General features: G+C 68.8%; 64 protein-coding genes (1 of these 64 cut by a window edge). 37 read left to right on the top strand and 27 right to left on the bottom strand.

Annotated elements, in window-relative coordinates:
• The 5 genes from BM314_RS26785 to BM314_RS26765 form a co-directional block, all read right to left on the bottom strand.
• Window positions 1-454, bottom strand: partial view of an HAD-IIIA family hydrolase gene (locus BM314_RS26785; RefSeq protein WP_244540047.1) — the start only. The gene continues 785 nt to the left of window position 1, outside the view; only the first 454 of its 1,239 coding nucleotides appear in the window; it begins with the start codon at window positions 452-454; its stop codon lies off the left edge, out of view.
• A gap of 10 nt (window positions 455-464) precedes the next feature.
• The gene (locus BM314_RS26780; protein ID WP_091981451.1) at window positions 465-1,052 is read right to left on the bottom strand and encodes a D-sedoheptulose 7-phosphate isomerase; all 588 of its coding nucleotides are present in this window, start codon (window positions 1,050-1,052) and stop codon (window positions 465-467) included.
• 79 nt (window positions 1,053-1,131) lie between these two features.
• Window positions 1,132-2,064, bottom strand: a complete 933-nt coding sequence (locus BM314_RS26775; protein WP_091981426.1) for an NAD-dependent epimerase/dehydratase family protein — start codon at window positions 2,062-2,064, stop codon at window positions 1,132-1,134.
• A 67-nt stretch (window positions 2,065-2,131) separates the two neighbouring features.
• Window positions 2,132-3,133: a GHMP family kinase ATP-binding protein gene (locus BM314_RS26770; RefSeq protein ID WP_091981425.1), complete on the bottom strand. Its 1,002-nt coding sequence runs from the start codon at window positions 3,131-3,133 to the stop codon at window positions 2,132-2,134.
• A 233-nt stretch (window positions 3,134-3,366) separates the two neighbouring features.
• Window positions 3,367-3,819, bottom strand: a complete 453-nt coding sequence (locus BM314_RS26765; protein WP_041372277.1) for a DUF4214 domain-containing protein — start codon at window positions 3,817-3,819, stop codon at window positions 3,367-3,369.
• Between the two features lie 211 nt (window positions 3,820-4,030).
• On the opposite strand from BM314_RS26765, the gene BM314_RS26760 reads away from it, so the two are divergent.
• The 4 genes from BM314_RS26760 to BM314_RS26745 all read left to right on the top strand — a co-directional run bounded on the left by BM314_RS26760 (window position 4,031) and on the right by BM314_RS26745 (window position 7,059).
• A complete protein-coding gene (locus tag BM314_RS26760; RefSeq protein ID WP_091981422.1) occupies window positions 4,031-5,446 on the top strand; it encodes a phosphomannomutase in 1,416 nt (471 codons plus the stop codon).
• A gap of 138 nt (window positions 5,447-5,584) precedes the next feature.
• Complete coding sequence (locus BM314_RS26755) at window positions 5,585-5,956, top strand: hypothetical protein (RefSeq protein ID WP_091981420.1); 372 nt, start codon at window positions 5,585-5,587, stop codon at window positions 5,954-5,956.
• A gap of 10 nt (window positions 5,957-5,966) precedes the next feature.
• Entirely contained in the window at window positions 5,967-6,719 is a 753-nt protein-coding gene (locus tag BM314_RS26750; protein ID WP_091981418.1) for an FkbM family methyltransferase, read from the top strand.
• 10 nt (window positions 6,720-6,729) lie between these two features.
• Window positions 6,730-7,059: a hypothetical protein gene (locus BM314_RS26745; protein ID WP_091981415.1), complete on the top strand. Its 330-nt coding sequence runs from the start codon at window positions 6,730-6,732 to the stop codon at window positions 7,057-7,059.
• Between the two features lie 749 nt (window positions 7,060-7,808).
• Here BM314_RS26745 and BM314_RS30290 read toward each other — a convergent pair.
• The 5 genes from BM314_RS30290 to BM314_RS26725 form a co-directional block, all read right to left on the bottom strand.
• Window positions 7,809-8,933 (bottom strand): plasmid recombination protein, encoded by a 1,125-nt coding sequence (locus tag BM314_RS30290; RefSeq protein WP_139237886.1) that lies wholly within the window; start codon window positions 8,931-8,933, stop codon window positions 7,809-7,811.
• Window positions 8,934-9,225: 292 nt separating this feature from the next.
• Window positions 9,226-9,765: a hypothetical protein gene (locus BM314_RS30285; RefSeq protein WP_139237885.1), complete on the bottom strand. Its 540-nt coding sequence runs from the start codon at window positions 9,763-9,765 to the stop codon at window positions 9,226-9,228.
• Window positions 9,766-10,014: 249 nt separating this feature from the next.
• Window positions 10,015-11,739 (bottom strand): AAA family ATPase, encoded by a 1,725-nt coding sequence (locus BM314_RS31105; RefSeq protein WP_244540046.1) that lies wholly within the window; start codon window positions 11,737-11,739, stop codon window positions 10,015-10,017.
• A gap of 14 nt (window positions 11,740-11,753) precedes the next feature.
• Window positions 11,754-12,236 (bottom strand): hypothetical protein, encoded by a 483-nt coding sequence (locus BM314_RS26730; protein WP_091981411.1) that lies wholly within the window; start codon window positions 12,234-12,236, stop codon window positions 11,754-11,756.
• Between the two features lie 71 nt (window positions 12,237-12,307).
• Window positions 12,308-13,198, bottom strand: coding sequence for a hypothetical protein (locus tag BM314_RS26725; protein ID WP_091981410.1), 891 nt, complete (start codon window positions 13,196-13,198; stop codon window positions 12,308-12,310).
• A gap of 691 nt (window positions 13,199-13,889) precedes the next feature.
• On the opposite strand from BM314_RS26725, the gene BM314_RS26720 reads away from it, so the two are divergent.
• Window positions 13,890-15,140 carry a type II toxin-antitoxin system HipA family toxin gene (locus BM314_RS26720; RefSeq protein ID WP_091981407.1) on the top strand — a complete coding sequence of 417 codons (1,251 nt, stop codon included), beginning with the start codon at window positions 13,890-13,892 and terminating at the stop codon, window positions 15,138-15,140.
• A gap of 453 nt (window positions 15,141-15,593) precedes the next feature.
• On the opposite strand, the gene BM314_RS26715 is transcribed toward BM314_RS26720, so the two are convergent.
• The gene (locus BM314_RS26715) at window positions 15,594-15,884 is read right to left on the bottom strand and encodes a hypothetical protein (protein WP_020094692.1); all 291 of its coding nucleotides are present in this window, start codon (window positions 15,882-15,884) and stop codon (window positions 15,594-15,596) included.
• A 206-nt stretch (window positions 15,885-16,090) separates the two neighbouring features.
• On the opposite strand from BM314_RS26715, the gene BM314_RS26710 reads away from it, so the two are divergent.
• Entirely contained in the window at window positions 16,091-16,363 is a 273-nt protein-coding gene (locus tag BM314_RS26710; protein ID WP_091981406.1) for a hypothetical protein, read from the top strand.
• 19 nt (window positions 16,364-16,382) lie between these two features.
• Here BM314_RS26710 and BM314_RS26705 read toward each other — a convergent pair whose 3' ends face one another.
• Together BM314_RS26705 and BM314_RS31100 are read right to left on the bottom strand one after the other, a co-directional pair.
• Complete coding sequence (locus tag BM314_RS26705; RefSeq protein WP_020094694.1) at window positions 16,383-16,610, bottom strand: hypothetical protein; 228 nt, start codon at window positions 16,608-16,610, stop codon at window positions 16,383-16,385.
• 256 nt (window positions 16,611-16,866) lie between these two features.
• Window positions 16,867-17,235, bottom strand: a complete 369-nt coding sequence (locus BM314_RS31100) for an efflux RND transporter permease subunit (RefSeq protein WP_244540045.1) — start codon at window positions 17,233-17,235, stop codon at window positions 16,867-16,869.
• Window positions 17,236-17,448: 213 nt separating this feature from the next.
• Between BM314_RS31100 and BM314_RS26695 the strand changes: the two genes are divergently transcribed.
• Both BM314_RS26695 and BM314_RS26690 read left to right on the top strand, forming a co-directional pair.
• A complete protein-coding gene (locus tag BM314_RS26695; protein ID WP_091981401.1) occupies window positions 17,449-18,981 on the top strand; it encodes a GGDEF domain-containing protein in 1,533 nt (510 codons plus the stop codon).
• Between the two features lie 209 nt (window positions 18,982-19,190).
• Entirely contained in the window at window positions 19,191-19,439 is a 249-nt protein-coding gene (locus BM314_RS26690; RefSeq protein ID WP_091981398.1) for a PilZ domain-containing protein, read from the top strand.
• Window positions 19,440-19,553: 114 nt separating this feature from the next.
• Here the strand turns inward: BM314_RS26690 and BM314_RS26685 are convergent, their stop codons facing one another.
• A complete protein-coding gene (locus BM314_RS26685) occupies window positions 19,554-20,282 on the bottom strand; it encodes a GntR family transcriptional regulator (protein ID WP_091981396.1) in 729 nt (242 codons plus the stop codon).
• Window positions 20,283-20,449: 167 nt separating this feature from the next.
• Here BM314_RS26685 and BM314_RS26680 point away from each other — a divergent pair, with 167 nt between their 5' ends.
• The 9 genes from BM314_RS26680 to BM314_RS26640 all read left to right on the top strand — a co-directional run bounded on the left by BM314_RS26680 (window position 20,450) and on the right by BM314_RS26640 (window position 28,228).
• The gene (locus BM314_RS26680; protein ID WP_091981394.1) at window positions 20,450-21,208 is read left to right on the top strand and encodes a maleate cis-trans isomerase family protein; all 759 of its coding nucleotides are present in this window, start codon (window positions 20,450-20,452) and stop codon (window positions 21,206-21,208) included.
• Complete coding sequence (locus BM314_RS26675) at window positions 21,205-22,305, top strand: ABC transporter ATP-binding protein (protein ID WP_091981392.1); 1,101 nt, start codon at window positions 21,205-21,207, stop codon at window positions 22,303-22,305. Before BM314_RS26680 ends, BM314_RS26675 begins: the two co-directional genes overlap by 4 nt.
• A gap of 37 nt (window positions 22,306-22,342) precedes the next feature.
• Window positions 22,343-23,386: an ABC transporter substrate-binding protein gene (locus BM314_RS26670; RefSeq protein ID WP_091981389.1), complete on the top strand. Its 1,044-nt coding sequence runs from the start codon at window positions 22,343-22,345 to the stop codon at window positions 23,384-23,386.
• Between the two features lie 41 nt (window positions 23,387-23,427).
• On the top strand, window positions 23,428-24,288 hold the full coding sequence (locus BM314_RS26665) for an ABC transporter permease (protein WP_170868191.1): 861 nt from the start codon (window positions 23,428-23,430) through the stop codon (window positions 24,286-24,288).
• An 18-nt stretch (window positions 24,289-24,306) separates the two neighbouring features.
• Entirely contained in the window at window positions 24,307-25,125 is an 819-nt protein-coding gene (locus tag BM314_RS26660; protein WP_091981385.1) for an ABC transporter permease, read from the top strand.
• Window positions 25,126-25,143: 18 nt separating this feature from the next.
• Window positions 25,144-25,896 (top strand): aspartate/glutamate racemase family protein, encoded by a 753-nt coding sequence (locus tag BM314_RS26655; protein WP_091981384.1) that lies wholly within the window; start codon window positions 25,144-25,146, stop codon window positions 25,894-25,896.
• Window positions 25,893-27,326 (top strand): amidase, encoded by a 1,434-nt coding sequence (locus BM314_RS26650; RefSeq protein ID WP_091981381.1) that lies wholly within the window; start codon window positions 25,893-25,895, stop codon window positions 27,324-27,326. The genes BM314_RS26655 and BM314_RS26650 overlap by 4 nt, the downstream gene beginning before the upstream one ends.
• Window positions 27,323-27,655: a hydroxyisourate hydrolase gene (locus tag BM314_RS26645; protein ID WP_091928398.1), complete on the top strand. Its 333-nt coding sequence runs from the start codon at window positions 27,323-27,325 to the stop codon at window positions 27,653-27,655. The genes BM314_RS26650 and BM314_RS26645 overlap by 4 nt, the downstream gene beginning before the upstream one ends.
• Window positions 27,656-27,781: 126 nt before the next feature.
• A complete protein-coding gene (locus tag BM314_RS26640; RefSeq protein ID WP_091981379.1) occupies window positions 27,782-28,228 on the top strand; it encodes a hypothetical protein in 447 nt (148 codons plus the stop codon).
• Here the strand turns inward: BM314_RS26640 and BM314_RS26635 are convergent.
• On the bottom strand, window positions 28,213-28,545 hold the full coding sequence (locus tag BM314_RS26635) for a hypothetical protein (RefSeq protein ID WP_056526737.1): 333 nt from the start codon (window positions 28,543-28,545) through the stop codon (window positions 28,213-28,215). The two genes, BM314_RS26640 and BM314_RS26635, sit on opposite strands and share 16 nt — an antisense overlap.
• A gap of 64 nt (window positions 28,546-28,609) precedes the next feature.
• Here BM314_RS26635 and BM314_RS26630 point away from each other — a divergent pair, with 64 nt between their 5' ends.
• From BM314_RS26630 to BM314_RS26620, 3 genes are all read left to right on the top strand, one after another.
• Window positions 28,610-28,951 carry a hypothetical protein gene (locus BM314_RS26630; RefSeq protein ID WP_091981376.1) on the top strand — a complete coding sequence of 114 codons (342 nt, stop codon included), beginning with the start codon at window positions 28,610-28,612 and terminating at the stop codon, window positions 28,949-28,951.
• A gap of 185 nt (window positions 28,952-29,136) precedes the next feature.
• A complete protein-coding gene (locus BM314_RS26625) occupies window positions 29,137-29,985 on the top strand; it encodes a methyltransferase domain-containing protein (RefSeq protein WP_091981375.1) in 849 nt (282 codons plus the stop codon).
• Between the two features lie 65 nt (window positions 29,986-30,050).
• Window positions 30,051-30,263 (top strand): hypothetical protein, encoded by a 213-nt coding sequence (locus BM314_RS26620; protein ID WP_091981372.1) that lies wholly within the window; start codon window positions 30,051-30,053, stop codon window positions 30,261-30,263.
• 24 nt (window positions 30,264-30,287) lie between these two features.
• Here BM314_RS26620 and BM314_RS26615 read toward each other — a convergent pair whose 3' ends face one another.
• The 5 genes from BM314_RS26615 to BM314_RS26595 form a co-directional block, all read right to left on the bottom strand.
• Window positions 30,288-30,563 carry a hypothetical protein gene (locus tag BM314_RS26615; protein ID WP_091928394.1) on the bottom strand — a complete coding sequence of 92 codons (276 nt, stop codon included), beginning with the start codon at window positions 30,561-30,563 and terminating at the stop codon, window positions 30,288-30,290.
• A gap of 71 nt (window positions 30,564-30,634) precedes the next feature.
• Entirely contained in the window at window positions 30,635-30,928 is a 294-nt protein-coding gene (locus tag BM314_RS26610) for a hypothetical protein (RefSeq protein WP_091981369.1), read from the bottom strand.
• 246 nt (window positions 30,929-31,174) lie between these two features.
• On the bottom strand, window positions 31,175-31,912 hold the full coding sequence (locus tag BM314_RS26605) for a sensor histidine kinase (RefSeq protein ID WP_020094714.1): 738 nt from the start codon (window positions 31,910-31,912) through the stop codon (window positions 31,175-31,177).
• Between the two features lie 224 nt (window positions 31,913-32,136).
• The gene (locus BM314_RS26600) at window positions 32,137-32,508 is read right to left on the bottom strand and encodes a response regulator transcription factor (protein WP_056526640.1); all 372 of its coding nucleotides are present in this window, start codon (window positions 32,506-32,508) and stop codon (window positions 32,137-32,139) included.
• 331 nt (window positions 32,509-32,839) lie between these two features.
• The gene (locus BM314_RS26595) at window positions 32,840-33,502 is read right to left on the bottom strand and encodes a response regulator transcription factor (protein WP_091981367.1); all 663 of its coding nucleotides are present in this window, start codon (window positions 33,500-33,502) and stop codon (window positions 32,840-32,842) included.
• Window positions 33,503-33,832: 330 nt separating this feature from the next.
• On the opposite strand from BM314_RS26595, the gene BM314_RS26590 reads away from it, so the two are divergent.
• A complete protein-coding gene (locus BM314_RS26590; RefSeq protein ID WP_091981365.1) occupies window positions 33,833-36,355 on the top strand; it encodes an MFS transporter in 2,523 nt (840 codons plus the stop codon).
• 3 nt (window positions 36,356-36,358) lie between these two features.
• On the opposite strand, the gene BM314_RS26585 is transcribed toward BM314_RS26590, so the two are convergent.
• Window positions 36,359-37,741 (bottom strand): mercuric reductase, encoded by a 1,383-nt coding sequence (locus tag BM314_RS26585; RefSeq protein WP_091981361.1) that lies wholly within the window; start codon window positions 37,739-37,741, stop codon window positions 36,359-36,361.
• 600 nt (window positions 37,742-38,341) lie between these two features.
• Here BM314_RS26585 and BM314_RS26580 point away from each other — a divergent pair.
• From BM314_RS26580 to BM314_RS26570, 3 genes are all read left to right on the top strand, one after another.
• Window positions 38,342-38,788 (top strand): (2Fe-2S)-binding protein, encoded by a 447-nt coding sequence (locus BM314_RS26580; RefSeq protein WP_091981360.1) that lies wholly within the window; start codon window positions 38,342-38,344, stop codon window positions 38,786-38,788.
• Between the two features lie 11 nt (window positions 38,789-38,799).
• A complete protein-coding gene (locus tag BM314_RS26575; protein ID WP_091981357.1) occupies window positions 38,800-41,046 on the top strand; it encodes a xanthine dehydrogenase family protein molybdopterin-binding subunit in 2,247 nt (748 codons plus the stop codon).
• 139 nt (window positions 41,047-41,185) lie between these two features.
• The gene (locus tag BM314_RS26570) at window positions 41,186-42,436 is read left to right on the top strand and encodes a sensor histidine kinase (RefSeq protein WP_091981355.1); all 1,251 of its coding nucleotides are present in this window, start codon (window positions 41,186-41,188) and stop codon (window positions 42,434-42,436) included.
• Window positions 42,437-42,503: 67 nt separating this feature from the next.
• On the opposite strand, the gene BM314_RS26565 is transcribed toward BM314_RS26570, so the two are convergent.
• Window positions 42,504-43,319 (bottom strand): SDR family NAD(P)-dependent oxidoreductase, encoded by an 816-nt coding sequence (locus tag BM314_RS26565; protein WP_091981353.1) that lies wholly within the window; start codon window positions 43,317-43,319, stop codon window positions 42,504-42,506.
• A 421-nt stretch (window positions 43,320-43,740) separates the two neighbouring features.
• Between BM314_RS26565 and BM314_RS26560 the strand changes: the two genes are divergently transcribed.
• Together BM314_RS26560 and BM314_RS26555 are read left to right on the top strand one after the other, a co-directional pair.
• Window positions 43,741-43,995, top strand: a complete 255-nt coding sequence (locus BM314_RS26560) for a hypothetical protein (RefSeq protein ID WP_020094723.1) — start codon at window positions 43,741-43,743, stop codon at window positions 43,993-43,995.
• A 32-nt stretch (window positions 43,996-44,027) separates the two neighbouring features.
• On the top strand, window positions 44,028-44,270 hold the full coding sequence (locus BM314_RS26555) for a hypothetical protein (protein WP_091981351.1): 243 nt from the start codon (window positions 44,028-44,030) through the stop codon (window positions 44,268-44,270).
• On the opposite strand, the gene BM314_RS26550 is transcribed toward BM314_RS26555, so the two are convergent.
• Together BM314_RS26550 and BM314_RS26545 are read right to left on the bottom strand one after the other, a co-directional pair.
• The gene (locus tag BM314_RS26550) at window positions 44,267-44,497 is read right to left on the bottom strand and encodes a hypothetical protein (RefSeq protein WP_091981349.1); all 231 of its coding nucleotides are present in this window, start codon (window positions 44,495-44,497) and stop codon (window positions 44,267-44,269) included. The two genes, BM314_RS26555 and BM314_RS26550, sit on opposite strands and share 4 nt — an antisense overlap.
• Before the next feature lie 401 nt (window positions 44,498-44,898).
• A complete protein-coding gene (locus BM314_RS26545; protein WP_091928387.1) occupies window positions 44,899-45,216 on the bottom strand; it encodes a hypothetical protein in 318 nt (105 codons plus the stop codon).
• A gap of 517 nt (window positions 45,217-45,733) precedes the next feature.
• On the opposite strand from BM314_RS26545, the gene BM314_RS26540 reads away from it, so the two are divergent.
• From BM314_RS26540 to BM314_RS26515, 6 genes are all read left to right on the top strand, one after another.
• The gene (locus BM314_RS26540) at window positions 45,734-45,964 is read left to right on the top strand and encodes a hypothetical protein (RefSeq protein WP_020094727.1); all 231 of its coding nucleotides are present in this window, start codon (window positions 45,734-45,736) and stop codon (window positions 45,962-45,964) included.
• 85 nt (window positions 45,965-46,049) lie between these two features.
• The gene (locus BM314_RS26535) at window positions 46,050-46,361 is read left to right on the top strand and encodes a hypothetical protein (protein ID WP_091981347.1); all 312 of its coding nucleotides are present in this window, start codon (window positions 46,050-46,052) and stop codon (window positions 46,359-46,361) included.
• A 99-nt stretch (window positions 46,362-46,460) separates the two neighbouring features.
• Window positions 46,461-46,781 (top strand): polyhydroxyalkanoic acid system family protein, encoded by a 321-nt coding sequence (locus BM314_RS26530; RefSeq protein ID WP_056526667.1) that lies wholly within the window; start codon window positions 46,461-46,463, stop codon window positions 46,779-46,781.
• Between the two features lie 106 nt (window positions 46,782-46,887).
• Entirely contained in the window at window positions 46,888-47,097 is a 210-nt protein-coding gene (locus BM314_RS26525; protein WP_091981345.1) for a hypothetical protein, read from the top strand.
• A 414-nt stretch (window positions 47,098-47,511) separates the two neighbouring features.
• The gene (locus BM314_RS26520; protein ID WP_020094731.1) at window positions 47,512-47,706 is read left to right on the top strand and encodes a hypothetical protein; all 195 of its coding nucleotides are present in this window, start codon (window positions 47,512-47,514) and stop codon (window positions 47,704-47,706) included.
• A gap of 447 nt (window positions 47,707-48,153) precedes the next feature.
• A complete protein-coding gene (locus tag BM314_RS26515; protein WP_091981343.1) occupies window positions 48,154-49,020 on the top strand; it encodes an outer membrane protein in 867 nt (288 codons plus the stop codon).
• Window positions 49,021-49,264: 244 nt separating this feature from the next.
• On the opposite strand, the gene BM314_RS26510 is transcribed toward BM314_RS26515, so the two are convergent.
• Complete coding sequence (locus BM314_RS26510) at window positions 49,265-49,534, bottom strand: GCG_CRPN prefix-to-repeats domain-containing protein (RefSeq protein ID WP_020094732.1); 270 nt, start codon at window positions 49,532-49,534, stop codon at window positions 49,265-49,267.
• 855 nt (window positions 49,535-50,389) lie between these two features.
• Between BM314_RS26510 and BM314_RS30765 the strand changes: the two genes are divergently transcribed.
• On the top strand, window positions 50,390-50,527 hold the full coding sequence (locus tag BM314_RS30765; protein ID WP_020094733.1) for a hypothetical protein: 138 nt from the start codon (window positions 50,390-50,392) through the stop codon (window positions 50,525-50,527).
• Window positions 50,528-50,924: 397 nt separating this feature from the next.
• On the opposite strand, the gene BM314_RS26505 is transcribed toward BM314_RS30765, so the two are convergent.
• On the bottom strand, window positions 50,925-51,437 hold the full coding sequence (locus BM314_RS26505; protein ID WP_056526673.1) for a hypothetical protein: 513 nt from the start codon (window positions 51,435-51,437) through the stop codon (window positions 50,925-50,927).
• A gap of 146 nt (window positions 51,438-51,583) precedes the next feature.
• Here BM314_RS26505 and BM314_RS26500 point away from each other — a divergent pair, with 146 nt between their 5' ends.
• The 4 genes from BM314_RS26500 to BM314_RS30280 all read left to right on the top strand — a co-directional run bounded on the left by BM314_RS26500 (window position 51,584) and on the right by BM314_RS30280 (window position 53,377).
• Entirely contained in the window at window positions 51,584-52,096 is a 513-nt protein-coding gene (locus BM314_RS26500) for a hypothetical protein (RefSeq protein ID WP_244540044.1), read from the top strand.
• Between the two features lie 414 nt (window positions 52,097-52,510).
• Window positions 52,511-52,723 (top strand): hypothetical protein, encoded by a 213-nt coding sequence (locus BM314_RS26490; RefSeq protein ID WP_091981336.1) that lies wholly within the window; start codon window positions 52,511-52,513, stop codon window positions 52,721-52,723.
• Window positions 52,724-52,801: 78 nt separating this feature from the next.
• A complete protein-coding gene (locus BM314_RS26485) occupies window positions 52,802-53,050 on the top strand; it encodes a hypothetical protein (RefSeq protein ID WP_091981334.1) in 249 nt (82 codons plus the stop codon).
• Between the two features lie 3 nt (window positions 53,051-53,053).
• Complete coding sequence (locus BM314_RS30280) at window positions 53,054-53,377, top strand: hypothetical protein (protein ID WP_139237882.1); 324 nt, start codon at window positions 53,054-53,056, stop codon at window positions 53,375-53,377.
• On the opposite strand, the gene BM314_RS26480 is transcribed toward BM314_RS30280, so the two are convergent.
• Window positions 53,344-53,623, bottom strand: a 280-nt coding sequence (locus BM314_RS26480; RefSeq protein ID WP_139237881.1) for a transposase domain-containing protein, incomplete at its 5' end; no start/stop codon positions are given. The two genes, BM314_RS30280 and BM314_RS26480, sit on opposite strands and share 34 nt — an antisense overlap.

Below are 53,623 nucleotides of genomic sequence, written 5' to 3'. Positions count from 1 at the left end.
TCGGCACCCGGCGGAGCGACAGGACCATCGCCGCATCGGGGTGACGCGCCGCCATGGCGGCCAAGGACAGCAGGTTCACGTCGAACCACGAGTCTCCGTTCAGAAGGAGAAAGGTCTCGTCGGCCTCGGGAAGGGCGTGCACGACGGCGCCCCCGGTCCCGGCCTGCTCCGGCTCGACCGACACCCGCAGCGTCATGCCGAAGCGTCGCGCGACCGGGTTGTCGGCGGCGTAGGCGCGGATCTTCTCGCTGTGGAACGAGGCCAGCAGCACGATCTCGGTGAAGCCGTGGCGGCCGAGTTCGAACAGCAGCACGTCCAGGAACGGCTCACCCGATACCGGCAGCAGCGGCTTGGGCATCGCCGAGGTCAGCGCGCCGAGGCGCGTGCCGAAGCCGCCGCACAGGATCATGGCTTGCCGGACGGGGCCTCCACCCTTCCGCTCTGGCTCGGTCACAGGCCGTCCCTCACGCTGCCGTCCCGCGCGGGAACAGGCTTTCCTCGACGAGGCCGCAGACGATGTGCGCGGCGGTGATGTGGATCTGCTGGATCAGCGGCGTGGCGTCCGTCGGCGCGTGCAGGCAGACATCCGCCCGCTCGGGCATCGCCCCGCCCGTCGCGCCCGTGAAGGCGACGACCCGCAGACCCAGGCCGCGGGCCGCGTCCATCGCCTTCAGCACGCTCGGCGAACGCCCCGACGTGGAGAGCGCCAGCAGGACATCGCCCGGCCGCCCGAGGGCCAGAACCTGCCGCTCGAACACGTGCTCGTAGCCGTAATCGTTGCCGATCGCGGTGATCACCGAGGTGTCGGTGGTCAGCGCCACGGCCGCGGCCGGCGGCCGGTCGTAGTTGAGCCGCGAGACGAACTCGCCCGCGATGTGCTGCGCGTCGGCGGCGCTGCCGCCGTTGCCGATCGTCAGGAGCTTGCCGCCGCCGCGCAGGGACGCGGTCACGAGATCGGCGGTCTCGGTGAGGGTCGCGTGGAAGCGGGAATCGTCGAGGGCGGCCTGGAAGGTGTCACGGGTCCGCGTGAGAAAATCGACGATGGCGCTCATGATCACCTCGGTCCGTTCCCGCGCCGGCCGCCGTGTCGGGCCGACCGGCGGCGCGTTCGCTGCAGGCCGCCCATCCCGATCAGACGTTGGCGAACCGCGAGTTGCGGATCATCCGGAAGCCCTTGATCAGCTCCTTGATGCCCCGGTCGAGGTCGAAATCGGGGAACCAGCCGGTCGCCTCCAGCTTCGCGTTGGACACGATGTAGTCGCGCTTGTCCGGGTCCTCGCCGATCGGGGCCTCGACGTAGACGAAGTTCGGAACGTGCGCCTTGATGCGCGCGCAGAGCTCCAGCTTCGACAGGTTGGCGCTCGACAGGCCGAGATTGTACGCCTCGCCGCGCATCCGGTCGTAATTGTCCATCGCATGGATGAAGCCTTTGGCGACGTCGCGGATGTGGATGTAGTTGCGCTTGAAGTGGCCCTCGAAGACCAGGAGCGCCCGGTCGGTCACGGCCCGGTGGGTGAAGTCGTTGACGAGGAGGTCGAGCCGCATGCGCGGCGCCATGCCGAACACCGTCGCGAGCCGCAGGCTGACGCCGCGCCCGCTGTCGAGCACGGCCTTCTCGGCCTCCACCTTGGTGGTGCCGTAGAGCGAGATCGGCCGCAGGGGCGATTCCTCGGTGCAGAACTTGCCGGCCTCGCCGACGCCGTAGCCCGAGTTGGTCGTCGGGTAGACGATCCTCTGCTCGCCGCCCGCGCGCTGCGCCAGCGCCACCACGGCGTCGCGGTTGAGCGTCGTGGCGCCGATCGCGTCCTCCTTGCACAGGGGCGCGCCGACCAGGGCCGCGAGGGGGATGAGCACGTCGTGCTTCGGGATCAGCTCGTCCAGGATGCGCGTGTCGCGCGCGTCACCCTTGATCGGCTCGAACGTGTCGTACTGGCAGGCCGAGAACAGGTCCGGGGCGCCGGACTTGAACGTGTCGAGCACCGTCACGTGATGCCCGCGCTCCAGCAGCATCGGCACCAGGATCGTCCCGATGTAGCCCGCGCCGCCGGTGATCAGAATTCGCATCGTTGCCTCTCGTCGCGATGGGTCCGCGGCCCGGCTGCGGCCGGGCTGGGGCCTGTGAGGACGCCGCTCAGCGCGTCTGGCGATAGATCAGGGTGGACCCGTCGACGTCGATGCCGATCGGAACGACGGACAGCGGCGCGACCCGCTCGATCAGGGCCGGAAGCCGATCGGGATCGATCAGAGCGAGGAAGAAGCCGCCCCCGCCCGCGCCGCACAGCTTCGCCCCGTAAGCCCCCGACGCGATAATCGCTTCGAACAGATCGTCGAGCACCGCGTTCGAGACCTCACGCGACAGGGTCCGCTTGATGCGCCACGAGGCGGAGAGCATCTCGCCGAGCTGCGCGAGCCAGCCGCTCGTCCCCGCTTCGAGCAGAGAGACGCATTCCTCGACGAGGCGGTAGAGCTCGGACAATTCCTTGTCGATCGCACGCGCGCGCGTCACGGCGATCTGCGCGGCGACCGTCGTCGTCGCGCGCCGCGCGATGCCCGTATGGACCAGCACCATCGACGCGTTGAGTTGCTGAATGGCGGCAGAACTCATCTGAACGGGCGAGATCCGTATGGCGGATCCGCTAAAATCGAACCGGTTGATCCCGCCGAAGGCGGCGTGGAGCTGGTCCTGCACGCCGACGTTTTCGCGCAGGATCTCGCGCTCGACGTGTATCGCCTTCTTGGCGAGTTCGATCTTCGTAGGTTTCTGATTTTGAATCGCGTATATCGTTCTCAGAAATCCCACAGTGAACGCTGAGGACGAACCGAGACCGCTACCTGCCGCAGGCAAATCGGAGATGATGCTCATATCGAGCCGTCGATTGACGTCGAAATATTTGAGCACCGCCCGCACCACCGGATGCTCGATCTCGTCGATGTGCCCGCAGTGCTCGACGCGGGAATAGCTCAATCTATAATTATAATCCTGACACCCTATCAAATCCAGCGCGGCTATGATGATGTACTTATCAATAGCGGCGCCGACGACCGCTCCAGGCGCCCGCTCAAAATATTCCGGGTAATCTGTGCCGCCGCCGAACAAGCTTATTCGAAGCGGCGTCCGAGTCACGGTCAGCATGAAGGTATTCCGCCGCTCCTATCCGCCCAGGCAGATCTCAGACGCACAGCCCCCATGCGAAAGGCGACAGCGCTCGCTTCATCGACCCATATCTCGACTCTATCAACACATTCTTGTGCGCGGGAAACATATTTTAGCGCTCTATCGAATACAGCCTCGCGACGCCTCATATTGCCACAAACATCCAAATCACATGTATTGACCTACACACAACAAATATAGGCAGCGCTGGATTAATTCAGCGACGCACGGAATTCCTCTGAACTGATGACAGTCCCCAGAAGTTGCCTCCGCGAGATCTTTCCCGCATTCAGCTGGGCAGACCAGTGCCGCAGCGCATCGTCCTCCGCGTCCCGTCCCAGAACGATACGGTACAGATCCATCACGAACGGCATGGTGTGCTTCCCCGACTGCTGCTGATCGAAGGCACCGGATTGGATGTACTCGACAAGCAGCAGCGAACGGCTTCGCCCGCGCGGCGAACTTGTGATCACGTCGCAGATCGCGCGGCTCAATTGAGGGGGCCACTCGTCGAGGTTCTGTCGCAGAAAGGAGGCCACGTTCCCGATCGCCTCAATCTCATCGACCGCCACGAGGTGCCCCAGTCGCCGCGTTTCGGCGACACGCTCCGACAAGGCAATCGTCAAACTGACCACGTTCGAGAGATCGAGACCCTGCGAATGCATCCTGACCACAGCCGAAACTTGGAGGTGAGCTCGTAGGACTCAATGCTGGAATCATGGTTAAGAGAGGGTAAACGGTATTGCGCAGAGGCGCGTGCGGCGCCTTCGTGAGGATCCCGTGCGCGCGCCCGGCTCCCGTCGCGGACGTTGTGATGCACGGCGTTTCGCGGCATCAGTGATCGATCCCAACTCAATCGACACTGACGGAACCGCCGTGAGCAGCCTGAGATTCGGTACGAGTGGCTTGAGGGGCCTGGTGACGGACCTCGTCGGAGGGCCGGCCTACGCCTATGCCAGCGCGTTCTTCCGCTCCATGTCGGGCGAAGCCCCCCGGGCAGTCGTGATCGGACGAGACCTGCGCGACAGTAGCCCGAGCATCGCCGCGACGGTGGCGGATGCCGCTGCGGCAACGGGCTTCACGGCGATCGAATGCGGCGCCCTCCCGACACCGGCCCTCGCCCTCGAGGCGATGCGACGCGGCGCCTGGGCAGTCATGATCACGGGAAGCCACATCCCGGAGGATCGAAACGGACTCAAATTCTACCGGCCCGACGGAGAGATCACGAAGGCGGACGAGGCGGCAATCTTGGCCGCTCTGGACCGCCGCGCACACGCCGGCGTGTCGGCGGAACGGACCCCTGCCACACCCGAACCCCGCGCCCTGGCCCGCTACCAGCACCGCTATATCGACGCATTCCCGTCCGAGATGCTGGCTGGCCTGCGCATCGCGATCTACCAGCAGAGTTCCGTCGCCCGCGATCTCCTGGCCGATCTGCTCACCGGCTTCGGCGCACAAGTCACGACGATCGGCCGGTCCGAGACTTTCGTGCCCATCGACACCGAGGCACATCGGCCCGAGGATATCGCGTTCATTCGTGACGCGATGGCCTCGGGCGATTTCGACGCGCTCGTGACCACCGATGGCGACGCCGACCGGCCTCTCATCGCCGATGAGGCGGGCCGGATCGTGCGTGGCGACGTGCTCGGCCTGATTACGGCACGCTTCCTCGGGGCCGACGCGGTCGTGGTGCCCGTGACGGCCGGTTCGGCGCTGGAGCGTTCCGGCGGCTTCAAGCAGGTCCTGCGCACGAGAGTGGGCTCGCCCTACGTCATCGCCGGCATGGAACAAGTGCGGCGCTCCGGTGCGGCCATCGTGGCGGGCTTCGAGGCGAATGGCGGCTTCCTGCTCGGCTCGGACATCACACGCGACGGCAGAACCCTCCCGGCCCTGCCGACGCGCGATGCCATGCTGCCGATCCTGGCGACACTGGCCGCGACGCGCGCGGCCGGCACCTCGCTGGCCGACCTCGTGACCTCCCTCGATGCGGGGGAGATGGCGAGCGACCGGCTCCCCAACACGCCGTCCGAACGGAGCAGCGCCTTCCTGGGCCGCTTGCGCGAGGAGGCCTTCCGGGTGTCGTTCCTCCGACCGATCGGAGCGCCGGAATCCATCGACGAGCAGGATGGGATCCGGATCGAGCTGGACGGCGGGCGGACGATCCACTTCCGGGCTTCCGGCAACGCGCCGGAGTTGCGCTGCTACGCTGAGGCCAAGTCGGTGACCGAGGCTCAGAATCTCGTGCGATGGGGCCTCGCGACAGCCGCCACCGCCATGGCCGAAGCGATCTAGAGAACAGGGATTGCCGTGCCATCTCGATAACCGGTCCACCTCGGTGGCTGTGATCACGTAAGGCCGCTGTCGCTTGACGCCGAGGTGTCACCAACCGCGTTACGAACCCGTCCCCTCCCGGGCCTGTTGAGCTACCGAATGCCGAAGAATCTCGCTCACGACATTGACACGAAGTTCATTCGCCAGATCCAGCAGCAACAGATCGAACTGTCGCTGCTGCGGGCCGAACGCGACCGCGCCGTGCGCGACCGCGATCTGGCCCAGGCGCGGGCCGAAGGCCATACGAAGCTAATCGACGCCTTGTTGGAGAGCCTTCGTCCCTACGGGTTCAGCCGTAAAGGGTTCCTGTCCGCTATTCGTAGGGCGGCCCAGACCATCCCCGATCACGGCGTTGATTCGGTTCAGCACACGGTCCTGTTCGACGGCTCAAATCGGATCCTACAGACGCGGCACGGCGCCTCGATCCGCCCGTTCCAGACCCAACCCCATCGATCCCAAGTAACAGGTTGAGCAGAGAGCCATGGATGTCGAGCTCCTGACGGTGTTCAATGCACTGGTCAATCTCAGGGACAATCTGGAAGCGCCGCCGCATATCGTGAGCTCGGAGCTCGATTTCCTCTCATTTGCGGCGAAGAGAGCGCCCCTTTCCAACGCGCAGCTTCTACAGGATCTGTGGGCGCTGTACGAATTGAATGAGAAGCGGAACGGATATTTCGTCGAATTTGGTGCCTGCGATGGTATAAGCCTGAGCAACACGCTTCTTCTTGAGAAGGCCTATGGCTGGCAGGGCGCTCTCGCCGAGCCTGCCCGCGCTTGGCATGCGGCATTGTATGATAACCGAAACTGCTACATCACTGACAAGTGCGTTCACAAGACCAATGGCGTCGAAGTCTTGTTCAATGAGGTTGATATCGGCGAGCTGTCCGGGATGGATGAATTCGCAGCAGGCGATTTTCATTCCCAATTTCGTCAAGATAGGCGACAATACCCAGTCCAGACAATCTCGCTGGACCGTTTTCTCTCGGAGGCGCGGGCGCCGAAGCAGATCGACTACATGAGCATCGATGTAGAGGGCGGCGAGTTCGACGTCCTGGAGAGCTTCGATTTTACAAGCTACGATATCGCGCTAATAAGTGTCGAACACAACTTCTCCGACAGCCGCGACAAGATATATGGCCTTCTGACCGGACTCGGCTATCGCCGACGATTCCGGCAACTCTCGCTGTTCGATGATTGGTACGTCCGACCTGATCTGGTCGCAGCATCGACCTAACGGAGCCGGCATGTCAGCACAGACCGCGATCGAGATCCTCGACTCGATGTTCGACCTTTTCAAGCAGATGGGCAGCGGGATCGCACTCGACTTGCACTGGCTAGAGATCGCCCAGCGCCTTCACCGTGTACGCGCCGAAGCGACTTGGTCGGGCGATTTGGATTTTGTCGCCACCAAGCTGAAGGCTCAAGCTGCCTATTATGCGACGGCCTACAGGCAGCCCGACGGGTCCGAGCATATGCGGCGACTCAACGCCGAGAGACTCGAGGAGGTTGTCAAATGCTACTCGATCCTACGCGCGCATCTTGAGCAACAAATTCCGTCAGCTCAGCACGCCTGAAACGTGCAATTTAAATCGAGAATTGAGATCGGTCGTAAGTCGATCAAAGCTGGCGAAATTAGGATGGGAGAATACGTTTAGCGCGAGCCGGCATAACAATATAAATGCGCGCCAAATTTAACGAAGGACTATCAATATGAAATATTTTGGCGCAGGCGATTTGGGCAAATTAATCGTTAGTTATAAGTATTCCAAATTTTCCCGCACTATCGATCAAAATTGCATGGCCATCTTTGGTGCGTGGGCAGAACCCAGTCAATATTACATCGCTCGTAAAATTGACATCAGCTCGGTGGCTGGGAACGCTGCCTGCCTGGCGGACTATTCGGCGGAGTAGGCAGGCTTGCGCATAAGTTCGCGGTAGAGCAGTTGAAAAATTAGCCCTCTCCGTCGCCAAATACGGCGCCGCGAGGTTGCAGACCGACGCGGAGCGATGTTTGGTCGATGGTCCGACCAGAACTGTGTACATCACCTGCGCAAATCTCAACACGCGCGGGGACGATGCAATCGAACCCGAATAGTGCAGCGTCGCTAACCGACCATAGTGCATCTTCCAACGCTGAGTCCATAGCTCACCCGAGCGAATGCTTGAGCTTCAGCCTAAACCCGAGGCTGCAAGCTTTGCATTCTATCTCAGCCAGGACGATCTGGCGGAGACCATCCGGCTTCTCTCCCGTCGCTACAGCCGCACATCTGGCGTGGTCAGACCCGTTATCGAAGCGCGTTCCATATAGATTCTGAAATCAAACTCAGAAGTGGCTCGGGGAAGGATGCCTAGCGTGGTCGCCATTTCTGGCCTCTCTTGATCGAGCCGCCTCCGCTTGGATGTATCCAAGGACCGTCATTAGTCCAGCGGGCAGGCCCGGAGTAACTGCCTCCCACAACGCGGATCTTTCGGCGGCATCAAGATTCATGTCGGGAATGAGAAGAAGCTCACCGCTCTCTGCACAATGCTCAACGGCGACGATCCTACCATCGGTCAGCGCATCGATCCCGATCGCGATAGCGTTGAGGGCGTCATCAACCTTAGCTCGGGCCTCCGCCATGATCCCTTCTCTTTCGGCTGCCATCCCAGCCTCGAACCGAGCGATCTTCTCCTCCGCGATTTCCAACCGTCGCTCGCGGGCATCCAGAACTGCCCGCTCTTCGGCGAGATCCTGCGCCGCTACGGCCTTGGCCTCGTCGCGAGCCGCATCTACCAGCCGGCCGTAACGCTCTGGATCGAGGTGCTCGGCGGGCTGATTGACCTTGCGCGTGCCGCGACGAAGCGTGCGATCCAGAGTCTTGGCGGCGTGAGCTGCCCATGAAGTCTGAAGCGCGCCGAACGCGGTTGGGTCCTCAGGATGTAGAGCACGGTGCGCTTCGAGTGCGGCCGTCACCGACACGATGGTGACATCATCTTTGAACCGATTTAGCTTTGCAGCGCGGGTCGGCGCGGCCACGATGTCCACGACCCCGCCGCCCTTCTCATCGAGATCCTGCCGCCAGGCCACGACGCAGGGCCTCCCCCCGCCAAGTGCTCGCTGGACCCAGTCCACAGCTTGTTGAGCCAACTGAACGTTCCGCGTATTTTGGGGATCGTGCAATTCGCCGACTTCAGTGATCCAGCCGGGGCTGACGCTTACGAGGACGTGGAGGCCGATCGGCGCGCGTCCGTATAGTCGGGCACCGTTTGCTTTGAGGAAGCCTTCGAGCGCCTTCGAGAGATCCAGCGGGTTCTCCGCATAGTCCGATCCCGAGCGGTTGAGCGGCGTTCGAGCCGGGTCCACACGCGCCTTGCTGCTGGGATCAAGCCGCAGACCGTGCGACGCGATGCGGGCTAGCTCGCTGCGGTCTCTGATACGTTCGACACGGACACACGTGAAATGTGTCATGGTTCGCGCCCCCTGGCCTGTTCGTTTCTCTAGCTTGGCCAGGTGCGACGAAAATCGCGATGGTCCCTGATGAGTCGTAACCTCAAGGGTCAGCGTCGGACCTCGTTCATGAGCACCTCATGCTTGGAGGGATCGCTCCTGGGCAACATCTCCCGTCCGATGCGAAGCAGAAAAATTTTATCCCAATCCCGAGCGGGTTCAGGGATAGGTTCAGGACCCACTAGGGGACCTAGTGAGCGCCATGCCCGAGGTCACGCCGATCTAAATTTTTCGCTTCCGATTTTCATCGCCGTCAGCGCCTATCCTCCCGGCATACCGCGAGGTCCCAACCATGGCTGCCGGAACCTTCAATTTGAAGCGCTTCTTCGTTGCGAAGGCAGCGGCGTTGCAGGAGGCTTCCCGGATTCTGAGTCCACGCGGAGAGGGCGCCCGAGCTTCGATCACCATCCTTGGCGACACCATTGGATATGCCGCTGACCTCGACGCGCGGGTTCATGAGGCTCGGACCGTGACCACGAATGGCGTCGTCAAGCGATTGCCGGCCCACATGAAGGTCGCAACTGTCGATATCGGCCCGGCGCTCGACGCCAGCACGGGAGGCGAACTGTCGCCATCCACGATTCGCGCCTCGATCCTGGCACAACACGGGGAAGCCGCCCGTGCGGCGATCCTCCACCGTGATGGGCCAGAACCTATCGTCGTAGTCATGCTCGAACCTGAGGATCAACAGTTCCGTGCACGCCGAGCATTCGATCCCTTGTGGCGTGAGACTTCCGTAAAGGTCGGTGTTTCCGGTAGCGCAGTTTCGCAGACTGGCGACGTCGGTGAACAAGTGTCTCGAGGGAAGAGTCGAGAGAGCTCAAACGAATCTGAAGAAGAAATCTCGATATCAATTACAATCGTTGATGATGACAAAAATTCACCAGATATATCTAAAAATTACAGTCTCGATGATTACGCAAGTAATTTGCAGCCTATTCAGCACGGTAGAATGCACGATCGTTGCAGAGTCACGGCTCATGCGGGTGACAGAATATCACCGGAGGGCGATATACCCTCTCCGGCGATCGATCACGTTAATCTACTGTCGCACAGCGAGAGTTTCGCGCGCATTGACAACAGCCTCGACCAAGCGAATCAGCCGCCTGACCGAGCCGCCTCGCCAGGATCGTCGAAGCAACGCGATCTCCTCGCCGTCGAGCGGCGCAATGAAGGCGGGAGCGAGCTCGTGATCGGCCGCGATTCCTGCCAGGACCGGTTCGAGCAGAGCATCGAGATCTGCGTGGCTCGGGGCCGGCATTTCCAGCACGCGCAGGCGATCAAGCAGAGGGGCGGGCAAGTTGCCGATCTCATTACCAGTGGCCAGCCACGAGACACGGCTGATATCAGTCTCCGTCTGGAAACAAGGGTCTTGGTAGGTTCGGGCGGTCTCCGGTTCGAGCATCGAAAGCAGGGCATCCCAGAGCCTACCGTGATCCGAACGGGTCGCGGATTTCTCCAATTCATCGATCTGCATCAGGGGGTTGGCACTACCGGTCCGAGCTACCGCCATGATCGGATGCGCCGGTTCCGATGTCGCCCAACGGCGGTCGAGGCCACCCAGCGATGCGCCGGCGTCGCGCGTCGCATCGACTCGCCACAACCCCAGCCCGAGATGGAAGGCAATCCTGGCGATGAGGCGGGTCTTGCCGGCTCCCGGCGGCCCGATCAGCAGGGTCGGCCGGAACGTGGTGTACTCACGTCCGATCAGGTCGGCCAGAAGCCTGTCGATCGTAACCTGAGCGTAAGGAAATTCGAAGACGAGCCGCGTGCGTACGGCTGCGAGATCCGGCACGGCGACCAGCGGGAGCGGCTTGCCGATGATGTGCTCATAACCGCGGGCGATGGATTTGCCGCGGTCACTCCCGGTTTCCTGGATCGCCGGAACGACGAGGACGTGGCCTTTGTGCACTTCCGCGGGTGGGGCATCGGCATCCGGCCGCTGTGGCATGGTGTCGACGGTCGCCGCCTTCTCTCGCTGGCGCGCCTCGCTTTTTTTGACGAGCTGAGCCTCGATCGACTTCCATCTGCGCCGCTCCCGCGTCGCCGCGCTGTCTGCGACGGGTCGTGTCAAGACCTCCCCAACGGGCACGAGCGCGTGGACGAGTGCCACGTCGCTGGCGAAGGCATCATCGGCGCCACAGGCCAGGGCGGCGGCCGCTGCAATGGCGCTGCTCGTCTTCTCGGAGAACGTCAGAAGCGCGTCCGTGAGCGCGTCGTGCCAAGCAGCCTGCAGCGCGACAGCGAGATCGGTCGCCCCGGTGATGTCCGAATCGGCACCCTGTTCGGCGACGCGTCCGATAGTGAGGCGCGTCTGCGCCTCGGCCAGCGCTGCAAACCCATTCCGGAGGTCGAGAACCGCTTCGCGTTCCAGCCACAGGGGCTGGGCCAAGCGCGCTGCAGCTCTGCGATCATCGCCGGCGCAGGACAACAGCGTCGCGACATCGGCCAACGCCCGCGCCACAGGCTGATCGTGCTCCACGGCCCAAACGTCGAGGAACCGGATCAGAGTGGATCGTCGGGCTATCCATCGACGGTCACGCCACAAGCCGCCTTCCGAAGAGGCCGCCCCGATCCAGGCGGAGACGAGCGCCTCGGCATCCGGGGCGAGGGTGGTGATCTCGAGGGCGAGCTCAGAGCAAGCAGAAGCCACGCGCAGATCCTGAGCGAGGCAGGCGCGCAGGCGGCGCGGAAGCATCGGTTCGATCAGGCGACGTGCCGCCTCGGAGTCGATCTGCAGAGCAGGCGGGGTCGAAGAGAATGCCATCGGCTTCCTCCCTCTCAGCGGGCGACGCCGACGCGATCGGAACCGCGGCGCGGAACGGAGCACCAAGCATGGGCGAGGCAGAGCACCTTGAGATCAGCCCGGCGTCGAGCGCGCCGCCCGAGCACGTGCACGAGCAGGTCGATGCAGGAGCCGTCACCTCGTACGGCACAGAGGCAGATCGCCGACATCGCCGGATCGAGGCGCCCAGGAAAGGCGATGGCCTCGGCGAGGACGTTGAGGGCGATATGGATCGCAGCCGCCGAATCGCCCCGGCAAGCAGCGGACCAGTCGGGGGACGGCAGGGGCTGCACGGCATTCAGGGCAGCGGACAGGCGGCACTGCGCTGCCATATCGAGCGCCTCAGGGGCGAGGACGCGCCACCAGGACAGCGGCAGCGAGAGTTTGGCCGCGTCAGTTGTGCCGGAGAGATGGGCATCGGGGTCACGAGCGAGTGTCATTGAGACAGACCTGGAGAGCGCGACGGCGCGCAGGCGCACGGTGCGGGATTGATGGAGAGCGAGATGGACGCATCAGGTCGCGGCCGCGACCTGATGCCAGCGTGGTGCGGTTAGGGCGCGAGCGGCCCGGGCGAGTGCGGGTGTTTGACGTTCTCAGGAACGGCGAGGCTCGCCAACGCCATCGTCAGAAGGTCCGGCACAGCCGCGCGCAATCGGGCTTGAAGCGCCGCCGTCACAGTCTCGAGCGCTGCCAAGACCGGGGTCGCGAACAGCTGATCTATGGCCGGTCCGCTCACCGTAAGGTCATCACCGTACCCGGCCCGTCCATAGACGTCGATCAGCACGGCGCGGATTTGCGCGACCTCATAGCCGAGTGAAGCCAGAAACGAGCGGCCCTGGACCTGCGCGCACCGCAGTACCCATTCGACTTGGTGGATTTTCCTAGCCTCATTTTTTCCGGAGCCTCTTTTGACCTCGGCGATGATGGCTCGGCTCTCTTTCCGGTCGACGACGATCAGGTCGAGAAATACCGACTGCGCGACGGCGCCCGCGAGTTCGATCGAGGTCTGGTTGAGCTGGGCGACGCTGCTGGCGCGGACGAGTTCCTGGGTCGGAACGGTGATCGGCATCGCGACGTTGCGCAGCACCAGGTAGCGCCCGCTTCGCTCAAGGACGTCCGTGATCGCCGCCTCGATGAGGGACCCGTGCCTCTTGACCATGGAGGCCAGCACGGATCCGAGTTGCGACAAGCCCGGTCCGAGCAGGGGATCGGGCACGAAGGTCGCCCGGAACGCGCCGTCGAGCGCGGCCTGGGCTGCGGCCATCAGTTCGGGTGCGCAGATCTGCGGGATCGCGGGCTGAACGTGGCCGCAGCCGAGTGCCGCGGCGCTCCCGAGCGGGACGGTGATCCGGCTGGCGGTCGCGGATCCAGGCTGCCCACGTGCAGATAACCGCTGTCGGCCGCCGCGCTGGGCGGCGGGGTGAGGGACGACGATGGTCATGGATGGTTTCCGTCCAGGCGACGCCAACCCGCGCGCCCTTCACCAAATGGCAGGGCGACGAACGGGCTCGTATTTCGCAGCTTCAGGCTGGCAGTGACGAGGGCGTCAGGATTGCGGGATAGTGAGGAGACGCTGAAGCACGGCGTATCGCGTGCCAGCGCACCTTCAGGCGATCAGGCGAGTTGCCGGGACGGGGGGTTGGGACTGCCCGGAATTCATGCATCGGGCCAGTTTCGTCGGCGTGATAACGCCGGTAGTGAAGGTCACAGCCATAGTCTGTATCTCCTAACGATACGGATCGTGGTCAGGCCGGCGCTCGGTGCTGCTAACACCGGTGCCGGCCGCCCTCTGCTAAAGAGCGGCGCGGCGTGTGCGGGTGGTCTGCCAGGGACGAACTTGGCGTGGATCGGCATCTTTGAGAAGGCCGCAGATGCGGCAATATGATCTTGAGGAAGTCCTTCCTGTCGCGATCGTTAACGGAAGCCTGGCGCCCATTTCCTTGTTGCGGGTGAGCGCATCACATCGCATGATCGCCGGACGGCCGGGTGGCCGGTTGTCGCCAGCAGATTTTTGCACACTGCGCTGATCTCACCGATCCGCACAGATCAACGTGGCGACATTTGCCTGTGTGCTCACATCAGAGACACAGCGGATGCCATGCTGGATCGCCGCGTGATCATTGTGAGCGGGTATGTGGCGAACCTCTAAGTACAACCGCATCGAGGAACTGCACGTGTTTCGGTCAGGGCTGAGCGGCTATGTGCCCATCGGCCTCTTGGTCTTCGAAGGCGGCTCCTCACGGCGGCTCGGTCGTTTTGCCTATAGCTCCGACTATCTAGCTTCAGAAGGACGCAAGCCGATTGACCCCATTGGCTTGCCGCTCGGAAACAAGTGGCGGCCTGCGGCCCTGGGAGAGGTCCATCTGGCCTTTCACGATGCAGGCCCCGACGGCTGGGGCAAAGGAATCCTGACACAGGTATTCCCAGAACTGGAACTCGGCATGCCGGAATTTCTGGCTCTGGGCGGCCTGTCGCGGACTGGCGATCTGGCCTTCGGCTCAACGCCAGAGGCTCCCGAGAGGTGGACACCCAGGATGGACCCAGCGCTTGAGCGCGCTCAAAGCGAGGACGATCTCGAAGATGCGCTCATGGCAGCAGAGAAATACGAGGAAGGCGAAGTGTCGGCGAGCCAGCTCGCGCAGCTACTCATCCACAGTTCGGATATTGGGGGAGCTCGACCAAAGGCGCGTGTTCGGATTTCAGAAAAAGAATGGATAGCCAAATTTTCCGCGTGGGACGACAGGTTCGACAATCCCAGGGCTGAAGCGGTTTGCCTCGATTTCGCTGAAGCAGCAGGCCTTCAAGTCCCGGAGCGGGAGCTTCGTATCGTAAACGACAGGCCGGTTCTCTTGGTGTCACGTTTTGACCGATCCTCGGCCGGAGCGTGTTTGTCTTACCTCAGTGCCGGCACTTTGCTGGGCGAGCCAGCTTATGGTTATGCGACAAGCAAGACCTATTTGGACATCGCGGCAGCCGCGCGCCGTATCGGTGTGCACGAGCCGGAACGCGAGATTTTTCGCAGGCTCCTGGTCAATACCTATCTCCGCAACACAGACGATCATTTGCGCAACCACGCTTTCATCAACGATGGGACCGGCTGGAATCTTTCACCGGTGTTTGATGTTGTCCCGCATCCGTCGGGCACCAAGCATGTCTGCGCCCCGGCTCCCGGTATCAGCCGGGAATGCAACCCGTGCGCCGCATTCGCGGCCTACACAAAATTTGGCCTCTCCGCTGCCGAAGCCAGTTCCATTCTCGATGAGGTTCATGAAGCCACCTCGCGCATCCCAGCTTTTTTCGACGCCCGAGGCGTGTCGCGACGGGATCGAGAAATACTCTTGGCATGCTTCGGCTCGCTACCCAGGACCGCCGCGTCACAATGAAAGTCCGCGCCATCAAATGGCGCCACGCCCGTGACAAGATGGAACAACGAAGCAAAAATTTGCATACTTCGAGAGATATACTCGAAATGCAAATTGGATACGGCATGAAGGATCTGGGCTCCCCTAAAACTCCCATCAAAACTTATGTCGCCAAACAACACAAGGACTTCGAACACGCCGTAATGGCCCCACAAAGCCATAAGCTGGCTTTTCGACCCGAGGCAATATAATTATGAAGATATTTTTGCAGCGGCGGAGCATTGCATGCGAGCTGAGCAATACAAAAATTAACGATTGCGATCCAAGATGCTTATATTCGAAAACTAAAACATCACATCATGTACGCCAAAAATTAGTTTTGCGCGGCCCGTAACTTCAGCTGAGCCTTGAATGGTAGAGTATGCGCAGGGCGTAGAACACGCTGGTTGCGCCGGCGTTCGTGATCACTCCAAATCAAGCGGCTCGCGTGCCGGCGACGTCCCGTCCGTGGGCCTGATCCATGATCTCCCCGATCCGCTCGCCGACGGCGACGGCTATCTCCACCGAGGCCGCCCCTTCCGAACCCTGCCGGCAGATCCGGGTCAGGACGTCGGTCACGCGCTGCTCCATGACCCCGAGAATCGCCGCAGCCGCCTGGGGCTGGGCACCGCGCAGGACCGCCGCGAGGTCGCAATAGGCGTCGTGAAGAAGCTGCAGCGTGAGCCGATCGACAGCCTGTTCATCCTCCGCCGACAAGGCCCGCATCACGCCCCTCTCAACGTCCCGCACCCGACGCCACCGACAGCCTTGCCCCGATGCGTTAACAAGGCGTGAAGAACGCCGTCGGTCGGCAGGAATTGGCTAACCACCCCGCCAAACGGCGAGGACGGCAACCTGACGCGACCGGAATGGAACTTGGCGGGCCGTCGGCGTGTCAACTCCACAGGATCCATCAGCGCGAGAGCTTTTCAATGCGCCTCCTCATCGCCACGCTCACCGCCGCGAGCCTCGGTCTGGCCGCGGCCGCGACACCCGCCCTGGCCCAGGTGCAGCAGAACAATCCGAACGCCGCCAACCAATCCATGGAGACCAGCGGTCAGGTCCGCGCTCTGCGACAGGAGCAGACGACCCAGAGCAATACGCTGCGGATGGACATCCAGAGGAACCAAGCCGCCACGCCCGCTCCGAATACCGGGCCGAACGCCATCGGCCCGACCGGGGGCACCGGCGTCATCGGCCGCTGAGGGGGCGAGCGGCGCCGGCCTACACGTCCGGTAGGGGCCGTCCCTTCACGACCACCCGCGGCCACCGCTCCAGGCCGATCGGCATCAGTACGGCGATCTGCGGCGGCACCGCGGTGCCGCCGAGCAGGCTATCGAGGGAAATCCGGCAGGCCTCCTCGATCTCGCCGCGCGTGCGCGCACCGGAGGTCTTGATGTCGGCGATCAGGAGCGCCGCGATCTCGTGGGCAAAGGCGTCGCCGTCCAACATGCCGGACTCCCGCTCCGTGTCAGTTCAGCATAGTCGCCTGAGCATCGTCCCGGCATCAGCACAGAATTGCGTATCCACATACCGATTGCGGATACTTTGTCGCGTCCACGGGTCGGTCGCCGCGCGCCGCCGCGCTTTGGAACCGTATCCCGGAGGGGGCCGGGACCACTCGAAGGGCGGTGAAGGCCGGCGACGGTGGTATCGATCGCCGGCAGCAGCACCAGGGTGAGCGGGGTCGCGGCGATCAGGACCCCGATCACCGCGGTGGCGAGCGGCCGCCGAACCTCCGCGCCGGTGCTGGTCGAGAACGCCATAGCCGGAAGTTCAGTGCCGTAAGGTGAGCCGTCATGATCACAGGCCGCAGCGGCTTCGCGGCGGCGTGGATGGCGGCCTCCCGGACACCGGAGTTGGACGCCTCCAGATCGCGGATGTAGCTCGCGAGCACGACGCCGTTCAGGATCGCGATGCCGAAGGGCGTTATGAAACCTGTCGCCGTCGGAACCGACAACGGCTCGACGCGCAGAACCAGCGCCGGGTTGACGCCGGGGAAGTGCAGCGAGGTCTTCCGCCGCGTCGACCGCGCGGAGGCCTCGCGCCGGACCGCCGGCCATGGCTTGAGTCTCATAGCGGCAGTCGCCGACATCCCCGGTGCGCCCGTGACGCAGGATTTCCCGCCGGCCGGCGGCGAACTCGGAAGGCCGCGCGGCGGGATCGACGAGGTCTCTCGGATCGAGGACAGAGACGCCGGGATGTAAGATCGGCCCGACCGCCGCGAAAGCGGCGGTTAAGGCTCGGCGTGCCAGAGCGTGGCAACGAAGCGCCGTCCGCGGGGGGGCCGATGAACGTCTGGCGACGCGTCGCCCCGTGGCTCGGCTCGGCCCGCACCTGGATCGCCCTCGGGATCCTGGCCCCGCTGGGCATGGTCGTGACGTCCGGTCTCATGCTGGCCGACCTGCGCCGCGACGCCTGGACCAGCGCGGAGCAGACCTCCTGGAACCTCCTGCAGGTCCTCGAGCGCGACATCGCGCGCAACATCGAGATGTACGATCTCTCGATCCACGCGGCGGTCGACAACCTGAAGGTGCCGGGCTTGGCCCAGGCCGACCCGCACCTGCGCCAGCTCATCCTGTTCGACCGCGCCGCGACCGCCCGCGACATGGGCGTGATGCTGATCCTGGACGAGCGGGGCGACGCCGTCGGCGACATCGCGGCCGTGCCTCCGCGCCCGGGCAACTACGCGGACCGCGAGTACTTCCAGGTCCACCGGGCAAGCACCGGGCTCGGCCTCCATGTCGGGCGCCCGATCGTGTCGCGGCTCAACGGGGAGCGGATGCTCCCGTTCAGCCGCCGCATCGATCGGCCCGACGGCAGCTTCGGCGGCGTAGTCCTGGGCACCGTGAAGCTGTCCTACTTCACGCACCTGTTCAGCGAGATCGATCTCGGACCGGGCGGGGCCATCAACCTGTACCTGACCGACGGCACCCGCCTGATGCGCTACCCCTCCGTGGAGGCGGATCTGGGGGCGAATATCGGGCAGACCGCGATCTTCAAACGGTTCCTGCGCGAGGGGCGCGGCAACTTCGTCAGCACCTCCGTGCGCGACGGCGTCGAGCGGAACTACACGTTCACGCGGATCGGAACCCTGCCGCTGATCCTGAACGTCGCCCTGTCCACCAAGGACGTGGAGGCGGAGTGGGCCGCGAAGGCGACGATCATCGGCGGCATCGTGCTGGCGCTGTGCGGCCTCACGATCGCGCTGTCGCTCCTGTTCGGGCGGGAGCTGCGCCGCCGCGAGGCGCTGCGGGCCGAGATGGCGGCGCTGTCGCGCACCGACGCCCTCACCGGCCTGCCGAACCGCCGCTGCTTCGAGGACGCCCTCCGGCGGAACCTGGACGCGGCCCGGCGCGACGGCCACCCCCTGTCGCTGCTCATCGTCGACGCGGACCATTTCAAGCGCTTCAACGACCGCTACGGGCACCCGGTGGGCGACCAGATCCTGCGGGGCTTGGCCCGCTGCCTCGCGGCGAGCGTGCACCGCCCCCAGGATCTCGTCAGCCGCATCGGCGGCGAGGAGTTCACGCTGCTCCTGCCCGAGACGGACGAGGCCGGCGCCCTGCGCGTCGCCGACACGGTCCACGCCGAGGTGGCCAAGCTGACCGTCCCGTCGGCCGGGATCGGGGCCGGCGCCGTGACGGTGAGCATCGGGCTCGCAGCCGTCCGGCCGGGCGCCGACCGGAGCACGCCGCTGCCGGACCCCTACCGCCTGGCGGACGGTGCCCTGTACGAGGCCAAGAACGGCGGTCGCAACCAGACCCGCAGCGTCGCGCCGCCGCCCCCGCGGGGCGCCCTGCAGCTCGTGCGGACGTCCTGACCGGCGCGCTGCCGCGCTTTCGCGGGGCGCTTTGACGGAATCGACACGAACGCCGTGGTCTCCTGGGCGCGATGGCGGACGGCCCGGATTGGGCCCGACGGCGTCGCGCCGGGACGGGGCGGGCGGGCGGGATCGATCATCCGGGCCCCGGGTCGGTGGAGCGCGCGCGGATCCGGAGGGATCCGGCCCGCAACCATAGGGTAACGAGGATGGACGACAGACGCGCCGCGCCCCGCAGACGGACCCTGCTCGAGGGCCATATCGAACTCGCCGGCGGCGGCGTGATCGACTGTACGATCCGCAACATGTCGGACGGGGGCGCCCGCCTGAAGGTCGTCAGCGTGATCGGCGTGCCCGACGCGTTCGTGCTGGCCTACGGGGTCGGCGGCCGGCGCCGGCCGGCGCGCGTCACGTGGCGCCAGGAGACCGAGCTCGGGGTCGCGTTCGGCGACGCCTGACGGGCGGCGGTCGAGGCTTCCACGCCCACCCGTGTTGAGGGGCGGATCGGATGGGCGTGGAAGGCCAGCGTCCGGCTGGTGACCCACCGATGCGACGACAGGGTTAACGTTTCGTTACCGCGCCGCGGGGTCCGCGCGCCGGGCCTGGAGCGTCTCGGCGATCACCACGCCGGTTCGCAGCACGTGGCGGTGGGCGACGGTCCCGGCCTCGGCGGCGTCCCGCGCGGCGAGCGCCGCGAACAGGTCCCGGTGCTCGCGGGCGGATTCCTCCCAGCGGCTGCCGCTGGAGAGCGCGCGCAGGCGCGCCCATTGGGCCCGGGCCTGGAGCGCGGCGTGGGCCTCCGCCAGCGGGCGGTTCCGGGCGGCCTCGACGATCGTCCGGTGGATCTCCTGGTTCAGGGCGAAATAGGCGTCGAGCACTTGGTCCCGGTGCATCCGGTCGAGCCGCGCCTGCTTGCCGCGCAGCGCGTCCATCAGGGTTTCGGAGATCCGCGGCGCCGCGAGTTCCGCGGTCAGCCGCTCGATCCCGGCCAGGGCCTCGAACAGTTCGAGGATCTCCTCCGGCGTCCAGTCCGGGACGCGGGCGCTGCGGTTCTGGTGCAGCTCGACCAGCCCCTCCGCGGCCAGGAGCTTGAGCGCTTCCCGCAACGGTGTCCGGCTGACCCCGAGGGCCACAGAGAGGTCCGTCTCCACGAGGGACGCGCCGGCCGGCAGCACACCGCGCACGATCATGTCCCTGAGCCGGCCCGCCACCTGCTCGTGCAGCCCGGTCCGCGGCACCTGCGCGACCGGGACGACCGGCGCCTTGCGGGGCCGGCCCCGGCGGCGTGCGACGACGTCCATCGATCCTCCCGTTCTCCCGCGCCAGCCTAGCGCGTCCGGCCGCCCGATCGATGACCCATTTTTCGGCCTCTTGCGCTGCCATATCATGCATTTGCGCAAATTGCATGCAGCATGCAGAAAATGCCTTGTCGCCCGTCCCGGCCTGTCGGATGCTTCACGGATCGGGGATGGATACGATGGATCGAGCGAACGGCACGAAGCGTCTGGGCATGCTGACGCCCTCGTCGAACAGCGTCCTCGAGCCGGCCACGGCGCATCTGCTGGCCGGCGTCGCGGGCGTGAGCGCCCACTTCGCCCGCTTCCGCGTGACGGAGATCGGCCTGTCGGCGGCGGCCCTGTACCAGTTCGACCCCGAGCCGATCCTGGCGGCGGCCGAACTGCTCGCCGATGCCCGCGTCGCCGCGATCCTGTGGAACGGGACCTCCGGCGCGTGGCTCGGCTTCGACGCGGACGAGCGCCTGAGCGCCGCGATCACCGACCGGACCGGGTGCCCGGCCTCCACCGCCGCGCTCGCCTTCCGCGACCTGTTCCGCGCCCGGGATTTCCGGCGGATCGGCCTCGTCACGCCCTATACCGGCGACGTGCAGCGCCAGATCCAGGCCAACTGGGGCGCGGCCGGCTTCGACTGCGCCGCCGAGCGCCACCTCGGCCTGTCGGAGAACTTCGCCTTCGCCAAGACCGGCCCGGAGGCCATCGCCGGCATGGTCCGGGCGGTGGCGGCCGAGGGCGTCGACGCGGTGGCGATCGTGTGCACGAATCTCGCGGGCGCCGCGCTCGCCCCGACCCTGGAGGCGGAACTCGGCGTGCCGGTGATCGATTCGGTGGCCGTCACCCTGTGGAAGGGCCTGGAGCTGGCGGGCTGCCCGACGGCGCATCTCGCCGCGCACGGCCGCGCCTTCGCGGCGAGCGGGGAGGGCCGCCCGTGAGCGCCGGGACCACCCTGATCCTCGACGGGATCACCCAGCGCTACGGGTCGGCGCTCGCGGTCGACACCGTGACCCTCGACATCAGGGGCGGGGAGCTCGTCGCGCTGCTCGGGCCCTCGGGCTGCGGCAAGACCACCCTGCTGCGCGCGGTGGCGGGCTTCCTGAAGCCCACGGAGGGGCGCGTCATCATCGGCGGCCAGGCCGTCGACCACCTGCCGCCGAACCGGCGCACCGTCGGCATCGTGTTTCAGAACTACGCCCTGTTCCCGCACATGAGCGTCGCCGACAACGTCGCCTACGGCCTCGCGGCCCGGGGTGTCGGGCGGGCCGAACAGAGGGCGCGGGTCGCCGAGATGCTGGCGCTGGTGCGCCTGGAGCACCTCGCCGGGCGCTTCCCGCGGGAGATGTCGGGCGGCCAGCAGCAGCGGGTGGCGCTGGCCCGGGCGCTGGCCGTGCGCCCCTCGATCCTGCTCCTCGACGAGCCCTTCGCGGCCCTCGACAAGAACCTGCGCCTCGACATGCAGATCGAGATCAAACGCATCCAGCGCAGCGCCGGCACCACCACGCTGATCGTCACGCACGACCAGGAGGAGGCCCTGTCGATGGCCGACCGGGTCGCCGTGCTGAACGCCGGGCGCCTGGAGCAGTTCGCCCCCCCGACCGACGTCTACGACCGCCCCGAGACGCTGTTCGTCAACACCTTCGTGGGCACGGCCAACGTCCTGCACGGGCGGCTCGCGACGGAAGCGGGCGGCGCCCGCGTGGTGGCCCTGGAGGCGGGCGGCCTGCTCCCCGCCGCCACGTCCCTGCCGGACGGGACCCGGGTCGCCGCCTGCCTGCGGCCCGAGCACGTCGCCTTCGCGGAGGAGGGACCGGGGGCCGGGGCAGGGGCCGCGGACGGCCTTGAGGGCGCGGTCGAGGTCGGCCTGCCGCTGGGCGCAACCCTGGTCCACGAGATCCGCCTCGACGGCGGCGCCCGTCTGAAGACCGCCGAGCCGCGCGCGGCGGGCGCCCGTCCGCGGCCACCCGGCACCCGGGTGCGCCTGCGCCCGACAGCACCCGAGCGGGTCGGCGTCTTTCCCGATCCCCGACACTGAGGCCGAGCCGCCCGATACCGAGCCAGGAGAACCGACCATGCCCCTGCACCGCCGCAGCCTCCTCGCCGGCGCCCTGACCCTCGGCGCCGCGCAGGCCTTCCCGGGCCTGTCCCACGCGCAGGCGCGCAAGCTCGTCTTCGCGACCTTCACGGGCAGCTGGGAGGAGGCGCACCGGGCCGTGCTGGTGCCGGCCTTCCGCAAGAGCTCGGGCGGCGACGTGATCCTCGACCCGATGCTCTCGGTCGACCAGATCGCCAAGGTCCAGGCGGCCCGCGCCAACCCGCCGATCGACGTGATGCTGCACGATCCGGGGCCGGCCCTCACGGCCATCGCCCAGGACCTCGTCGAGCCCTACCCGGTGGCGCAATCCGCGCATTACGGCGACCTGATCGCGGACGCGCAGGAGCCGATGGGCCCGGCGCCGTTCTTCCAGATCGTCGGCCTGACCTACAATCCCGAGAAGGTGAAGACGCCGCCGACCTCCTGGGCCGACCTGTGGAAGCCCGAGTTCAAGGGTCGAGTCGGCATCACCAACCTGAACTCGACGCTGGGCACCGGCTTCCTCGTGGAGATCGCCCGGATGCACGGCGGCTCGGAGACCGATGTCGAGCCCGGCTTCAAGGCGCTGGAGGCGCTCAAGCCGAACCTCGCCGCCGTCGCGGCGAACCCGGGCGCCTTGGCGGCCCTCTACCAGCAGGAGCAGGTCGACATCGGGCCGGGCAATTTCAACGCGATCCAGATCCTGAAGGCCCGGGGCGTGCCGGTGGAGTTCGCAGCACCGAAGGAAGGCATCATCGCCTTCAAGACGACGATCCACATCGTCAAGAACACACCGTCGAAGGAGTTGGCTTTCAAGCTGATCGAGGCCGCCCTGTCGCCGGAGGTGCAGGCCAAGCTGATGCAGAGCCCCTACCTGATCGTGCCGACCAACCGGAAGGTCGCCATCGACGGCGAGGTCGCGAAGGTCCTCGCGAGGGACGCGGACGAGCTGAAGCGCAAGTCGGTGTTCCAGGACTGGGCCGCGATCAACCGCGGCCGGCCGGCCTGGATCGAGCGCTTCAACCGCGAGATCCGGGTGTGAGCGCCGGCCCGGCCATCGCGGCGGGCCCGGTCGCGGCGCCCCTGCGCCCGGGCCACGCCTGGACGGCGGCCTACGACATCCGCCTCGCGCTGCCGCTCGGGGCGTTCTTCCTCGTCTTCTTCCTGGCGCCGCTGGCGCTGCTGGTGCTCGTGAGCTTCTACGCCGATCCGGCCATGACCCGGTTCGGCCTCGACCAGTACGCCCGGTTCCTGCTCGACCCGTTCTCGCTGCGGGTGCTCGGCGCGACCCTGTGGCTCGGCGTCGAGGTCACGGCGCTGACCCTCCTACTCGGCCTGCCGCTGGCGCTGCTCCTGACCTGGGCGCCCGGCCGTCTGCGCGGCCTGCTGACCCTGATCGTGCTGCTGCCGCTGCTCACGAGCGTGGTGGTGCGGACCTTCGCGTGGATCGTGATCCTCGGGCGCCAGGGCATCGTGAACGCCGCGCTCCTCGGCCTCGGCCTGACCGACACGCCGCTGAAGCTCCTCTACACCGAGGGCGGTCTCGTCCTGGCGCTGGCGCAGGTGCAGCTGCCGCTGATGGTCCTGCCGCTGGTCACCGCCCTGTCGCGGATCGACCCGAACCTCGCCGACGCCTCGGCGGCGCTCGGGGCGGGGGCGTGGCGCACCTTCCTCCGGGTGACGCTGCCGCTCTGCCTGCCCGGCATCGTGGCGGGCTGCCTGCTGACCTTCGCGGCGGCGATCACCGCCTTCATCACCCAGTCGCTGATCGGCGGCGGGCAGATGCTGTTCATGCCCATGTACCTGTACCAGCAGGCCTCCTCGCTCAACAACTGGCCGTTCGCGGCGGCGATCGCGATCGTCTTCCTCGTGGCGGTCCTCGCCTGCGTCGCGCTCCTCAACGTCGCGGGCCGCCTGTCGGGCGGCCGCGCGCGCGCTGCCTGAGATCACCGGGAGGTCACCATGCGGACGAGCCTGCGGCGCGATGTCGACTGGTTCAGCTTCCACGGCGCGGTGCTGCTGCTGGCCGGGCTCTGCCTCGTCCTGCTGGCGGCGCCGACCGTGATCGTCGTGGTGGTGTCGTTCACCAGCGGCTTCTCCCTGCGCTTCCCGCCGCCGGGCTACTCCCTGCGCTGGTACGCGGCGCTCGCGGAGGCCGAGCAGCTCCGGGCCGCCGCCTGGAACAGCCTCGTGGTGGCGGGCTGGACGACCCTGCTGTCGGTGGGGCTGGGCACCGCGGCGGCGCTCGCCATCGCGCGGTCGCGGCGGCTCTCCGCGCGCCTCCTCGACAGCCTGTTCCTGTCGCCCCTTGTCCTGCCGGCCCTGGCCTTCGGGCTCGCGGCGCTGATGCTGTTCAGCCTCGCCGGCATCCTGGTCTCGCCGCTGACCCTCGTCCTCGGCCATACCGTGGTCTGCGTGCCCTACGTGGTCCGCACCACCGTGGCGGCCCTGTCGCAGATGGATCCGGTGCTCCTCGAGAGCTCGACCTCGCTCGGCGCCTCGCGCCTCTACACGTTCCGCCGGGTGACCCTGCCGCTGATCCGGCCCGGGATCCTGGCCGGCGGCTTCATCGCCTTCATGGCGAGCTTCGACAACGTCCCGGTCTCGCTGTTCCTGCGCGACGCCGCCACCGACATGCTGCCGATCCGCATGTGGCAGGACCTGGAGGGCCGCCTCGACGTCACGGTGGCGGCGGCCTCCAGCCTGCTGATCCTCGTGACCGTGGTGCTCGCCGCCGTGATGGAGCGCGCCGCCGATCTGTCCCGCCGGATGGCGGGCTGAAGCTCCCGGAGCCCTCGCATGCGCATCCTGCTCCTCAACCCCAACACCTCGGCGGCGATGACCGCGCGCATGGCGCGGGCCGCCGAGGCGGCACTCGCCCCCGACGCGCACATCACCGCGCTCACCGCCACCTCCGGCTTGCCCTACATCGCGAGCCGGGCCGAGGCGCAGCTCGCCGGGGCAGCCGTGCTGGAGACGCTCGCCGCCCACCATTCCGGCCACGACGCCGCAGTGATCGCGGCCTACGGCGATCCCGGTCTGGTCGCCGCCCGGGAGCTGTTCGACCTGCCGGTGGTCGGCATGGCCGAGGCCGCGATGCTGACCGCCTGCGAGCTCGGGGCGCGGTTCGCGGTCGTCACCTTCGCGCCCGCCCTGCTGCCCTGGTACGAGGACGCGGTGGCGCTGGCCGGGCTGTCGGCGCGCTGCGCCGGCCTCCACGCGGTGCGCCGGCCGTTCCACGCGGTGACCGAGGTGCAGGATGAGCTGCGGCCCGAGATCCTGGCCCTGGCCGAGCGGGCGGTGGGGGAGGGGGCCGACGTCGTGATCCTGGCCGGCGCGCCGCTCGCCGGCCTCGCCACGACCCTGCGGGACGCGGTGCCGGTGCCGCTCGTCGACCCGCTGGCGGCCGCCTTGGGCCAAGCGCAGGCCCTGGTGCGGCTCGGGACGCGGCCGCCGCGGGCCGGCCGTTTCGCCCGCCCGCCCGCCAAGCCGGCCACCGGCCTCGCCGGGCCGCTCGCCCGCTGGATCGCCCATCGCGAGGAGGAGTCATGACCCGGATCGACGCGGACGGCCCGCTCTGGACCCTCTCGGCCGCCGCCCTGGGCCGCCGCTACGCCGCCGGGACGGCGAGCCCGGTCGCGGCCGCCCGCGCCTGCCTGGAGCGGGCCGAGGCCGTGAACCCGGTGCTCAACGCCCTCGTCGCCGTCGATCCCGAGGGCGCGGAGCGCGCCGCCGCGGCGAGCGCCGCGCGCTGGCGGACGGGGCGGCCGCTCGGGCCCCTCGACGGCGTGCCGCTGACGGTCAAGGACAGCCTGAACGTCGCCGGGTTCGCGACCGGCTGGGGCAGCCGGCTCTACGCGGGGGAGGGGGCCGGGCAGGCCGTCGACCGCGACGAGACACCGGTGGCGCGCCTGCGCGCGGCCGGGGCGGTGATCCTGGGCAAGACCAACGTCCCGGAGCTGACCGTCCAGGGCTACACCGGCAACCCGGTCCACGGGATCACCCGGAACCCGTGGGATCCGGCGCTGACGCCGGGGGGCTCCAGCGGCGGCGCCGTCGCGGCGGTGGCGTCCGGGATCGGGCCCCTGGCGGTCGGGACGGACGCGGGCGGCTCGATCCGCCGGCCCACCTCGCATACCGGCCTCGTCGGCCTGAAGCCGACGGCCGGTCGGGTGCCGCGGACGGGCGGGCTGCCGCCGATCATGCTCGACCTTGAGGTGGTCGGGCCGATGGCGCGCACCGTCGACGACCTCGCGGCGGCCATGCGGATCCTCGGGGCGGCCGACCCGGATGCCGTCGCGCCGCACGGCTTCGGCCCGTTCGGGAGCGCCGTCATGCCGGAGCGCCCGCTGCGGATCCTGCACGTCCCGGCCTTCGGGACGGCCCCGGTCGATCCCGAGATCGCCGACAGCGTCGCCGAGGCGGCCGGGCGCCTCGCCGGCCTCGGCCACCGGGTCGAGACCGGCCGCTTCGACGCGGCGACGGCCATCACGGAGGCGTGGCCGGTCCTCGGCCAGGCGGGCATCGCGTGGCTGATGCGCGCGCATCCGGGCGGACTCGACGCGCTCGGCCCCGACATCCGCGCCCTGGCGGAGGCCGGGGCGGCCCTGTCGGCGGCCGACCTGTTCGAGGTGCAGCGGATGGCGCTGGCGCTGCGCCGGGACCTCGCCGCCCTGTTCGCCGACCATGACCTGCTCATGACCCCCGCGGCCGCGGCGCTGCCCTGGCCGGCGGAGGACACCCATCCGCCGCGCATCGCCGGGGTACCGGTGGGCCCCCGCGGCTCGGCGACCTTCACGGGCTTCGTCAACGCCGCCGGCTGCCCGGGGATCTCGATCCCCTGCCTACCCTCGGGCGCCGGGCTTCCGATCGGGTTCCAGCTCGTGGCGCCCTGGGGCGGCGACGAGACCCTGGTCGCGACGGCGGCCGCCTACGAGGCGGCCCATCCCTGGCGGATGGTCTGGGAGGACGGGACCCCGTGACCGGCCTGTCGCTCCACGCCGTCGACGCCGCCACGGGCCGGCCGGCCGAGGGGATGCACGTGCGCGTCCTGAGCGCTGGAGGAAAGCGGCGGGTGATCGCCGAGGGCCGACTCGGGGCGGACGGGACCCTCGACCATCCGGTCGTGCGGACGCGGCTCGCCGCCGGCCTCTACGAGGTCGTGTTCGTCATCGGGGACTTCGTCGGGGCCGCGGGGGAGGGGTTCCTGGAGGAGGCCGCGATCCGCTTCCGGATCGACGACCCCGACCGCCACTGCCACCTGCCGCTGAAATTCACCGCCTTCGGGGTGGCGCTGTTCCGCGGCTGTTGAGCCGCACGCGCCGCCCTCGGACCCGGCCCGCGACGGCGCCGCCCGGCCGCCCTTCCCCGCGAGGTGACCGGAGCCTCGGGAGAGCCTAGACTCGCCCCCGATCGCGGCGCGCGCAGGAGGAAGCCGATGCGGGTTCAGGCGATGACGATCCCGGCGGCGGCCGGGCCCGCGACGCGCGGCACCCCACGGGCGCGCCTGCTGCTCGCCGCGCTGACGATCCTCGCGCTTCCGCTGGCCTTCGTCGCGGCCGCACGGGTCCCCGCGGCGCCCGTCGATCCCGACCTCGTGCGGGTGATCCGCTTCATGGCGCTGCTCAAGGGCGGCTTCGCCCTGGCGGCGGTGGCCGGCTGCTTCTGGCGTCTCGGCCGGCCCGCCGGGTGGCGAAGCGCCGTCTACGTGGCGGGACCGCCGCTCATGGCGCTCGGGGCGGCCGGCCTGTGGTCCCTGCGCGATCCCGGGCTGGCGGCGCTCGGCCTGCATCTCGGCCTGTTCGCGGTCCTGGCGGCGGCGCTGACCGACCGCGAGGCCCTGCCCGACCGGCTCCGCGCCGCGCGCCGTCAGATCGTCTCGTAGGCGAACAGGACCGAGATCAGCGTCAGGCCGATCAGCCCGATGACGAAGCAGATGTCGGCGCAGCGCTCCAGGGTGACCGAGAGATCGCCGCCGTCGTCCAGGCGGATCGACAGGTAGGACGCGATCGCGCTGACCAGGAACAGGATCGCCGTCAGGGCGGCGGCCTCGTCGACGTGGCTCGGCCCGATCCAGCCCTCGGCGATCTTCACGAGGCCGATCAGCGTGGTGCAGACGCCGACCATCGTGCCGGCATTGGGGAGGATGTGGCGCGATAGGCTATCCTCGCCGGACCCGGTGCCCTTCCGCCTTTCGGCCATGCGCTCCTCGTACAGCTCCGCTCCGGCCGATGGCCCCCTGATACCGCGCCCGTGGAGGTTCGTCATGAAGCGCCCGCTCACCACCAACTTCTCCGCGCCGCCGCCGGAGCGTGCCCACCCGCCCGAGCCGGCGCCCGCGGCGGCGACTTGGCGCGACGTCGCCCCGTTCGCGGCCGCCCTGATCGCCACCCTGGAGGCGATCGAGGCCGGGCAGAAGGCCGGGCCGGCGATGCGGGCGCACCGCTCCGCCATGCGCCGCCAGGGCGAGGCGGCCGCCGCGCTCGGTGGATCCGAGGCGCTGGAGGCCGTGCTCAATCAAATCGCGGACGCCGACGCGGCCCGGGCCGAGCGGCGCCTCGCGCTCGTCCGCGAGGCCTGGTCGGGTCTGCCCGGGGGAGGGGCGTGAGGCGTCCTGCCGGCTCGCCGGATCGGGCTGGCGGCAGATCCGGGACAGCGTTGCGCGGTCGGGCAGCGCGCCGACGCGTCCCGATCCGAATTCGGGTCGCTGCGTAAAGATTTGATACAGGATCTCGGATAAATTCGGGGCTGGCCACACCGCGTCAGCTCGAGATCGCTCGTCGGGAATTTGTGATGGACGACCAGGACAAGCAATTTATCACGCAGCAGATCCTCGACGTCGGCCGCCAGCTCTATGCCGCCCTCGACAGCAAGATCATGACGGCTCACGCGCAGCAGCTGGCGCAGATGCAAGATGTCCGGCGCCTCGCCGTGGTTCAGCTCGCGCCGAAGAACGATTTCTGCCTCGTAACGGAACATCCGATCGCCTACGAGAGCAACGATCACACGGTTCCGCGCGGCACAAAGGATGACAATACGCGCAATCAGCGGTTCTGCCACGCGATCGAGAGCCATTTCGGCCGAAAGGTCAGGGCCCTGGACCTCGGCTGCGCGGGGGGCGGCCTCGTCTTCGATTTCCTCATCCGGGGCAACGCGGCATTCGGGATCGAGGGGAGCGATTACTCCCTTCGCGCGCAGCGCGCCGAATGGTCCATCATCCCGGACTATCTGAAGACCTGCGATATTACCAAGCCGTTCGCTCTGATGGATCAGAGGTCAGGGACGAAAGCGAAATTTGACGTCATCACGATGTGGGAGGTCCTCGAGCACATCGAGGAATCGCTGCTTCCTCAGCTGTTCGCGAACGTGAAATCCCACTTGGCGGACGGCGGTCTTTTCGTGGGCTCCGCCGCGACATACGACGATGTCGCCAACGGCGTGAGCTACCATCCGACGGTCAAGCCGGAGACGTGGTGGCGCGAGCTTGTCCGGCAGCACGGGCTGGAATTTGTCCCGATGACCATGTTTCAGTTCAAGGATTTCTGCAGAGGCTCCGGCAACGAGAACGCGTTCTACGACGCCGATTTCAGCAAGAATCCCGAGCTCGGCTTCCACTTCGTGATGAAGCACCGCCCCGCTTGAGGCGGGGCTTCTGGACTCGACTGGTCGGGCGCCGCAGGCTTGAGCGGTCCGCCCGCGCGCCCCACATGGACGGGAGCGACAGCGCGGGGCCGACCATGTACGACCTCATCCACACACTCCGCCTCTGGCTCTGGCGCCGCCGAGTGCGGGCCATGGCGCGGGAATGCCGGGTGTCCGGGACCAGCGACGGTGACTGGATCGCCGCCACCGTCGCGGCCTCCGCGACGAGTTCGGGTCCAGGCGCGCCGGTCTCGTACGTGAGCGGCACCGGCCTGTAGCGGATACCGCTCGGCCGGGCGCGGTCAGCCTTCCGGAGACGGCTCGGCGGCGGCGGCACCCGGCTCGGGCGCCGGGCCGGTGTCGAGGGTGCCGCTGTGGACCAGAGCGCCGGCCCAGGCGCCCGCGATGATCCGGACCTGCTCGATGGCCTCGGCGCGGGTGAAGGGCCTGTCACCACCTCCCGAACGGCTCTCGTCCCAGTAGACGTAGCCGGTGCGCCGGCCGCCGGCATCCTCGACGCAGGCGGCGTTCTCGAGGACGCAGATCCGGAGCGGGAGCTTGAGACCGAGTGTGGGCATAGGGCCCATATAGGGCGCCGATCCCGCGGGAAGTCGGCGCGCCCGCCGCGTGACGGTCGGTCTCAGGTGTCTCAGGTGGGTTTCGCCGCGTCGAGCGCCTGCTCCAGGTGCGTCACGACCTCGTCGCCCTCGGGCGGCGGCTCGGCCTCCTCGACCCGTCGGGCGACTTCCATGACGAGGTAGGTCACCGACGGCGGCCAAGCCACGCCGTTATCCAGGAGCATCCGGGCGGCGCTTACCAGCATCCGGAACTGGTCCGGCGGGATCGTGGTCCCGGCCTCGTGCTGCGCGAGGATGTGATCGGCGATCGCGGCCGCAAGGCCGGCAACTTCGGCCATCTTGTTGGGCGGATCACCAGCCGTCATGTCAGGTCGCGCTCCGTCTGCGAAAGCACGGTGCGGAGCATCCGTCGCCTCTTCGGGGTCTCAGGCCGACACGGTTCCACAAGCAACCCTGGCGAGCAAGCCGTGCGACCGCGGCACGCCTGCGTGGCCGTGGACACCGCGGATTTTGCCGGCCTGCGCGCACGGTCCGGGCGTTTCGCGACCTGCGGTCCCGCGACGGCGGACGAGGTCCGCGGCAGCAGCGGCGTCGGGACCGGCCCGGGGCGTCTACGCGGATGCCGGACGGTGGCGGGGCGCGGTCACGCCGAAGACGGAGCCCCGGTCGCGCCGGGATCGCACGGCGACCGGGTGATCGAGCGCCGCGGCGGTCTGCCGGACGATGTGAAGGCCGAGCCCGAGACCCGCTCCGTCCCGGCGTCCGGCGCGGTCGAAGGCGTCGAAGATGCCCGCCAGCCGCTCGGGCGCGATGCCGGGACCGCCGTCGTGCACCTCGATCGCGACGCGCCCCTGCCGGCGGCGGCATCCGACGACGACGCGGCCGCCCGGGCCCGCATACTTCACGGCGTTCCCGACGAGATTGCGCAGGATGGTCGTCAGCATGGCGACCTCGCTCGTGACCGTCAGCGCCGTGGCGCAGACCCGGACACGCACCCCGACGGCGTCGGCGTAGGGCCCCCACTCGGCCGCCACCGCCTCCAGGAGCGGGGCGACCGCGACGGGACCGAGCCGGGGCGCCACGCTGCCGGCCTGGGAGGAGCGGGCCAGATCGTCGAGCTCGCGGCCGAGCCGCACCAGCGCGTCGCTGGCGAGGCCGAGCCGGGCCGCGGCCCGGGGACCGACGCCGTCCGAGACCGCGCGGTCGATGGCCATGAGGGCCACCTGCACGGGTTGCTTCAGGTCGTGTCCGGCCACGGCGAGCAGCCGGGCCATGGCGCTGCGGGCGGTCTCCGCGTGCAGCAGGGCCTCGTCGGGTGCCGCACCCGGGCTCGCCATCGTCAGTCCCATCCCCGCCTCCTCGTCCAGCCCGCCGACGGCGCGCCGCTTCCATGGCGCGACCTTGGACCGTGGCCGTACGCGCCGGAATCATACGGAGGTTTGATGTCCTAACCGGACCGGCCTCGGATCGGCGTGCCAGCGGCGCACGCGCGCGATGCCGGTCCGGAGCCGGCCGGCGATCCCGTCACGGATGGAAAGGCCCTGGAGTCAGGCACTGGAGTCAGGCCCTGGCGTCAGGCCCCGATCGTCTCTTCCAGGCAGCGGATCAGTTCGTCGGCCACGAGCGGCTTGCGCAGGAGATCGCGGGCGCCCCCGGCGAGGGCCCGGCGCCGGAGTGCGTCGTCGGTCAGCGCGGTCATCATGATGACCGGCAGGGCAGGGCGCTGCTCCCGGACGCGATCCTGCAATTCGATGCCGCTGATCCCCGGCATGTTCACGTCCGTCAGCAGGCACGACACGTCGCTGCCGGCCATCGCGGCCAGGAAGGCCTCGCCCGAGTTGAAGGCCCGCGCGTCGTAGCCCAACGCCTCGAGGAAGCTGGACGTCGCGTCCAGAACCGCCTCGTCGTCGTCTACGACCGCGACCGCTTTCTTCCCGACCGGCACGAATCTCCCTCCGGAGCCTCTCGAAGGCGCATCGATCCCACCTCTGTGGGCCGGCGGCGGCTCCGACGAAATTATACGATGGTTTGATGCGCGCGACGGACTCACACCCCGATGAACCGAGTCCTGCCACAGCAACGCAGGACCCGGGGCGCCGCGACGCGACCCGGTAGACATGGATTTCACGAGTTGAGGCAGGACTTCTTCGCCGATCCCCGATCCGATCGCCGCGACGAATCTGTCCAGTGCGGGTGCCAACGCGGCGATGTCCGGCATCGTTCCGCGCCGATCGGCCCGGGCCGGGTCTGCGGAAGCGACGGGGCGATGGGTCGGCTCAGACGGCGGCCCGGGCCTTGAGCAGCTCGGTCTTGCGCACGAGGTCGGCCACGGAGCCGGCCGCCATCTTCCGCATGACGTTGCCCCGGTGGATCTTGACCGTGATCTCGCTGATTCCGAGGGCGTGGGCGATCTGCTTGTTGAGCAGCCCCTTGACGACCTGTGCCATCACCTCGGCCTCCCGCGCCGTCAGGGTCGCGGCCAGCGCCTCGAGCTCGGCGACTCCCGCGCTCGACGCCCGCCGGGTCCTGTCCCGCTCGATCGCGACCGCGATGGCGTCGAGCATGTCCTGATCGCGGAACGGCTTGGTCAGGAAATCGAGCGCGCCCGCCTTCATGGCCTGGACGGTCATGGGGATGTCGCCGTGGCCGGTCATGAAGATGATCGGCATGCGGTTGCCCATCGCGGCGAGCTTCGCCTGCAGGTCGAGGCCGCTGGATCCCGGCAACCGCACATCGAGGATCAGGCAGCCCGGGCGGTCCGGCAGCGTCGCCGCGAGGAGGTCGCGCGTCGCGCCGTAGGCGAGGGTGTCGAGCCCGACGGAGTGCAGGAGGTCCTGCAGACCTTCGCGGACGCCCTCGTCGTCCTCGACGATGACCACCAGCGGTGATGCCGTGTCGGCGCCGGGCTTCGCCGCGCCACCCCGGACGTTGTCTGACATCGTGATCGACGAGTCCCCGCGCGCCTCTGACAGGCTGCCCGCACGGGCAGTGCTTACAGGTTGTATCCGCGCCCGATCAAGCCGACCGTCTATGGACGGCGCGGACCGCCGGCACGGACCGCCGGCACGGGTCGCCCCGAATGGCTGCTCGCCGGACCGCCCCCGACGCGCCTATCGACTCGCGGCCAAGCTTGTGGCTATGAGCGGTTGCACTGTCCCCGGGACTGGCTCAACCTCCGGCGAGGTCAGCGCCTCCCGGCCCAGGATTCGCGGCCGCCCGCCTCCTCCGGCCGCGCGCCCGTCCGACAGGCTGTGCAGCGAGGCGCGGAGATGAGTGCGGTGGGCGACGCGCGTCCCAGGCAGACGACGGCGCGGGTCCTCCTCGCGAGCCTGATCGGCACGACGGTCGAGTTCTACGACTTCTACATCTACGCCACGGCGGCGAGCCTGATCTTCGGGCCGCTGTTCTTCCCGGCGGCGCTGCAATCGGCGGAGCTGATCAGCGCCTACGCGAGCTTCGGCCTCGCCTTCGTAGCCCGGCCGATCGGCGGCGCGGTCTTCGGGCATTTCGGCGACCGGATCGGGCGCAAGGCGACGCTGGTCGCCTCGCTCCTGCTGATGGGGCTCACGACCTCGGCCATCGGGCTGCTGCCCACCTTCGCGCTGGCCGGCTGGCTCGCCCCCGTCCTGCTCTGCCTCCTCCGGTTCGGGCAGGGCTTGGCGCTCGGCGGCGAGTGGAGCGGGGCCGCGCTGCTGGCGCTGGAGAACGCCCCGCCGGGCTGGCGCGCCCGCTACGCGATGTTCGCGCCGCTCGGGGCGCCCCTCGGCTTCTTCGTGGCCAACGGCCTGTTCCTCGTCCTGACCCTGACCCTCAGCGCGGAGCAGTTCGCGGACTGGGGCTGGCGGGTGCCCTTCCTGCTCAGCGTGCCCCTGGTCTGGCTCGGGCTCTGGGTCCGCACCAATCTCGGCGAGACCGAGGAGTTCGCCGCCGCCGTGAAGGACGCGCAGCCCCCGCGCGTCCCCCTCGTCGCCCTGATGCGCGACCATGCCGGGCAGGTCGTCGCCGGGATGTTCGGGGTCGTCGCGTGCTTCTCCCTGTTCTGGACCGCCACCGCCTTCGCGCTCGGCTACGGCACGACGACGCTCGGCTACTCCCGGGCCTCGTTCCTGACGGTCGAGCTCGGCGCGATCCTGTTCATGGCCGCCGCCATCGTCGTCGCTAGCTGGCTGTCGGACCGGCTCGACCCGGCCCGGGTCCTAATCGTCGGCTGCGCCGGGACCATCGTGTCGGGGATCCTGCTGGCGCCGATGCTCGGCAGCGGCTCCCTCGCGACGATCTTCGTCTTCCTGGCCTTCGCCCTGTGGGTGATGGGCTTCGTCAACGGGCCGCTCGGCGCGTGGCTGCCGAGCCTGTTCCCGCCGCAGGTGCGCTACACGGGGACCTCCGTGGCGTTCAACGTCGGCGGCATCATCGGCGGCGCCTTCTCGCCGATGATCGCCCAGGCGCTGGCCGCGCAGAGCGGCCTGACCGCGGTTGGCTTCTACCTCGCGTTGACCGGCGGGATCAGCCTCATCGCCTTCGACACGAGCGCCCGGCGGCGGGCGCTGGACGCGCTCGCCCGGAGCGAGCGGCGGTACCGCGCGCTGTTCGAGCAGAGCCACGTCGCGCTGTGCGAGGTCGATCTCTCCGAGGCGCAGGCCCACCTCGCCGAGGCGCGGGCCGCCGGCGCCCTCGGGCCCGACCTCCGCGGGCAGGCCGACGCCGCGCTCGTCGCCGCCTGCGCCCGGCGGATCGCGCTGGTCGACGTCAACGACGCGACGGTGCGGCTCCTCGGCTGCGGCTCCCGCGAGGCGGTGCTCGGCTCGATGAGCCGCTTCCTGCCGACGGGCAACGACCTCGTCCTGCCGCTCCTGCAGCGGATCGACCGGGCGGGCGGCCGCTTCGAGGCCCAGGGCCGCCTGATCCGCGCCGACGGGCGGGAGGTGACCGCGATCCTCGTCGTGGCGCTGCCGGATGACGAGGCGGCCCTCGACCGGGTCGCCTGCGCGATGATCGACGTGACCGAGCGGGAGCGCGCCAAGGAGGCCCTGCTCGCGGCCCAGGCCGAGCTCGCCCGCGCGGGCCGGGTCTCGACCGTCGGGGCGATTTCCGCCTCCATCGCCCACGAGGTCAACCAGCCGATCGGCGCCATGGTGATGAGCGCCGAGGCCTGCCTGCGCTGGCTGCGGCGCGAGACGCCGGACCTGGAGGCGGCCGCGCGGGCGGCCGAGCGCGCCGTCCGCGACGGCATGCGGGCGAGCCGGATCGTGCAGCGGACACGCGAGCAGCTCCGCCGCGACCGCAGCCAGCCCGAGATCCTCGACCTGGGCTCCCTCCTGGCGGAGGTCGCGGCCCTCCTCGACCGGGAGATCCTGGCGGCCGGGGCGACGGTGCGGACGGTGATCGCCGCGACCGAGGCGCGCGTCCTGGCCGACCGCGTCGAGTTGCAGCAGGTCGTGGTCAACCTCGTGACGAACGGCCTGCACGCCGTGCGTGACCTGCCCGAGCCCCGCCGCGCGCTGCGGATCGCGCTGACCGCCCCCGCGCCGGGCCGGCTGCGGATCGCGGTCGTCGACAGCGGCACCGGCATCGATCCGGAGCAGCTGCCCAGGCTGTTCAGCCCGTTCTTCACCACGAAGCGCGACGGGATGGGCATCGGCCTCGCGATCTGCCGGACCATCGTCGAGTCCCATGGCGGCACGCTGACCGGCGGGAACAACGACGGGCCGGGCGCGACCTTCGCGGTCGAGCTGCCGGCGGCCGAGCCGGACGCGGCGGGAGGCGCCGCAGCCGAGCCCGCCGCCGCCGGCTGAGCCTCAGCGGGCGGGGACGGCCGCGAACAGGCTGTTCAGCCCCTCCGCGGTGGTCGGATGGGCGAGGATCGCGTCGCGCAACGCCGTGTAGGGCAGGTTGGCGAGCATGGCGACCTGGACCGCGGCCATGACCTCGCCGGCCTCCGCGCCGAGCATCGTGAAGCCGAGGATGCGGTCGTCCGGACCGATGACGGCCTTCATGAAGCCCTCGGTCTGCCCGGTCGTCCGCGTGCGCAGCACGGCCGCCATCGGCAGCCGCGCCACCCGGACGGCGTGACCGTCGGCCCGCGCCTCCGTCTCGGTCGACCCGACCCGCGCAAGCGGCGGGTCGGTGAACAGGCAGGACGGCATCAGCCGGCCCGCGGTCGAGCGCGGGATCCCCGCCAGCGTGTCGCGGATCACGCGGAAATCGTCCGCGGAGGCGTGGGTGAAGGCCGGGCTGCCCGCGCACTCGCCGATGGCCCAGACGCCCGGCGCGCTCGTCCGGAGGTGATCGTCGACCTCGATGACGCCCCGCTCGGTGAGCGCCACGCCCGCGCGGTCGAGACCGATGCCGTCGGTGTTCGGCGCGCGCCCCGCCGCGACGAGGATGTGGCTCGCGGCGATGACCGCCTCACCGGCACCGCCGCGCACCGTGATCTCCACGGTCTCGCCCGAGCGGCCGCGCACGCGCACCACCTCCGTGCCGGTGCGGATCGCCAACCCCTCGGCCTCGAGGAACTGCGCGAGGGCGGACGCCACGTCCGGATCCTCGCGACCCGCGATCTGGGGCCCGTGCTCGATCACCGTCACCGCGCTGCCGAACCGGCGGTAGGCCTGGGCCAGTTCGAGGCCCACGTAGCCGCCGCCGAGGACGACGAGGTGGGCGGGCACGGCGTCGAGTTCGAGCGCCTCGATATGGGTCAGCGGCCCGGCCTCGCGCAGGCCCGGGACGTCCGGGATGGTCGCGCGGGTGCCGAGATTCAGGAAGATCTGCTCCGCCGTCAGCGCGCGCGAGCCGCCCGCGTTCAGCGCGACCGTGAGCGCTCTGGGGCCCGTGAAGCGGGCCGTTCCCATGACGAGCTCCGCGCCGCTCTCGCGGTAGCGGTCGAGGTGCATGTCGATGAGGTCGCGAACCATCGCCCGCTTGCGCGCGACCACCCGGCCCATATCCACCGCGACCGGTCCGGTCTCGATGCCGTACCGGTCTGCCTGCCGGGCGCGGTGGGCGATCTCGGCGCTCCAGATCTCGTTCTTGCTCGGCAGGCAGTTGGTGTTGGGGCAGGAGCCCCCGATCCAGCGGCGCTCGATCACCGCGACCCTCTGGCCGGCCTTGGCGAGGTGCCACGCCAGGAACTTGCCGCCCTCGCCGCTGCCGATCACGAGGGCATCGTAGTGGTCGTCCATGGTATTTCCTCCGCGATCCCGAGATCTGCGGAAAACGTAGAGGCCTCACGACCGGACGGATATCATGCGTCGGTATGATAGACCGGTCCCGACCGTCCGGCGCGCAGGTTTCGTGCGCATCGAGTCTCGGATGATCCGACTCGAACCTCGGTATCATTGAGCCGGATCGGCCCATCACCGCAGCTCCGTCCGTCGCTGACGGGCGATCACCCGTTCCGGTCGGCGCCTCTGCAGGCCGGCCTGCCGCAGTCCCGCGCCCTCCGCTTCGAAAGATCGGATCCCGGAACACGCGGGTTCGCCGCAGCCGCGGCCCGGGCGCGTGACCGGCCGCCCGAGCGCCCCGCGAAGCTTTCAGGGCCGAGACCCAGGGCGATGGACTGTCCTCCGCCGGCCCTGATCCCGGGGGCGGGCCGCGGAGGGGCACCGTTTCGGGTGACGACCCCTAACCTTCGTATGATTCCGCGCGGCCGGGGGCGGCGGTACCTCTCGCGACACGGCACACGATCCGGACCGCGCCTTCGGCCGTCCCCGAAGACATGTCGCCCGGCCGGTTCGCACGCCGAGACACGTCGCGGCGTCCCCATCCCACGAGGTCGAACGATGGTCCAGCTCACGATCAATGCGCGTCGCTACACGGTGGACGCGGAACCGGACACGCCGCTGCTGTTCGTCCTGCGCGACAGCCTCGGGCTGACCGGCACGAAGTACGGCTGCGGCATCGGGCAGTGCGGCGCCTGCACGGTGCTCCTCGACGGCGCGGCGACCCGCTCCTGCCAGATCCCCCTGGAGAGCGTCGGCGACCAGGCCGTCACGACGATCGAGGCGATCGAGCAGGACCCGGTCGGTGCCCGGGTCGTGGCCGCCTGGGTCGGCATCGAGGTGCCCCAGTGCGGCTACTGCCAGTCCGGTCAGGTCATGGCCGCCACGAGCCTGCTCAAGCAGACCCCGAAGCCGACCGAGGCCGACATCGCCGGCGCCATGACCAACCTGTGCCGGTGCGGAACCTACAACGCCATCGCCGCCGCCGTGCGGCAGGCCGCGGCCTGAGGAGGCGCACGATGACCGACCTCACGCCCCTCCACCGCGCCGACCGTCGCGAACCGGTGCGCAACCTCTCCCGCCGCGGCTTCCTGGGGGCCGCCTCGGGCGCGCTGTTCCTCGGGGTCGGCCTCCGGCTCGCGCCGGCCACCGCCCAGACCCGCGCCGAAGGCCCGGCGGCCGTCGCGCCGAAACCCGGGACCCGCGTGACGGCCTTCCTGGAGATCCGCCCCGACGACACCGTGCGCCTGCTCAGCCCCTTCGTGGAGGGCGGCCAGGGCATCAACACCGGCCTCGCCCAGACGATCGGCGAGGAGCTCGACCTCGACCCGGTGCGCTTCGCGGTGGAATGCGCCCCGCCCGGCCCCGACTACGCGGTCGTCAACGGCCTGCGGATGACCGGCGGGTCGTTCTCGACACGCTCCAGCTTCGAGGCCATGCGCCGCCTCGGCGCCACCGCCCGCGAGATGCTCCTGCGGGCGGCGGCCGCCGAGCTCGCCGTGCCGCAGGCCAGTCTGACCACCGAGAACGGGCGCGTCATCCACGCCGCCTCCGGCCGGAGCCTCGGCTACGGCGCGCTGGCCGCCGCGGCGCTGGCGCTGCAGCCGCGGGACGATGTCCCCCTGAAGGATCCCAAAGATTTCCGCTGGATCGGCAAGCCGGTGGCGCGCCTCGACATGCGCGACAAGTCCACCGGCCGGGCCGTCTACAGCATCGATATCCGGCTCGACGGCATGGTCCACGCCGCGATCCGGCACGCGCCGCATCTCGGCACCGAGCCGGAGGCGATCGCCAACGCCGCGGAGGTCCGGGCGATGCCGGGCGTCCAGGCGGTCGAGCGCCTGCCGGGCGCGGTGGCGGTGGTGGCCGACACGTGGTGGCGGGCCCGCAGGGCCGTCGAGGCCCTGCAGGTGACCTGGACCCGGCCGGCGCCCGACGGCGTCGCCACCGTCTCGGCGGGCTTCTCCTCGGCGGCGATGCTGGCCGCCCTCCGGGACGCGGCGAGCCCCGGCGTCCCGGCCGAGCAGGCCGGCGACCCGGACGCCGCCTTCGCGGGCGCGGCCAAGGTGGTGGAGGCGGCGTACGACGCGCCCTACCTCGCCCACGCGCAGCTCGAGCCGCCCTCGGCGGTGGCGCGCTTCGCCCCCGACGGCAGCCTCGACCTCTGGGTGCCGAACCAGATGCCGGAGCTGTTCCAGCAGGTCGCCGCCAAGACGGCCGGGCTGCAGCCGGATCAGGTCCGGATCCACTCGCCGATGCTCGGCGGCTTCTTCGGGCGCCACTTCCACTACGGGCCGGCGAGCCCGTTCCCGCAGGCGATCCTGCTCGCCAAGGCGACGGGCAAGCCGGTGCGGGTGCTGTGGTCGCGGGAGGAGGAGTTCGGCATGGACGCCGTCCGCCCCCTGAGCTTCGCGCGGTTCAGGGCGGCGCTCGGTCCGGACGGGATGCCGGTGGCGCTGGAGACCACCGCGGTGGGAGAGGGCCCGATCGGGCGCTGGTTCGGCGCGCTGTTCAAGGGGCCGGTGGATTCCTCGGTGGTGGAGGGCCTCGACCGGAAGCCCTACGCGATCCCGAACCGGCGGCTCACCTACGTGAAGGTGCCGCACCCGGTGACGATCGCGTTCTGGCGCTCGGTCGGGCACTCGATGAACGATTACTTCTACGAGAGCTTCCTCGACGAGATCGCGCAGGCCGGCGGCCAGGATCCGTTCGCCCTCCGGATGACGCTCCTGAGGGACAGCGCCCGCCACCGCACCCTGCTGCAGGCGGTGGCCGACCTCGCGGGCGGCTGGACGCGCGGGCCGTTCCGGGCACAGGACGGCACGCGGCGGGCGCGGGGCGTGTCGATGGCCTCGCCGTTCGGCTCGGAGACGGCGACGATCGCCGAGGTTTCGCTCGAGAACGGCGAGGCGCGGGTGCACGATCTCTGGATCGCCATCGATCCGGGCCGCGTGGTCAACCCGGCGATCGTGAAGCGCCAGGTCGAGAGCGCGGCGGCGCTCGGCCTCTCGTCGACGCTGCTGGAGCAGGTCGTCTACGAGAACGGGGAGCGGCAGGCCCGGAACTTCGACGCCTACCCGATCCTCGACCGGGAGCGGATGCCGCGGGTGCACGTGGCGATCGTCGAGAGCGGGGCGCCGATGGGCGGCATCGGCGAGCCCGGCCTGCCCGGCGTGCCGCCGGCGGTGGTCAACGCGGTCGCGGCGCTGACCGGCCGACGCCTGCGCAGCCTGCCCCTGGCCAAGGAGACCCTCTCGGGGACCTGACGCCGATCAATAACCCGGGGCGACGCCCCCCGGGTCAGCCCCCGAAAGTCCCGCGTCCCGACTGGAAGCGGGATTTTCGGATGCCGTATAGCGGGGGCGCGGCGGGCCTGAATCGGGGCCGGCCCCGGGAACCGCCGACATGAGCAACGGTCTGACGCCGACGGCCGACCGGATCGTCGTGGCCAGCGAGGCCGACTGGAACGACGCGTGGTACCTCGTCTGCATGAAGGTCTCGACGATCGGCTTCGTCGTCGTCGATGCCCGCGAGCGGGTCGCCACCCTCGACGCGCTGCGGGCGGCCGGAATCACCGACATCGCCGCCCACCTCGACGCCCATCCGGACGTGGCCGACCGCCTGCGGCACGGGATGATCATCCTCGACGTCAACGAGGCGGCGGTGCGGATGTTCGGCGCGGGCGGCCGCGCGGACATGATCGGGCAGCGCACGCAGCGCTTCTTCGATCCGCTCTGCACCGCCCAGGTCAATTCCGCCCGGGCCTTCGCGGCGGGCGCGACCTCGTTCCAGCAGCAGGCGCACAGCGTCCGGCTCGACGGATCGCGCTTCGAGACGCTGTTCTGCGTGGTCCCGCGGGCGGACGGCGCCACCTCCGGCCTGTGGCTCGCCTCCTTCGTGGACATCACCGAGCACGTCGCGCGGCAGATGTCGCTGGAGGTGCTGCGCGACGAGCTGGCCCACGTCTCCCGGATCTCGACGCTGGGCGAGCTGTCGGCGTCGATCGCGCACGAGCTCGGGCAGCCCCTGTCGTCGATCGGCATGACCGCCGGGGCGATGCTGCGCCTGCTCGACCGCGCGGACCTCGACCGCGACCTGCTCCGGCGGCAATGCCAGCGCATCGTCGATCAGGTCACGCGGGCCGGGGACATCATCGATCGCACCCGCCGCATGGCCGCCAAGCGGGACAGCGTCCGCGCGCCCGTCGCCGTGGCGGAGGTCCTGGCCGAGGCCGCGCGGTTCGTGGCGCACGACCTGAACCGCACCGAGATCAGGCTCACCGTCGCCCCGGCGGACGCGGCCGCGCAGGTCGTCGCGGACCGGATCCAGCTGCAGCAGGTCTTCGTCAACCTGCTGATGAACGCCATCCAGATCCATCGGCAGGCGCGGACCCCCGGGCCCGAGATCGCGGTCGAGACCGTCTGCCGGGACGGGGCGATCACGGTCGACGTCGTCGATAACGGGCCAGGCCTCGATCCCGGCACCGTCGACCGGCTGTTCGACGGCTTCTTCACGACGCGGGCCGAGGGGCTCGGCCTCGGTCTCCGGATCTGCCGGACCATCGTGGCGGCCCATGGCGGCTCGATCGACGCGAGGCCCCGCGACGGGACGCCGGGCGCCCGCTTCTCGGTGTGCCTGCCGCTCGCCCGGTCCTGACCGGGCGGCCGCGGGAAGCGGGCAGGGAGCGGGCAGGGGCGCCCCGGCCGGGACGCCCCCGAGGGCCTCAGGCGGCGTCGGCGCGCGGGGTCCGGTACCGGCTCGCCGGCGTCGCCGCGCCGAGCTGGGCGGCGAGTTCGAGGCGCGCGGCGTCCAGCGCGGACCAGGCGGCGCCGTTCTCCAGAGGCGGGATCGTGACGACCTCGCCGGCATCGAACCCCGCGAGCGCGGCCGCGACCAGGTCGGACGGCGTCATGACGATGCTGGCCGGGAGGTTCCGGTGGCCGCCGACGCCGGCCACGGTCCAGAACTCGGTGGCCGTCGCGCCGGGCAGGACCGCCTGGATCCGGACGCCCCTGGGGGCGAGTTCGTGCTGCAGTGCCTGCGTGAAGGCGAGAACGTAGGCCTTGCTCGCCCCGTAGACGCCGTTGAGCAGTTCGGGATTGAGGGCGACGGTCGAGGCGACGTTGATGATCGCCCCGTGCCCCCGGGCGACGAAGGTCGGCGCCGCCGCGTAGGCGAGGCGCGTCACGGCCGTGACGTTCACGCCGATCATGCGCTCCATCTCGTCCGGATCCGCCTGGAGCAGCGGGGCCGCCGAGCCGAAGCCGGCGTTGTTGACCAGGAGGGTGATCGCCGGGTCGCTCCGCAGCCGGTCCTCGACGCGCCGGAGACCGGCACGGTCGTTGACGTCCGCCGCGAGCGCCTCGACGGTGCGGCCCGAGGCGCCGCGCACCGTCTCGGCGACCGCCTCCAGGCGATCCGCGTTCCGGGCGGTCAGGATGAGATCGTGGCCGCGCGCGGCGAGCTGTTCGGCATAGATCGCGCCGATCCCGCCCGAAGCGCCGGTGATCAGAGCAGTTCCCTTGGCACGTTCCGTCATGACAACTCTCCGTCTGTGCTGCTGAATGACGGAAAGTGTAGCGATCGCGACGGAGGCTTACATTTATACGGATGCGGGGCGACGCCATACCTTGGTATGACCCGGTGGCATGATCGGGCCGCCTTGCCCAACGCCCGTCGGGCAGGCGCGGGGAGGCCGGTGCGGCGCCGGCCCGCTGACGGAATCGGTGCCCGAGATCCGCCGCGCGTCGATCCGGGAGAGGTGCACCCGCGGCCTCGCCATGCTAGAACGAAAGCGGAACAGATCATACGGGCGGGCCGGGCACAATCTGCGGGCGAGACTTTTCTTCCGGCCCCGTGGACGCGTGTGGATACGGCTCGAAAACCCCTGTCGTGGCGCGCCCTTGGGCGGCCCGTGCGGTCTGTGGAGAACCTGTGACGAACCGGGGTGCAGGACGACGATGGCGATGAGGACGGCGTTCGTGGTGCAGCCCTTCGAGCTGCACCGGAAGCGGCTGCGGCCGGCCCGGCAGGAGCCTGCGCAGACCGAGAGCGGGGCGGTGAAGAAGGCCGAGAACATGGCCAGGCGGATGCCGGGCGCGGCGGCGCTGAAGGTGGTGGCCGACGACGAGACCGGCGAGCTGGAGGGCGTCACGATCCTCGGCCAGTGGGGGGAGATCCCCGACGACTTCGCCGAGAGCCTGCAGGGCGCCTAGGCCACAGATCACCAGCGGGGCGGGAGAGCGCCATGTCGGCGGTTCGGCGGGTCGGGAACTTCCTCCAGGTGCAGGACGGCGACGGCTGCCGGCACCTGCTGCGCGTGACGAGCGTCCAGGCGCTGAGCGACACGGACCTGATGCGCAACGAGACGTTCATCACCGCGGTGGGGCGAACGATCCGGGTGACGCAGCCGCTCGACGAGATCGTGGACCTCGTGGCGCCGGGCGAGCGGACGGCGCCGGGACCGCAGGAGGAGCCGTGGCCGTTCTAGCCGCGGGAGATCATCCCGCGCGCCATCTGCAGCAACAAGCGGCGGTCCGACAGGGTGAGCGCGTGCCAGACGCGCAGCAATTCCCCCGTCATGTCGATCGTGGCGAGCGCCTCGGATTCGTCGAGGAAAGCGTCTTCGGGCACGCCGAGGGCGTGCGCGATCTGCCGGAGCATCGATCTCTTGTCGTTCGGCCCGAATTTTCCATCCTCGAATTCAGGATCCGCCAACGCAATCTCCGACCGACGCACGGCGGCGTCGCGTGAAATCTAAATATATCCATATCGTGAAAATGCGACAATCGCATCAATAAATCGGGAATAAATTTTACTGGTATATAGATACCAATGATTTGGCGACCGGTAATTATCTTAGATTGATAGCATAACCTGAGTTAGATATAGCGATCAAAATTCTATGGCCCACAACAGGCTTGCCCGACATCTGGACTGAACGCCGTGCGGGATCATCGCTCCACGGCGACGGGCGGTCCCGGGCCGCGGGTCAACGGTGCGCTGGTCCCGTGCCCGCGCCGCAGCCCGCCGCGTCGGTCGGCGGCGGTGGGACGGTCCACCTGTCCCGCCCCGATCCGGCACGGGGCGGGACGGATCCTCAGGACGGGGTCCGGCGATCAGCTGCCGCCGCTGCCATCCCCGCTCCCCTTGCCGACCTGGGGTACGCCGCGCTCCGGCTGGCCGGCATTCCCGCCGGCGGCCGAATCCGTCGTGATGGTCGTCGCCCCCGTCCCGGTGGGCGCGACGACGGCGGTGCTGCCCGGACCGCTATTCTGGCTGCCGCCGGGAACGACGACGGTTCCGGCCGGGGTGCCCGGCGTCACCGGCTGGGCTGGTCCGGGTTGCCGGATCGGTGCGGGACCGGTGCTGGTCTGCGCCGAACCGGGCGACGCCGCGACCAGCGCGAAGATGGCGAAGAGGGCATGACGCATCATGTGCTCCTTGGCATCTCGGCCCTGACTGTGCCTCACGCACGGGCCTCCGTGCCCGAACGCGGGAGCGCGGACCTGGTTTCCGATACCCGTCGTCGTCGTGCGCCGCCGATCGTCGTGCCCGGCCGCGCCCGGTGCGCAGGGTCTCGCCCGCGGGCGGAGCGCCAACCCTCCGGATCGGCGCACGAAAAGGCCCCGCGCGGCGCTGCCGGCGGGGCCGAAGGTGGGTCTGCCTTGGGAGGATGCAGAGGCAGATGCTTAGCCGGCGTTGCGCCGCCGGTGCACCGGTGACACGACATGCCGGCCCCGCAGGGACCGCCGGTCACGGCGGCGTCACGCTTGCATCCGGGCCGGCCCCGCCCCGTGCGGTGGACGGCCGGGACCGCGGCGCGGCGCCGAAGGTCCGGCCATCCTTGGATAACCATGTCGACCGCCGGCTTGTGGACGCCGCGGCCGGGTCGTCGGCAGCGTCATCGACAGCGTCCCGCCGCTGTGGTGCTGATCGGCGGCGAGGAGTCCCATGAAGCACATCATCGTTCTGGCGATCGCGGCCACGGCCCTGACGGCCTGCAACGCGGCGAACCGGCCCGGCCGCGGCGAGCTCTTCATGAGCGAGGCGGACGTCGCCGCGAAGGACGACGCGATCTGCCGGGGCTACGGCGCCGAGCCGGGAACGCCGGAATACGTTCAGTGTCGGGGAACCCAGGACCAGCGGCGCGACGCGGCCCAGGCGCCCCGCCGCAGCGGCTGAGTGCGGCGGCCGCGAGGGCGCGGCCTCCGGGACCAACGCCCCGCTCGCGCGTTGTCCGCGCGGACCGCTTTCCCTGGAGCGCGTGATGCTCGCCCGATCCGCCCTGATCTTCATCGTCCTGACTTCGGGGGCCCAGGCCGCCGCCTTCGACGACCTGAAAGGCTATCTGGCGTCCTGCCTGCGGTTCGAGATGGCCGGCACCCCGGCGGAACGCGGCGGGCCGATGTCGTCCAAGGTCCGCCGCGCCCTGGACCGGTGCTCCGACGACGTCGCGCGCCTCGACCGGGCGGACGGGCGCCGGCTGCGCGGTGACGGTGGGATCAGCCCGTCGACCAAGGAGGTCATCCGGAGCGTCGTGAGCGGCGGGGCCGGCGGCGTCCGCACGGTCCGGTACTGACCGCCGGCGGTTCGCCCGGCGCGTCGATCGGGTGGCGCCGATCACCGGGCGTTAACCTTCCGGCCGCACCTCCCGGGGCCCGCTTGCGAGGAGATGCCGATGCCGAAGCGCTTGACCATCACCGTCCCGCACGACCTCGGGACAGCCGAGGTTCGCCGGCGCATCGACCTGCACATGGACTGGGCTTTCCGTCGCCTGGAGGCGGAGAAGATCCGCGTCGAGGCCGAGGACTGGCTGGGTAATCGCCGCTCCTTCTCGGGCAGCGGCTACGGGCAGTCGGCGCGCGTCGCCATCCAGGTGGCGGATGACGCGCTGGAGGTCGAGGCGCTGGTGCCCTGGATGGCCAGCCTGTTCGCGCCCGTCATCGAGTCGGTCGGGCGCCACTACGTCGGGCGCCTCCTGTCCGACGAGGCCGCCTGACGCGCGCGGCCCGGGGCGGCGATCGGTCCGGGGGGCCCGCGGGGCGGTTGTGGCCCGGTCGTGCCGGGGCTAAACGCGCCGGCTCGGTGGCGGCGCAGGGGCCCGGATGAGCGATGACATGGCGGCCCTGCTCCTCGCGCTCGCGACCGAGAACGCCGAGCTGCGCCAGCAGCTCGCCACCGCGCAGGACATGCTGATGGAGACCGCCATCGACGCCGGCCATCTCCACGCCCGCATCGAGGCGCTTCAGGCCGAGCGCGACGCGTGGCAGGCGGAAGCCGAGCGCCTGGCGCGCCGGCCCCCGCGTTCCCTGTGAGCGCTCGCAGCACCCGGCGTGCCGACCCTGCGGGCGGGCGCGACCGGGGAGGGCGCGCTCGGGCCCCGTGGCGCATCGGCGGGAGCCCGCGCGGGAGCGGACTCACGCCGTCCCTCACGCCTTCCCGAGTTGCGGGCGGGGCACGCGCACGTCGACCGTCTGGCCGGTGAGGGGATTGAGGATCAGCATGGCGGCGGTCTCCGGTGTGTGTGACGGTAGAACGCCGTCCGCGGGCGCCGGGATCACGCTGCGGCGTGCCGTGGCGCACAGGCGGCGACGGGGTCGCCGAACCCGGATCCGTGCCGGAAACGGCCTCCGGCGAGGCCCGCGAAGCTCGCCACGGTCGGGATGCCGCCTTACCTCAGGGCCTGGCGCCCTGGCGGCCGCCAGGGGCAGAACACCTGGAGGATCGATATGGCCATCGATAGATCCGGTGAGCGTGCCGCGCTCGATACCGAGGTAGAGGATACCCAGGACACCATCGCGAAGCTTCGCGAGGCTGCCGACGGAACGCCGCCCGGACACAGTTCGCGCGTGGCGCTGAAGAAGGCCGAGGAGAAGCTGGCCGAACTGGTCAAGCACATCACCCGGCGCGACCGGACGGGTTAGCGCGGCCGCGGACGCGGGGACCACCGGACAGGTCCCCGCGCGCCGTCCGCCGGCTCAGTGTCACCCCGCCGGCGCCGAAGCGCCGGCTCTCGATCCCATGTTACCGCCGGACGGATCCGGCGCGGGCGGCGCCAGGGTCGTCCGCGGCGCACCCACAGTGATGACGAACCCTCCCCGCTCAGGCGGCCGGCAGCGCCGCCCGCAGGACTGTCGGCGCGTCGCCCCCTGGCCGCCCGCGCGGCCTCGCCGCGGACCGATGCATGCGCCTCGGGCGCAGGCCCCGAGCATACCGCCAGAACTTCAACAGTATTTAACAGATCCGCCCGGAGTTAATCGGCCGTTTACTATGTTTTCTCCGACGTCGCGAGCCTGTGTGTCCGTAAAACTACAGCTATTCTGCTCAGAGCTTGGTAGTCTTATCACCAGATCGAAACCCGGATCACCCTGATGACCAAGCTCCTCGCCTCCCTGACCGCCTTCACTGCGCTGACCGCCGCGGCGTCCGCCGCCGACCTTCCGCGCCGCGCCGCGCCGCCGCCGGTGTTCACGCCGGTGCCGGTGTTCACCTGGACCGGCTTCTACATCGGTGTGAACGCCGGCTACGGCTTCGACGCCAACAGCCGCAGCACCACCAGCTACGCCCTGCCCGGCGGCTCGCTGATCAACTCCCCCGGCACCGCCGGCGTCGTCAGCGTCAACAACCGCAACAACAACGACGGCTTCTCGGGCGGCGCCCAGATCGGTTACAACTATCAGTTCACCCCGGGCTCCGGCGTCGTGATCGGCTTCGAGGCCGACGCCCAGTACGTCGACTTCGCCCGTCGCGCCAACGCCACCCAGAACTACAGCTTCCTCGGCTTCCCCGGCGTCGCCTTCTCCAACCCGCCGGCCTTCGTCGCCACCAGCGGCAACGGCCTCGACTACTTTGGCACCGTGCGCGGCCGCCTCGGCTACGCCTTCGACCGCACCCTCGTGTACGGCACCGGCGGCTTCGCCTACGGCTCGGGCCAGGACGACCAGAACTTCTCCGGCAACCGCTTCCGCGACAGCTTCCGCACCGGCTGGGCCGCCGGCGGCGGCGTCGAGTACGCCCTGCCCACCGACTCGTTCCTGAACTTCTTCCGCTCCTCGGCCGTCACGCTGAAGGTCGAAGGCCTGTACGTCAGCCTCGACCGCCAGAAGAACTCGGCCGGCGGCGTGTTCTACGGCAACCTCCTGCCCCCGAACGGCACCGCCTACCTCAACGGCGCCGCCGCCAAGACCGAGTTCGCCGTCGTCCGCGCCGGCCTGAACTACAAGTTCGGCTCCTACTGAGATCGGGTCGCGCCGCTCCCGGCCTCCGTGCCGGGAGACGCGGCGGCGGGCGAGGGGGGCAGGTCCGCCTCATCGCCCTCCGCCGCCGAAGAGCAGCCTTCCGGTTGGCCTTCGCATCCCCAGCCCGATCAAACTGGCCGCGAGGTCGGCAACACCCTGGGAGCGCACGCTCCCAGGGTGTTCCTGCGTTCCGTCACGGTGCGCCACGGCGGTCAGCCGATCGCCCCGAACAGCGGGAGCGCCGCTACCAGTACCGGTTCGGCCAGCAGCGCCGCCCGCCGCGACCGAGGTGGAAGCCGCGCGGACAGGCCCGACCGACATAGCCGCCCCACTGGCCGCCGGCGCGGCACCCGCCATAAGGGCCGCGATGGCCATAGGGCCCGCAGCCGCCGTAGACGTGCTGGATCAGCCCGTCCTGCGCGGCGGGGAGCGGAGAACCCGCGACGGGCAGCGCCGAGGCCGGCGCGGCGATGCCGACGGCGAGCAGTGCCGCGGCGGCGAGGGACTTGAGCATCAACCGATCTCCAGGTCTTGGCTGAGCCGATCTCCGTCGGCACCGCTCGAATACCTGATCCCGGCTGAAGGCCGGGTGTCACGGACCGTCTCGATTGCCCGCATCGCTGGAGCTTTTCTTTAAGCGCTGCCTCGATACTGGCGCTCTACCCGCCCAAGATTCCGCCTCGACCAAGACGACAGTGTCCGCCGGACCTGCGGCCCGGATCACCCGCTCACGTCGGGAGAGCCGTCGCCGATCCGTCGCTCTGCTGCGGGGCAGTATGCGGCCGGCTGCCGGCCTGCCAGATCCAGTTGCCCGCGATGGACCCGCGGAGACGCGTTCCACGACGACGAGCGCGATCACCAGGGGCTTTGAGGTCGCGCTTTTCCACTTCCCCGGATCCGTCCACACGGCCTCCCTTTCGGCTTGCGGCGAGCAGTCCGCGTGCCGGACTGGATCGGCCCGCGCCCCGTCTCTCCAGAGTCAATCCGGCGAACAGCGCGACGTGTCCGAGGCGTTGCGGCCGCAACGTGGCCATTCGTCGGCCATCCGGCACATTCGGCTCTCGGAGAGCGCAGTTGAAATGCCCGAATGTCTCAGCTGCGATTGTGCGGCGGCTCAACTGCCGCGCGTTGGGGTTCGATGCAGAGGATGAGAACTCGGCATCTCGAACAGGCGGCGGCGCGCACGTCGACGACCCGCACTCCGCTCGCCTGCGGGCCGAGGATCTACAGCCCGATCGTTGCAAGGGTCGATCTTATTCCCGACACCTTCATGCATGCGCCGCATATCTGGCGTGAGGCATGTGGCATACCAAGAAGTCGCGTGCAGTGCGATATACCTTCTCACGCACCGCACAAAAGGACGCCACCGATGACCCTCCTCACCGCTGTTGCCCTTCTCCCCTTCGCCGCCATCGCCAACTTCGCCTTCGTGGTGGCGCTGGCCAATCACTTCGACGCCGACAAGCCGGCCACGGGCTTCACCGGCCCGGTTCCGACGCTGGCCTGAGCCAAGTCGGGGCCCTTTCACGCAGCCTCGGTGGAGGTCCCCCGGATCTCAGCTGGGCAGAAAGGTGAACCTCTAAGCCTCATTCGGCGCCCCATTCAGGCGCAGCCAAGGCGAATTCCTGGGGCAACTATCTCGGCGTGGTCCCGCTCGTTTCCCGTGTCCTAGCGTGGACTTGGACCCACCACGTCTTACCGCGGAGGTAGGTGTCGGTCATTCCGGCACCGTCCTCGTCGAAGCATCCCACCACTGACGCACGGCACGTTGGTCGAACACCTACGATGACTGCGCGCCGAACGGCTGTCGAGCATCAGCGTTTCGCCCGGCCGCAGCCTGGCGGATTCAGTGCCGTTCGGTGAAGCCGAATACGCGCACCAAGTCGGCGGCGCTGGCCAACTGCTCACGCGGCACTGCCCCCTCCCTGCTCCTTCAGCCTAGCTTCGTCGAGATCGGCCAATGCCTGCCGGCCAGCGTCGGTGATTCGGACTGCGCGCGACTCGCGCGGCGCCATCTCAGCCCAGCCGCAGCTCACCAGACGCGGGATGAGCGTGTCACCGTTCCATGGGATGAGCTTCACGTATGCGAGCTCGAGGAGCGGCACGAAGAACGGGCCGCGGTCAATGCGCTGAAGCAGTTGCACGTGCTCGTCTTGGATAACCACGAAGGTCTCACCAGCCACCACGGACGGGACTATGGCCGCCGTTGAGATGGTGGAGGGCCGATCCGGATCGTCGGCGACCTTGCGAGCTTGGCCGGGGTGAATGCCAGAGCTAGCGCCGGTGAGGACCGCGACCTCCACTTGTGCCCAGATGGCACGCACCTCCGGTGTCAGGCTGTCCCACGAGTCGAACTCGCGTGGCCGGGCGTATGCGAAGCGCGCGTAGTAGGCGGTGCGGCCGGGATCTGAGGTCATCGTCAACCTCCACAATGCAAGCCTGCGCAACTGAGTTGGTGGACGGAGTGACTGGCACCGCTTGCAGCGGTCGCATCAGTGCTCCGCCGCACCTCGGAAGCCCGTAGCGAGGCGTAGGCCGAATACTCAAGTGAGGGAGTATTCCAATGAGCACAATCGATCTCTACCGATCCAATTCGCGCATTTTTACGCGCTTTATGGGATCGTGTGTGTTCGTCGCAGTGGCCCTTTGGCTGGCTCTGACTCAGCCTAATGTCGGCACTGATACCATAATTCCTGGAAGCTTTCGGGATTATGAGATGCGCGGTGGCGTAGTGATCTTCGGCCTTGGCGCACTTGTGTGGGGCCTGAAGCTGTTCCAGCCCGACGTGGTCGTCTCCATTGGTCCTCAAGGGATTTATGACCGACGCCTCTCGACGGATTGGATCCCGTGGAAGACGATCCGCGCCATCAAGCCTCTGCAATTCTGGATGAGCAGCTACTACCGGCTGGAGATTGATCCCGAAGCTGCTGCGCGGATTCATTGGACGAGACGGGCTCGCTTTACATCTTGGCTGAACATCATGTTCGGGCATTGCTACTGGATCAGCGGTGCCGAACTCATCGGCGGCTTCCCTGCATTGGCGGAAGCGATCGGACGTAGTCGGCCGGACCGCTGAGGAGAGGCGAACCCGCGCGTCCTCGGAAAACTTGCATCCAGACATCTGGAACGCTCCAGCGCAGTTGGCCGTGCCCGATGGCGCATAGCCCGCACACTGGTGCGAGCGAACTCTTCTCGTGTCTTAGGTTCGTCGGTAAGAAGGAACCTCATATCCGACCAAACCAAAGGGACGAAGCCCGAAGATCTCACGTCGGATCGCCCTCGCCTCAACCCGCAGGGGCACGGCAGCGGCTCCGTCAGCGGTGAGCATAGCACAGGCATAAACGGAGGTGCCAAGCAGGACTAGCCCGACAAGACAGAAGGATGAGGGCTGCTTAGAATGGACCGCTGATAGAACGGCAAATTGAACACATTAGAAAAGTAATTCAAATACCGAATACGTGCTTTGATCCCCAATAAGGAGATCAGAGCCATGACAATCACTACCACTATAAATGCCATCGGACTGGTGAAGGCGACGGAGATGATCCAGTCGGCAAGGGCGGAAGCTGCGATGGAGCACAAAGCGGGGCTGCATACCGTCTCAATGCCGGCGCCCCCGCCGGACGACGCAGGCATCCAAAGGCAAAAGAATGACCCGAAACTTCTCGCAGCGCAGGAGCGTGTGGTGGACATCACCGTCTGAGTCGGGAAGGCCTGCGCCGCTTCTAATCTGCGGCTTAAGAATTCTCTCCTCCACAACAAACGGGCGACGACCGATTGATTGGCTGATGAGGCTCTCGCCGTACTCGCCGATCGCTATAAGGGCGGCGCCATCAACAACACGCGCGTGGCAATCCGGAAGGTGCGGGGCACCCGTTGCGGGTACGAGATCTCTTTTGATGTGGAGGTCGTCACAGTCGGCGAGAACTACGACCGCGAGCCGATAACTACCTGTGTCGTGAAGTGGCAGACGGACGGCACCTCCGCGGTAGCCGTCGCGGCCAGCAAGGAGCGCTGGCCGACATCGTGAGAGGTGTTCCGACAAGCACTTCGGACGAGCGTCACCGACGATGGCATCTGCGCGTGGCCGTTCGGCAATGAGGACTCCGCGGTTCGTGCCGTCCCGCTGCAAGCCGCCAGGACGGCATTCTTCGTCATCTACCTGGCCGACGGCGACGATGAGGCCAAGCGGACGGAGGCCGCCAGCAAGGTGTTTAAGCGAGCCGTCGAAGCACGCCTCGGCCGCAGCCTGATTGCCCCGGTCGCTCTCAACGGCGTCAACCACCTCTGGCTGATCGAGGTGCCAGGATGTAAGCGTCGTTCTCAGGCCACGGCTTTGAGGGGCTGTGGTGCGTAGGCCCAGGGTAGCAGGTCGTCGATATTGCTCTGCGGGTGGCCGGCGACGATGCGGGTGATGACGTCGGTCAGGTAGGCCTGCGGCTCGACCCCGTTCAGCTTGCAGGTCTCGACCAGCGAGGCGACGACAGCCCAATGCCCGGCCCCACCGTCCGAGCCGGCAAACAGCGCGTTCTTCCGCGTCAGGGCCAACGGCCGGATCGCCCGCTCGACGGTGTTGTTGTCGATCTCGACGCGGCCGTCGTCG

The organism is Methylobacterium sp. 13MFTsu3.1M2 (assembly GCF_900112625.1).
Classification (GTDB): domain Bacteria; phylum Pseudomonadota; class Alphaproteobacteria; order Rhizobiales; family Beijerinckiaceae; genus Methylobacterium.
Note: the sequence above shows the minus strand (reverse complement) of the source record. Positions and strands in the feature narration are given on the sequence as shown.

Excerpts from the sequence above, each read along its gene's own strand:
- BM314_RS26755 (WP_091981420.1), top strand. The coding sequence starts at position 5,585 with ATGCCGAAGAATCTCGCTCACGACATTGACACGAAGTTCATTCGCCAG.
- BM314_RS26680 (WP_091981394.1), top strand. The coding sequence starts at position 20,450 with ATGGATACGATGGATCGAGCGAACGGCACGAAGCGTCTGGGCATGCTG.
- BM314_RS26615 (WP_091928394.1), bottom strand. The coding sequence starts at position 30,563 with ATGCCCACACTCGGTCTCAAGCTCCCGCTCCGGATCTGCGTCCTCGAG.
- BM314_RS26750 (WP_091981418.1), top strand. The coding sequence starts at position 5,967 with ATGGATGTCGAGCTCCTGACGGTGTTCAATGCACTGGTCAATCTCAGG.
- BM314_RS26660 (WP_091981385.1), top strand. The coding sequence starts at position 24,307 with ATGCGGACGAGCCTGCGGCGCGATGTCGACTGGTTCAGCTTCCACGGC.
- BM314_RS26565 (WP_091981353.1), bottom strand. The coding sequence starts at position 43,319 with ATGACGGAACGTGCCAAGGGAACTGCTCTGATCACCGGCGCTTCGGGC.
- BM314_RS26610 (WP_091981369.1), bottom strand. The coding sequence starts at position 30,928 with ATGACGGCTGGTGATCCGCCCAACAAGATGGCCGAAGTTGCCGGCCTT.
- BM314_RS30765 (WP_020094733.1), top strand. The coding sequence starts at position 50,390 with ATGACCCTCCTCACCGCTGTTGCCCTTCTCCCCTTCGCCGCCATCGCC.
- BM314_RS26685 (WP_091981396.1), bottom strand. The coding sequence starts at position 20,282 with ATGGACGTCGTCGCACGCCGCCGGGGCCGGCCCCGCAAGGCGCCGGTC.
- BM314_RS26530 (WP_056526667.1), top strand. The coding sequence starts at position 46,461 with ATGCCGAAGCGCTTGACCATCACCGTCCCGCACGACCTCGGGACAGCC.
- BM314_RS26540 (WP_020094727.1), top strand. The coding sequence starts at position 45,734 with ATGAAGCACATCATCGTTCTGGCGATCGCGGCCACGGCCCTGACGGCC.
- BM314_RS26710 (WP_091981406.1), top strand. The coding sequence starts at position 16,091 with ATGCGCCTCCTCATCGCCACGCTCACCGCCGCGAGCCTCGGTCTGGCC.
- BM314_RS26780 (WP_091981451.1), bottom strand. The coding sequence starts at position 1,052 with ATGAGCGCCATCGTCGATTTTCTCACGCGGACCCGTGACACCTTCCAG.
- BM314_RS26670 (WP_091981389.1), top strand. The coding sequence starts at position 22,343 with ATGCCCCTGCACCGCCGCAGCCTCCTCGCCGGCGCCCTGACCCTCGGC.
- BM314_RS31100 (WP_244540045.1), bottom strand. The coding sequence starts at position 17,235 with ATGAGACTCAAGCCATGGCCGGCGGTCCGGCGCGAGGCCTCCGCGCGG.
- BM314_RS26585 (WP_091981361.1), bottom strand. The coding sequence starts at position 37,741 with ATGGACGACCACTACGATGCCCTCGTGATCGGCAGCGGCGAGGGCGGC.
- BM314_RS26765 (WP_041372277.1), bottom strand. The coding sequence starts at position 3,819 with ATGCATTCGCAGGGTCTCGATCTCTCGAACGTGGTCAGTTTGACGATT.
- BM314_RS26490 (WP_091981336.1), top strand. The coding sequence starts at position 52,511 with ATGACAATCACTACCACTATAAATGCCATCGGACTGGTGAAGGCGACG.
- BM314_RS26545 (WP_091928387.1), bottom strand. The coding sequence starts at position 45,216 with ATGATGCGTCATGCCCTCTTCGCCATCTTCGCGCTGGTCGCGGCGTCG.
- BM314_RS26650 (WP_091981381.1), top strand. The coding sequence starts at position 25,893 with ATGACCCGGATCGACGCGGACGGCCCGCTCTGGACCCTCTCGGCCGCC.
- BM314_RS26640 (WP_091981379.1), top strand. The coding sequence starts at position 27,782 with ATGCGGGTTCAGGCGATGACGATCCCGGCGGCGGCCGGGCCCGCGACG.
- BM314_RS26515 (WP_091981343.1), top strand. The coding sequence starts at position 48,154 with ATGACCAAGCTCCTCGCCTCCCTGACCGCCTTCACTGCGCTGACCGCC.
- BM314_RS26745 (WP_091981415.1), top strand. The coding sequence starts at position 6,730 with ATGTCAGCACAGACCGCGATCGAGATCCTCGACTCGATGTTCGACCTT.
- BM314_RS26720 (WP_091981407.1), top strand. The coding sequence starts at position 13,890 with ATGTGGCGAACCTCTAAGTACAACCGCATCGAGGAACTGCACGTGTTT.
- BM314_RS26690 (WP_091981398.1), top strand. The coding sequence starts at position 19,191 with ATGGACGACAGACGCGCCGCGCCCCGCAGACGGACCCTGCTCGAGGGC.
- BM314_RS26630 (WP_091981376.1), top strand. The coding sequence starts at position 28,610 with ATGAAGCGCCCGCTCACCACCAACTTCTCCGCGCCGCCGCCGGAGCGT.
- BM314_RS26770 (WP_091981425.1), bottom strand. The coding sequence starts at position 3,133 with ATGCTGACCGTGACTCGGACGCCGCTTCGAATAAGCTTGTTCGGCGGC.
- BM314_RS26560 (WP_020094723.1), top strand. The coding sequence starts at position 43,741 with ATGGCGATGAGGACGGCGTTCGTGGTGCAGCCCTTCGAGCTGCACCGG.
- BM314_RS30290 (WP_139237886.1), bottom strand. The coding sequence starts at position 8,933 with ATGACACATTTCACGTGTGTCCGTGTCGAACGTATCAGAGACCGCAGC.
- BM314_RS26725 (WP_091981410.1), bottom strand. The coding sequence starts at position 13,198 with ATGACCATCGTCGTCCCTCACCCCGCCGCCCAGCGCGGCGGCCGACAG.
- BM314_RS26705 (WP_020094694.1), bottom strand. The coding sequence starts at position 16,610 with ATGTTGGACGGCGACGCCTTTGCCCACGAGATCGCGGCGCTCCTGATC.
- BM314_RS26510 (WP_020094732.1), bottom strand. The coding sequence starts at position 49,534 with ATGCTCAAGTCCCTCGCCGCCGCGGCACTGCTCGCCGTCGGCATCGCC.
- BM314_RS26605 (WP_020094714.1), bottom strand. The coding sequence starts at position 31,912 with ATGGGACTGACGATGGCGAGCCCGGGTGCGGCACCCGACGAGGCCCTG.
- BM314_RS26775 (WP_091981426.1), bottom strand. The coding sequence starts at position 2,064 with ATGCGAATTCTGATCACCGGCGGCGCGGGCTACATCGGGACGATCCTG.
- BM314_RS26590 (WP_091981365.1), top strand. The coding sequence starts at position 33,833 with ATGAGTGCGGTGGGCGACGCGCGTCCCAGGCAGACGACGGCGCGGGTC.
- BM314_RS26715 (WP_020094692.1), bottom strand. The coding sequence starts at position 15,884 with ATGCGGGCCTTGTCGGCGGAGGATGAACAGGCTGTCGATCGGCTCACG.
- BM314_RS31105 (WP_244540046.1), bottom strand. The coding sequence starts at position 11,739 with ATGGCATTCTCTTCGACCCCGCCTGCTCTGCAGATCGACTCCGAGGCG.
- BM314_RS26635 (WP_056526737.1), bottom strand. The coding sequence starts at position 28,545 with ATGGCCGAAAGGCGGAAGGGCACCGGGTCCGGCGAGGATAGCCTATCG.
- BM314_RS26695 (WP_091981401.1), top strand. The coding sequence starts at position 17,449 with ATGAACGTCTGGCGACGCGTCGCCCCGTGGCTCGGCTCGGCCCGCACC.
- BM314_RS26655 (WP_091981384.1), top strand. The coding sequence starts at position 25,144 with ATGCGCATCCTGCTCCTCAACCCCAACACCTCGGCGGCGATGACCGCG.
- BM314_RS26570 (WP_091981355.1), top strand. The coding sequence starts at position 41,186 with ATGAGCAACGGTCTGACGCCGACGGCCGACCGGATCGTCGTGGCCAGC.
- BM314_RS26535 (WP_091981347.1), top strand. The coding sequence starts at position 46,050 with ATGCTCGCCCGATCCGCCCTGATCTTCATCGTCCTGACTTCGGGGGCC.
- BM314_RS26575 (WP_091981357.1), top strand. The coding sequence starts at position 38,800 with ATGACCGACCTCACGCCCCTCCACCGCGCCGACCGTCGCGAACCGGTG.
- BM314_RS26500 (WP_244540044.1), top strand. The coding sequence starts at position 51,584 with ATGAGCACAATCGATCTCTACCGATCCAATTCGCGCATTTTTACGCGC.
- BM314_RS26505 (WP_056526673.1), bottom strand. The coding sequence starts at position 51,437 with ATGACCTCAGATCCCGGCCGCACCGCCTACTACGCGCGCTTCGCATAC.
- BM314_RS26555 (WP_091981351.1), top strand. The coding sequence starts at position 44,028 with ATGTCGGCGGTTCGGCGGGTCGGGAACTTCCTCCAGGTGCAGGACGGC.
- BM314_RS26520 (WP_020094731.1), top strand. The coding sequence starts at position 47,512 with ATGGCCATCGATAGATCCGGTGAGCGTGCCGCGCTCGATACCGAGGTA.
- BM314_RS26625 (WP_091981375.1), top strand. The coding sequence starts at position 29,137 with ATGGACGACCAGGACAAGCAATTTATCACGCAGCAGATCCTCGACGTC.
- BM314_RS26620 (WP_091981372.1), top strand. The coding sequence starts at position 30,051 with ATGGACGGGAGCGACAGCGCGGGGCCGACCATGTACGACCTCATCCAC.
- BM314_RS26580 (WP_091981360.1), top strand. The coding sequence starts at position 38,342 with ATGGTCCAGCTCACGATCAATGCGCGTCGCTACACGGTGGACGCGGAA.
- BM314_RS26525 (WP_091981345.1), top strand. The coding sequence starts at position 46,888 with ATGAGCGATGACATGGCGGCCCTGCTCCTCGCGCTCGCGACCGAGAAC.
- BM314_RS26595 (WP_091981367.1), bottom strand. The coding sequence starts at position 33,502 with ATGTCAGACAACGTCCGGGGTGGCGCGGCGAAGCCCGGCGCCGACACG.